Annotated in this window: 51 protein-coding genes (1 of these 51 only partly in view); 26 read left to right on the top strand and 25 right to left on the bottom strand. The window is 70.2% G+C overall.

The genetic code is table 11. The features are described 5' to 3' along the window. Together JMO03_RS17240 and JMO03_RS17235 are read left to right on the top strand one after the other, a co-directional pair. Positions 1-219, top strand: the final stretch of a protein-coding gene (locus JMO03_RS17240; protein WP_202844989.1) for a pseudouridine synthase. 384 nt of this gene lie to the left of the window's left edge; 219 of the gene's 603 nt are visible here — the last part of the coding sequence; its start codon lies beyond the left edge, outside the window; it ends in the stop codon at positions 217-219. A gap of 61 nt (positions 220-280) precedes the next feature. Then, on the top strand, positions 281-1,381 hold the full coding sequence (locus JMO03_RS17235; protein WP_202844988.1) for a hybrid sensor histidine kinase/response regulator: 1,101 nt from the start codon (positions 281-283) through the stop codon (positions 1,379-1,381). Between the two features lie 64 nt (positions 1,382-1,445). Here JMO03_RS17235 and JMO03_RS17230 read toward each other — a convergent pair whose 3' ends face one another. Next, positions 1,446-1,805: a hypothetical protein gene (locus JMO03_RS17230; protein ID WP_202844987.1), complete on the bottom strand. Its 360-nt coding sequence runs from the start codon at positions 1,803-1,805 to the stop codon at positions 1,446-1,448. Positions 1,806-1,952: 147 nt separating this feature from the next. Further along, entirely contained in the window at positions 1,953-4,460 is a 2,508-nt protein-coding gene (gene hrpB, locus JMO03_RS17225; RefSeq protein WP_202844986.1) for an ATP-dependent helicase HrpB, read from the bottom strand. Between the two features lie 119 nt (positions 4,461-4,579). Here hrpB and JMO03_RS17220 point away from each other — a divergent pair, with 119 nt between their 5' ends. After that, entirely contained in the window at positions 4,580-5,386 is an 807-nt protein-coding gene (locus JMO03_RS17220) for a TatD family hydrolase (RefSeq protein ID WP_202844985.1), read from the top strand. A gap of 46 nt (positions 5,387-5,432) precedes the next feature. On the opposite strand, the gene JMO03_RS17215 is transcribed toward JMO03_RS17220, so the two are convergent. From JMO03_RS17215 to JMO03_RS17185, 7 genes are all read right to left on the bottom strand, one after another. Continuing rightward, the gene (locus JMO03_RS17215; protein ID WP_202844984.1) at positions 5,433-7,265 is read right to left on the bottom strand and encodes a YadA-like family protein; all 1,833 of its coding nucleotides are present in this window, start codon (positions 7,263-7,265) and stop codon (positions 5,433-5,435) included. A gap of 224 nt (positions 7,266-7,489) precedes the next feature. Beyond that, a complete protein-coding gene (locus tag JMO03_RS17210) occupies positions 7,490-10,141 on the bottom strand; it encodes a serine/threonine-protein kinase (protein ID WP_202844983.1) in 2,652 nt (883 codons plus the stop codon). A 66-nt stretch (positions 10,142-10,207) separates the two neighbouring features. Further along, positions 10,208-11,020, bottom strand: coding sequence for a lysozyme inhibitor LprI family protein (locus JMO03_RS17205; protein ID WP_202844982.1), 813 nt, complete (start codon positions 11,018-11,020; stop codon positions 10,208-10,210). A 13-nt stretch (positions 11,021-11,033) separates the two neighbouring features. Next, on the bottom strand, positions 11,034-11,552 hold the full coding sequence (locus JMO03_RS17200; protein ID WP_202844981.1) for a hypothetical protein: 519 nt from the start codon (positions 11,550-11,552) through the stop codon (positions 11,034-11,036). A gap of 256 nt (positions 11,553-11,808) precedes the next feature. Continuing rightward, entirely contained in the window at positions 11,809-12,348 is a 540-nt protein-coding gene (locus tag JMO03_RS17195; RefSeq protein ID WP_202844980.1) for an ECF-type sigma factor, read from the bottom strand. A gap of 83 nt (positions 12,349-12,431) precedes the next feature. Next, a complete protein-coding gene (locus JMO03_RS17190; RefSeq protein WP_238346283.1) occupies positions 12,432-12,683 on the bottom strand; it encodes a hypothetical protein in 252 nt (83 codons plus the stop codon). Beyond that, positions 12,650-12,958: a hypothetical protein gene (locus JMO03_RS17185; RefSeq protein ID WP_202844978.1), complete on the bottom strand. Its 309-nt coding sequence runs from the start codon at positions 12,956-12,958 to the stop codon at positions 12,650-12,652. The genes JMO03_RS17190 and JMO03_RS17185 overlap by 34 nt, the downstream gene beginning before the upstream one ends. Before the next feature lie 144 nt (positions 12,959-13,102). On the opposite strand from JMO03_RS17185, the gene JMO03_RS17180 reads away from it, so the two are divergent. Next, complete coding sequence (locus JMO03_RS17180) at positions 13,103-14,269, top strand: hypothetical protein (protein ID WP_202844977.1); 1,167 nt, start codon at positions 13,103-13,105, stop codon at positions 14,267-14,269. A gap of 49 nt (positions 14,270-14,318) precedes the next feature. Here the strand turns inward: JMO03_RS17180 and panE are convergent, their stop codons facing one another. From panE to JMO03_RS17165, 3 genes are all read right to left on the bottom strand, one after another. Then, positions 14,319-15,245 (bottom strand): 2-dehydropantoate 2-reductase, encoded by a 927-nt coding sequence (gene panE, locus JMO03_RS17175; protein WP_202845229.1) that lies wholly within the window; start codon positions 15,243-15,245, stop codon positions 14,319-14,321. After that, complete coding sequence (locus tag JMO03_RS17170; protein WP_202845228.1) at positions 15,245-16,045, bottom strand: ABC transporter permease; 801 nt, start codon at positions 16,043-16,045, stop codon at positions 15,245-15,247. Before JMO03_RS17170 ends, panE begins: the two co-directional genes overlap by 1 nt. Before the next feature lie 91 nt (positions 16,046-16,136). Then, positions 16,137-17,096: an ABC transporter ATP-binding protein gene (locus JMO03_RS17165; RefSeq protein WP_202844976.1), complete on the bottom strand. Its 960-nt coding sequence runs from the start codon at positions 17,094-17,096 to the stop codon at positions 16,137-16,139. Positions 17,097-17,184: 88 nt separating this feature from the next. On the opposite strand from JMO03_RS17165, the gene JMO03_RS17160 reads away from it, so the two are divergent. The 6 genes from JMO03_RS17160 to JMO03_RS17135 all read left to right on the top strand — a co-directional run bounded on the left by JMO03_RS17160 (position 17,185) and on the right by JMO03_RS17135 (position 22,648). After that, positions 17,185-17,949 carry a ferredoxin--NADP reductase gene (locus JMO03_RS17160; protein ID WP_273544283.1) on the top strand — a complete coding sequence of 255 codons (765 nt, stop codon included), beginning with the start codon at positions 17,185-17,187 and terminating at the stop codon, positions 17,947-17,949. Positions 17,950-18,282: 333 nt separating this feature from the next. Then, positions 18,283-18,861 carry a hypothetical protein gene (locus tag JMO03_RS17155; protein ID WP_202844975.1) on the top strand — a complete coding sequence of 193 codons (579 nt, stop codon included), beginning with the start codon at positions 18,283-18,285 and terminating at the stop codon, positions 18,859-18,861. Positions 18,862-18,871: 10 nt separating this feature from the next. Beyond that, positions 18,872-19,072, top strand: coding sequence for a helix-turn-helix transcriptional regulator (locus tag JMO03_RS17150; RefSeq protein ID WP_202844974.1), 201 nt, complete (start codon positions 18,872-18,874; stop codon positions 19,070-19,072). Next, positions 19,069-20,592 carry an alpha/beta hydrolase gene (locus JMO03_RS17145; protein WP_202844973.1) on the top strand — a complete coding sequence of 508 codons (1,524 nt, stop codon included), beginning with the start codon at positions 19,069-19,071 and terminating at the stop codon, positions 20,590-20,592. Before JMO03_RS17150 ends, JMO03_RS17145 begins: the two co-directional genes overlap by 4 nt. A 131-nt stretch (positions 20,593-20,723) precedes the next feature. Next, positions 20,724-21,482, top strand: a complete 759-nt coding sequence (locus JMO03_RS17140; protein ID WP_202844972.1) for an ABC transporter ATP-binding protein — start codon at positions 20,724-20,726, stop codon at positions 21,480-21,482. Next, complete coding sequence (locus tag JMO03_RS17135; protein ID WP_202844971.1) at positions 21,479-22,648, top strand: ABC transporter permease; 1,170 nt, start codon at positions 21,479-21,481, stop codon at positions 22,646-22,648. The genes JMO03_RS17140 and JMO03_RS17135 overlap by 4 nt, the downstream gene beginning before the upstream one ends. A 179-nt stretch (positions 22,649-22,827) precedes the next feature. Here the strand turns inward: JMO03_RS17135 and JMO03_RS17130 are convergent, their stop codons facing one another. From JMO03_RS17130 to rpmH, 5 genes are all read right to left on the bottom strand, one after another. Then, the gene (locus JMO03_RS17130; protein ID WP_202844970.1) at positions 22,828-23,883 is read right to left on the bottom strand and encodes an energy transducer TonB; all 1,056 of its coding nucleotides are present in this window, start codon (positions 23,881-23,883) and stop codon (positions 22,828-22,830) included. A 183-nt stretch (positions 23,884-24,066) separates the two neighbouring features. Then, on the bottom strand, positions 24,067-25,407 hold the full coding sequence (gene mnmE / locus JMO03_RS17125) for a tRNA uridine-5-carboxymethylaminomethyl(34) synthesis GTPase MnmE (protein ID WP_337926441.1): 1,341 nt from the start codon (positions 25,405-25,407) through the stop codon (positions 24,067-24,069). Positions 25,408-25,895: 488 nt separating this feature from the next. Then, positions 25,896-27,617, bottom strand: a complete 1,722-nt coding sequence (yidC, locus tag JMO03_RS17120; RefSeq protein WP_202844968.1) for a membrane protein insertase YidC — start codon at positions 27,615-27,617, stop codon at positions 25,896-25,898. A gap of 13 nt (positions 27,618-27,630) precedes the next feature. Further along, entirely contained in the window at positions 27,631-28,065 is a 435-nt protein-coding gene (rnpA, locus tag JMO03_RS17115) for a ribonuclease P protein component (RefSeq protein ID WP_202844967.1), read from the bottom strand. 53 nt (positions 28,066-28,118) lie between these two features. Continuing rightward, entirely contained in the window at positions 28,119-28,259 is a 141-nt protein-coding gene (gene rpmH / locus JMO03_RS17110; RefSeq protein WP_024892171.1) for a 50S ribosomal protein L34, read from the bottom strand. A gap of 206 nt (positions 28,260-28,465) precedes the next feature. On the opposite strand from rpmH, the gene dnaA reads away from it, so the two are divergent. From dnaA to JMO03_RS17055, 11 genes are all read left to right on the top strand, one after another. Next, a complete protein-coding gene (gene dnaA, locus JMO03_RS17105) occupies positions 28,466-29,791 on the top strand; it encodes a chromosomal replication initiator protein DnaA (protein ID WP_202844966.1) in 1,326 nt (441 codons plus the stop codon). A 395-nt stretch (positions 29,792-30,186) separates the two neighbouring features. Continuing rightward, a complete protein-coding gene (dnaN, locus tag JMO03_RS17100) occupies positions 30,187-31,287 on the top strand; it encodes a DNA polymerase III subunit beta (protein ID WP_202844965.1) in 1,101 nt (366 codons plus the stop codon). A 121-nt stretch (positions 31,288-31,408) separates the two neighbouring features. Further along, positions 31,409-32,527, top strand: a complete 1,119-nt coding sequence (gene recF / locus JMO03_RS17095; protein ID WP_202844964.1) for a DNA replication/repair protein RecF — start codon at positions 31,409-31,411, stop codon at positions 32,525-32,527. A gap of 165 nt (positions 32,528-32,692) precedes the next feature. After that, positions 32,693-35,140: a DNA topoisomerase (ATP-hydrolyzing) subunit B gene (gyrB, locus tag JMO03_RS17090; RefSeq protein ID WP_202844963.1), complete on the top strand. Its 2,448-nt coding sequence runs from the start codon at positions 32,693-32,695 to the stop codon at positions 35,138-35,140. A gap of 171 nt (positions 35,141-35,311) precedes the next feature. After that, positions 35,312-36,103, top strand: a complete 792-nt coding sequence (locus tag JMO03_RS17085) for a M48 family metallopeptidase (RefSeq protein ID WP_202844962.1) — start codon at positions 35,312-35,314, stop codon at positions 36,101-36,103. A gap of 73 nt (positions 36,104-36,176) precedes the next feature. Next, positions 36,177-37,394 carry a tetratricopeptide repeat protein gene (locus JMO03_RS17080; protein WP_202844961.1) on the top strand — a complete coding sequence of 406 codons (1,218 nt, stop codon included), beginning with the start codon at positions 36,177-36,179 and terminating at the stop codon, positions 37,392-37,394. Positions 37,395-37,531: 137 nt separating this feature from the next. Further along, positions 37,532-38,200, top strand: coding sequence for an energy transducer TonB (locus JMO03_RS17075; protein WP_202844960.1), 669 nt, complete (start codon positions 37,532-37,534; stop codon positions 38,198-38,200). Positions 38,201-38,277: 77 nt separating this feature from the next. Next, positions 38,278-39,024, top strand: a complete 747-nt coding sequence (locus JMO03_RS17070) for a MotA/TolQ/ExbB proton channel family protein (protein WP_202844959.1) — start codon at positions 38,278-38,280, stop codon at positions 39,022-39,024. A 30-nt stretch (positions 39,025-39,054) separates the two neighbouring features. Beyond that, a complete protein-coding gene (locus JMO03_RS17065) occupies positions 39,055-39,483 on the top strand; it encodes an ExbD/TolR family protein (protein ID WP_202844958.1) in 429 nt (142 codons plus the stop codon). Positions 39,484-39,498: 15 nt separating this feature from the next. After that, positions 39,499-39,915, top strand: coding sequence for an ExbD/TolR family protein (locus JMO03_RS17060; RefSeq protein WP_202844957.1), 417 nt, complete (start codon positions 39,499-39,501; stop codon positions 39,913-39,915). A gap of 600 nt (positions 39,916-40,515) precedes the next feature. Further along, positions 40,516-40,887: an ExbD/TolR family protein gene (locus JMO03_RS17055; RefSeq protein ID WP_202845226.1), complete on the top strand. Its 372-nt coding sequence runs from the start codon at positions 40,516-40,518 to the stop codon at positions 40,885-40,887. Between the two features lie 10 nt (positions 40,888-40,897). Here JMO03_RS17055 and JMO03_RS17050 read toward each other — a convergent pair whose 3' ends face one another. The 3 genes from JMO03_RS17050 to cls form a co-directional block, all read right to left on the bottom strand. Further along, positions 40,898-41,650, bottom strand: coding sequence for a pyridoxine 5'-phosphate synthase (locus tag JMO03_RS17050; protein ID WP_202844956.1), 753 nt, complete (start codon positions 41,648-41,650; stop codon positions 40,898-40,900). A 32-nt stretch (positions 41,651-41,682) separates the two neighbouring features. Continuing rightward, positions 41,683-41,958, bottom strand: coding sequence for a hypothetical protein (locus tag JMO03_RS17045; RefSeq protein WP_202844955.1), 276 nt, complete (start codon positions 41,956-41,958; stop codon positions 41,683-41,685). A 416-nt stretch (positions 41,959-42,374) separates the two neighbouring features. Continuing rightward, positions 42,375-43,814, bottom strand: a complete 1,440-nt coding sequence (gene cls / locus JMO03_RS17040) for a cardiolipin synthase (protein WP_337926451.1) — start codon at positions 43,812-43,814, stop codon at positions 42,375-42,377. A 66-nt stretch (positions 43,815-43,880) separates the two neighbouring features. On the opposite strand from cls, the gene JMO03_RS17035 reads away from it, so the two are divergent. From JMO03_RS17035 to JMO03_RS17025, 3 genes are all read left to right on the top strand, one after another. Beyond that, entirely contained in the window at positions 43,881-44,981 is a 1,101-nt protein-coding gene (locus JMO03_RS17035) for a PA0069 family radical SAM protein (protein ID WP_238346282.1), read from the top strand. 116 nt (positions 44,982-45,097) lie between these two features. Next, positions 45,098-46,177: an ATP-binding protein gene (locus JMO03_RS21545; protein WP_202844952.1), complete on the top strand. Its 1,080-nt coding sequence runs from the start codon at positions 45,098-45,100 to the stop codon at positions 46,175-46,177. Then, a complete protein-coding gene (locus JMO03_RS17025) occupies positions 46,174-46,614 on the top strand; it encodes a response regulator (protein ID WP_202844951.1) in 441 nt (146 codons plus the stop codon). The genes JMO03_RS21545 and JMO03_RS17025 overlap by 4 nt, the downstream gene beginning before the upstream one ends. Positions 46,615-46,636: 22 nt before the next feature. Here the strand turns inward: JMO03_RS17025 and JMO03_RS17020 are convergent, their stop codons facing one another. The 4 genes from JMO03_RS17020 to phhA all read right to left on the bottom strand — a co-directional run bounded on the left by JMO03_RS17020 (position 46,637) and on the right by phhA (position 52,609). Then, positions 46,637-47,356 carry a 2OG-Fe(II) oxygenase gene (locus JMO03_RS17020; protein WP_202844950.1) on the bottom strand — a complete coding sequence of 240 codons (720 nt, stop codon included), beginning with the start codon at positions 47,354-47,356 and terminating at the stop codon, positions 46,637-46,639. Positions 47,357-47,522: 166 nt separating this feature from the next. Continuing rightward, positions 47,523-49,685: a TonB-dependent receptor family protein gene (locus JMO03_RS17015; RefSeq protein WP_202844949.1), complete on the bottom strand. Its 2,163-nt coding sequence runs from the start codon at positions 49,683-49,685 to the stop codon at positions 47,523-47,525. Positions 49,686-50,293: 608 nt separating this feature from the next. Beyond that, the gene (locus tag JMO03_RS17010; RefSeq protein WP_202845225.1) at positions 50,294-51,496 is read right to left on the bottom strand and encodes an aromatic amino acid transaminase; all 1,203 of its coding nucleotides are present in this window, start codon (positions 51,494-51,496) and stop codon (positions 50,294-50,296) included. 222 nt (positions 51,497-51,718) lie between these two features. After that, positions 51,719-52,609, bottom strand: a complete 891-nt coding sequence (phhA, locus tag JMO03_RS17005; RefSeq protein ID WP_202844948.1) for a phenylalanine 4-monooxygenase — start codon at positions 52,607-52,609, stop codon at positions 51,719-51,721. A 157-nt stretch (positions 52,610-52,766) separates the two neighbouring features. Between phhA and JMO03_RS17000 the strand changes: the two genes are divergently transcribed. Continuing rightward, entirely contained in the window at positions 52,767-53,243 is a 477-nt protein-coding gene (locus tag JMO03_RS17000) for an Lrp/AsnC family transcriptional regulator (RefSeq protein WP_202844947.1), read from the top strand. Here JMO03_RS17000 and JMO03_RS16995 read toward each other — a convergent pair. Then, on the bottom strand, positions 53,240-54,214 hold the full coding sequence (locus JMO03_RS16995) for an integron integrase (RefSeq protein ID WP_202844946.1): 975 nt from the start codon (positions 54,212-54,214) through the stop codon (positions 53,240-53,242). The genes JMO03_RS17000 and JMO03_RS16995 overlap by 4 nt on opposite strands. 1,013 nt (positions 54,215-55,227) lie before the next feature. Here JMO03_RS16995 and JMO03_RS16990 point away from each other — a divergent pair. After that, positions 55,228-55,560 carry a hypothetical protein gene (locus tag JMO03_RS16990; RefSeq protein ID WP_202844945.1) on the top strand — a complete coding sequence of 111 codons (333 nt, stop codon included), beginning with the start codon at positions 55,228-55,230 and terminating at the stop codon, positions 55,558-55,560. Positions 55,561-56,490: the final 930 nt, after the last annotated feature.

Raw genomic sequence — 56,490 nt, 5'->3', positions numbered from 1 at the left:
TGGCTGCGGCTGGCGATCGGCGAAGGCCGTAACCGCCAGGTGCGGCGCATGACGGCCGCGGTCGGGCTGCCCACGCTGCGACTGGTGCGCGTGGCGATCGGCGCACATGCGCTGGGCGCGCTCGCGCCCGGTGCGTGGCGCCTCGTCGATGATGGCCAGGACATCACCGGCCGGCGCACGCCGACTGTGCCGATTCCCCGCGGTCGGACGGTCTGCTAACGTTTCCGGTCCGGGGGCCGCGGCCGGCAACCCGTCGGTCGCAGGGGACAGCCGGAGCGCCATGCCGAACGCGAAGAACAACGCCGGACGGGTGCTCGTCGTCGACGATCAGCCGTCCAACCTGCGCATCATCAGCGCGCTGCTGTCGCGCCAGGGCTACGCCGTGCATACCGCCGAGAGCGGCGAGGACGCGCTGCGGCGGCTGGAGCATCAGCCCCCCGACCTGATGCTGCTGGACATGATGATGCCGGGGATGGACGGCTTCGACCTGCTGGAGGAAGTGCGCCAGAATCCGGCGTGGTCCGGGCTGCCGGTGGTGTTCCTCACCGCCGCCCACGACCGCGACCTGCTGTTGCGCGCGTTCGATTCGGGCGCGGTCGATTACGTCACCAAGCCGTTCATGCCCGAGGAGCTGCTGGCGCGGGTGCAGGCGCACATCGGCCTGAAGCTCACCCGCGACCGGCTCGAGCGCGTCGCGCGCGAGCGCCAGGAGCTGGTGAACCTGGTCGCGCACGATCTGAAGAACCCGCTGACCAGCATCTTCTTCGCCAGCGACCTGCTGATCACCGGCCAGACCCGCGAGGACCGCATCCCGCGCTACCTGGAGATGGTGCGCGACAGCGCCCAGGACGCGCTGGGCTACATCCGCCGCTACCTGGAGACGCAGGCCTCGGTCCGTTCGCAGGGCGACAGCGCGCCGGCGAGCGCGTGCCTGGGCGACCTGGTGCGCTGGGTGGAGCAGCGCTATGCGCTGCAACTGGAGCACCGCGGCGCGCGCCTGCGGATCCTGGCGATGGAGGAAGTCGACGTCGCGATCGATCCGCTGGTGCTGCGCCAGGTGTGCGAGAACCTGATCAGCAACGCGATCAAGTACGCGCCGGGCAGCGACATCGATCTGTCGGTGCGGCCCGGGGCGCCGGGCTTCCGCCAGCTGCGGGTGGAGGACCGGGGCCCGGGGATCCCGCCGGCGCAGCAGTCGTCGCTGTTCACCCCGTTCTTCCGCATCAACACCGGCGACCATGCGACCGACGCCGACTCGACCGGACTGGGCTTGTCGCTGGCGCGGCAGATCATCGGCGCGCTAGGGGGCGAACTTCGCTACGAGGACCGCGAAGGCGGCGGCGCCTGTTTCGTGCTGGAACTGCCCGAAGCGCCGGTCTGACGCGAGGACGGCCGCAGGGTCGCGCCGGGTGTGGCGCGAGGGCGGATGCGTCGGGAACGGGACTCTATTCTTCGGCGCCGCTTTTGGCGCGCGGTGCGCGGCGCGTGGTCGTCTTGCGCGGCGTGCGTCGCGGCTCGATGCGCCGGGCCTTGCCCTCGATCACCTCACCCTCGGCCTGCTGCTTGTTGCGGTGACGATGGACCGCGAACCAGATCGCGCCGGCACCGACCGCTGCCGCGACGGCCACCGCCGGATTGCGGCGGATGAAGTTGCCCACCACGCGGCTGCCGGTCCTGGCCACGCCCAGCGCGGCCCCGGTCTGCAGCCACTTGCCGGTGGTGCCCGGCAGCGAGGTGCGGAGGCTGTCGCCGACCTGGCCGACCAGGTCCATCACCTTGCCGGAATACGAATCGAGTCTGCTCATGGGGTGATCCTGAAGGCGTGTCCAATGCGATCGTAGTCTGCGGCAGGCCGCGTCGCCGCGGCGTGAGCGCGCCGCGCGTACCTCCCGGGAGCGAGACTCTTGCACCGTCGCCACGGGCGATGCCAATGAAGCGACCGCCAGCATCGCTCAAGTCCCCCGCGGCTTCGCCCGATGCGTCGCCACCGCGTTCCAGGGGTCTTCCGGCCAAGGATGCCGCGGATACCGCCCCTTCATCTCCCTGCGCACTTCCGGATAGGTGCGTTCCCAGAATCCGCGCAGGTCCTGGGTGACCTGCAGCGGCCGCCCGGCGGGCGAGAGCAGGTGCAGGGTGAGCGGCACCCGGCCGTCAGCGATGCGCGGGGTTTCGGCCAGGCCGAACAGTTCCTGCAGCTTGACCGCGAGCACCGGCGCCTGCGGCGTGCCGTCCGCGGCCAGCGCGTAGTCGACCCGCCGCTCCTGCCCGGAGGGCACGGTGATGCGCACCGGGGCGAGCTGCTCGATGCGCTGGCGCAACGCCCAGTCGAGCCGCGCGCGCAGGGTCTCGGCGAACGTTTCGGCCGACAGCGCGTCGAGCCGGGTCGCGCCGGCGAACAGGGGCCGCAGCCAGTCGTCGCGGGTGGCCAGCAGCGCGTCCTCGGACAGGTCGGGCAGCCCCAGTTCCGGCATCCAGGCGCGCAGCGACTGCACCCGCGCGCGCCACTGCCGCAGGCCTTCGCTCCAGGGCAGGGCGTCGAGGCCGAGCGTGGCCACCGCGTCGCTCAGGGCCTGCGCCGCCAGCACCGGATCGACGCGCCCGGCGGGCCGCGCATCGAGCACGATGCCGTCGAAGCGGCGCACGCGCTCGGCCACCAGCGCGCGCCTGCCTGCATCCCAGCGCACCTCGTCGCATTCGACGAAGTGCGCGGCGAAGTCCTCGCGCAGCCGCGCCTCGTCGACCGGCGCGCCACGCAGCACCAGCGAATCCTTCGTCTCGAAGCGCAGCTCGCTGGCGACGATCCACGGCTCGCCGCGCAGCGTGCTGTCGTCGGCGAGCCGCGCCATCCGCCCGTTGCCGAGCTGGTAGCGCTGGGGATCGCGCGGGTGGACCCGGCCGATGCGATCGGGGAAGGCGTGCGCGAGCAGGTCGCCGAGCGCGTGCGCCGGCAGGTCGGCGCGCGGCGGTGCGGGCGCGCCGGCGCGGCGCCGCCACTGTTTCGCCGCGGCGTCCACCGTCGCCAGCGTGCCGCGATGGGCATCGTCGCCGCCGGCGCGGCCACCGCGGAACGCGGCCAGCGCCAGCCAGCGCTCGCGCCAGCCGTCGCTGCGCGCGCGCATCGGATCGCGCGCCTCCACCAGCGCAGCGAGGTCGCAGGCCAGCGCGCGCTCGCTGGCGTCGCGCGCCGCCAGCAGCATCGCCGCCAGCCGCGGATGGGTGCCGAACGCGAGCATGCGCCGCCCATGCGGGGTGATGCGCGCCTGCGCATCGAGCGCATCGAGCCGCTGCAGCAACTCGCGTGCCGCAGCCATCGCACCGGGCGGCGGCGGATCGACGAAGCGCAGGTCGGCATCGCCCCAGGCGGCGAGTTCCAGCGCCAGTCCTGCCAGTTCGACCTGCATGATTTCGGGCCGTCGCTGCGGCTCCAGCCGCTGCGACGCCGGCCACAGGCGGTAGGCGAAACCCTCCGCGACGCGACCGGCGCGGCCCGCGCGCTGGTCGGCCGAGGCCTGCGAGATCGGCACCGCGTCGAGCCGCGAGAAACCACTGTTGGGGTCGTAGCGCGGTTCGCGCGCCAACCCCGTATCGACCACCACGCACACGCCCGGCAGGGTGACGCTGGATTCGGCGACATTGGTCGCCAGCACCACGCGCCGACGGCCGTCGCCGGCCGCCTGCAGCACGCGCGCCTGCTGCTCGACCGGCAGGTCGCCATGCAGCGCCAGCACCTCGACCTCGGCCGCATGCGCGCCGGTCCCGGCCTGCGCGAGCGCCGCCTCGAGCTGGGCGATCTCGCGCCGTCCCGGCAGGAACACCAGCACGTCGCCAGGATGGCGCGCGAGCGCGTGTTCGACCGCGCGCCGCACCTGCACCGCGAGCGCCTCGTCGCGACGCGCGGGGACATGCTCGATCGCCACCGGGAAGCTGCGGCCCCGGCTGGACAGGCGCGGCGCATCCAGGCATTGCGCCAGGCGCTCGCCGTCGAGCGTGGCCGACATCGCCACGATCCGCAGGTCCTCGCGCAGGCCGGACTGCACGTCGAGCGCCAGCGCAAGGCCCAGGTCGCCGGCCAGGTGCCGTTCGTGGAATTCGTCGAACAGCAGCGCACCGATGCCCTCGAGCATAGGATCGTCCTGCAGCATCCGGGTGAGGATGCCTTCGGTGACCACCTCGATCCGGGTACGGGCGGACACCCGCGTCTCGAAGCGGATGCGGTAGCCGATCGTGTCGCCGACCTCCCCGCCCAGTTGCCGCGCCATGAACGTCGCGGCGCTGCGCGCGGCGACGCGGCGCGGCTCGAGCATCACGATCCTGCGGCCGGCGAGCCACGGCGCGTCGAGCAGCGCCAGCGGCACCTGCGTGGTCTTGCCGGCGCCGGGCGGCGCTTCCAGCACCAGCCGCGGATGCGCGCCGAGGCTGCGCACGATCTCCGGCAGCAGCGAGGCAATGGGAAACGTCATCCTCCTATTGTAGGAGCGCCTTCAGGCGCGACCCTGGCTGCGTCGACGACGCAGGCGGAACGAGGCGTCACGAGGAGGTCGCGGCAGGTCGCGCCTGAAGGCGCCCCTACAATAGGAGGATGCACACGCTCATCGACATCGGCGCCAACCTCACCCACGACAGCTTCGACCGCGACCGCGACGCGGTTCTCACGCGTGCCCGCGAGGCCGGCGTTGCGCGCATGGTAGTCACCGGCGCCAGCCGCGAACACTCGCCGCGGGCGCTGGCGCTCGCGCAGGCGCATCCGGGCGTGCTGTCCGCCACCGCGGGCGTGCACCCGCACCACGCGGTCGAGTACACCGACGAGTGCGATGCCGAACTGCGCGCGCTGCACGCGCACGCCGAAGTGGTCGCCGTGGGCGAGACCGGCCTCGACTACTTCCGCGATTTCTCCCCGCGCCCGGCGCAGCGCAAGGCCTTCGAACGCCAGCTGCAGATCGGCGTCGACACCGGCAAGCCGCTGTTCCTGCACCAGCGCGACGCGCATGCCGATTTCATGGCGATCATGCGCGGGTTCGACGGCAAGCTCGGTCCGGCGGTGGTGCACTGCTTCACCGGCACGCGCGAGGAGCTGTTCGACTACCTCGACCAGGACTGGCACATCGGCATCACCGGCTGGCTGTGCGACGAACGTCGCGGCGCGCACCTGCGCGAGATCGTGAAGAACATCCCGGCCCACCGGCTGATGGTGGAAACCGACGCGCCCTACCTGCTGCCGCGCACGCTCCGGCCGATGCCGAAGGAGCGCCGCAACGAACCGGCCTTCCTGCCGCACATCGTCGAGGAACTGGCGCGCGACCGCGGCGAGGACGTGACGACCACCGCCGCCGCCAGCGCCGCGACCGCGGCGGCGTTCTTCCGCCTGCCCCCGCCGGCCGCGGACTGATGCGGACGGGCGGCCCGGACCGGGGGCCGCCGCCTGCCGCGTCGGGCTACAGATCCACGCCGAAGCCGACGCCGCCCGAGCGTTCGCCGCCGCTGAAGGCCCCGCCCAGCGAGAACGAGGCGCGCTGCCCGACGCGCCTGCCGTAGCCGATCGACAGCGCCTGTTCGCCGCCGTGGAAGCCGGCGCCCACCGCGATACGGCCGCGCGGGCTGTTGCTGCCGGCGGCGTTGATGGCCATGTTGAGCATCGCCGCGCCCATCGCGCCTTGGCGGTCGATGCGGCGGTCCTGGCGATGCAGGTGCCCGTCGACGTCGGCGAAGCGGTCCTCGAGCGCGTCCATGCGGCCGTTGAGGGCACTGGGGTCGAAGCCGACGAGGTCGGCGATGCGGGTGTCGGTGTAGGTGTTGGCCGCACTGAGGGTGGCGGCATCGCCGGCGTCGAGGTCGGTGCGGATCGCGGTTTCGCGGTTGTCGGTGTAGGCATTGGCGGCAGTGCCGCCGGTGGCGACCGCCGTGTCGGTGTAGGCATTGGCCGTGGCCAGCGTGGCCTGCAGCTGATCGAGGTTGACCGCATCGGTGCCCTGGGTGCCGGCGGCGACGTTGACGATCTGGCGTTGGCTGACCGTGGTGCCGACCGAGACCGTGCCGTTGCGGTCCGCCACCGATCCATAGCCCAATGCGACGCTGCCGCTGGCGGTGGCCTGGCTGCTGTTGCCCAGGGCGGTGCTGCCGAAGCCGCTGGCCAGGCTGGTGTGGCCCAAGGCGGTGGCCGCATCGCCGCTGGCGCTGGAGACCGCGCCGATCGCGGTGCTCTGCGCACCTGCCGCCGAGCTGATCGCGCCGAATGCGGTGCCTTGGCTGCCGGTGGCGCTGCTGAAGTACCCGGCCGCCGTGGCGTTGGCACCGGAGGCCTCGGCCGCGAAGCCGATCGCCGTCGCCCCATCGCTGGTGGCCTGGCTGCTGGTGCCGATGGCCGTGCTCGACAGGCCGCTGGCCAGGGCGAACACGCCCAGCGCGTTCGCGCCGCCACCGGAGGCATGACTCTGGAAGCCGATCGCGGTGGCCGAGTCGCCGCTGGCGATGGCGTAGCCGCCGCTGGCCAGCGAATGGAAGCCGCTGCTCTGGCTGGCGAAGCCCAGCGCGGTGCCGCCGATGCCGGTGGCCGCGCTCTGCACGCCGAACGCACTGGCCGCTTCCTGGGTCGCCTGGCTGTTGGCGCCGCTGGCGACGCTCAGGTCGCCGCTGGCGATGCTGCCGTAGCCCAGCGCGGTGCTGTTCGCCCCCGAGGCGGCGCTGCCGACGCCACTGGCGAGGGAGGAGCCGCCGCTCGCCTGGCTGCGCGCGCCCAGCGCGGTGCTGTCGGTGCCGGTGGCCTGGGCGCGGTTGCCGACGGCGGTGGCGTCCCAACCGCTGGCCGTGGTGCGTTCGTCGATGTCGACGATGTTGTCGCCATTGGTGTCCACCCAGCCGCCGAGCGCGACCGCGCCGTTGCCGCTGGCGACCGAATAGCTGCCCGAGGCGACGCTGCCGGCGGTGCTCGCGGTGGAGCCGGCGCCCAGTGCGGTGCTCATGTAACCGTCGGCCACGGCCGATGTGCCGATCGCGGTAGACGCCTGCGCGGTCGCCTCGCTGGCGAGGCCGACGGCGACGGCGGCGAAGCCGGTGGCGGTGGCGTCCGCACCGACGGCAGTGGCGTTGGGGGCCGTGGCCTGCGCGCCCTGGCCGCAGGCGAAGGCATCGGCACTGGGGTCGGCAACGGCGCCGCCGGCGCCGCCGCCGCTCAGTTCGCAGGTTTCGCCCGCCGCCGCCGCGCCCGTCGCCAGGCCGAGGACGAGGAGCAGGGACGCGGTCAGCGGACGACGCGTGCAGGAGATCTTCATGTGCATGTTCCCGTATGCATGGGCCGGAAGCGGCCGGCCTGGCCCGTGGTGGCCGCGACGCGGCCGCGGTGCGATCGGCACCTGGGCAGGCATCCGTCAACGGGGGAGGCGAACTGCCATCGCGTGCCTGCCCGTTACCGGCTCCGGTCGACGGGTCGGGGCCGTGGCGCGTGCCGGCCCCGCGATTCCTGTCCGCGGCAAACGGCCGCGGAGCCGCCGGACGCTCAGGGAAAGGCTGGACACGCCCTCGGCACATCGCCGGCGTCGAGGCAGGGGCCCGCCGCCTCATCGGCCATGTGCGGCCGTAGCTGCGCGCGCAGCTGCGCCTCGAGCGGGGCATCACCGGTTTCCCGGGCGACGTGGACCGACAGCAGCCACGGGCGCAGCCAGCGCCGGGTCGGCTCGCCGGGCGGCAGGACTTCGCGCAGCGCGCGCAGGATCGGCGCGGCCAGGTCCGGACGGTCCTGCGCGATGTGGAGCTCGGCGTTCGCGAGCTCGAACAGCGGTATCGGGCCGCCATCGGCCGGCGCGTGCTGCGTGCGGCAGTCGTCGAGCGTCGCGGCGGCCGCGGCGCTCGTGCCCGCGGCGACCTGCAACAGCGCCTCCATGGCGCAATTGTTCATCCATTCGCCGGAGCGCTCCAGTTCCATGACCGACAGCATCGTGCGATCGCGGGCGAGGTCGTCGCGCGCGGCATCCGCCTGGCCGAGCGAGGCAAGGACGTAGGCGCGGCCGAACCGGCACGAGCGGGCGTGCAGGTCGTTGCGCTGCAGGGCTTCGTCGATCCCGATCGCGCGCGAGTAGTAGCCGGCCGCTTCCTGCATCCGCGCGCTCTGGGCGAGCAATGCGGCGAGGTTGCAGGTCGCCACCGCGGCGAACATGTGCGGCTCTTCGTAGATCCGCTCGGTGATCGCCACCGCCTCGCGCGCCATCTCCTCGGCCCGCGGCAGATGCGCGGGATCGCGGCGCAGGGTAGGAACCGCGTCCGCGAGCGTGTAGGCATACCAGCCGTTGTCGGCCCCGTACAGCAGGCGCCCGACTTCCGTCCTCTGCTCGTGCAGGGCAATCCGCTCCTCCAGCGGGCCGTTCCTGCGGGCGAGGATGGAGGTCAGCGCATTGAGTGCATCCATGTGCTCCTGGGTGCCTTCGATGCCGGCTTCGGGAATTCCGGCCAGCACCTCGCGCAGGCGTTGCTCGGCATCGGCCATCTGTCCGTACCGCGACCATGCGCTGGCCAGCGAGACCTCGGCCTTGACCCGCTCGGTCGCGGGCGCGTCCCACTTGCGCACCCACTCCACCGCGGCCAGATGGTGGTCGAGCGAGCGACGGGTCCCGCGCATCTTGTAGAGCACGCCCAGGCTCCAGTGCACGCGCGACAGTTCCGGCGGCGACGGCTGCGGCAGGCCTTCCAGGATCTCCAGCGCGTGCAGCAGGTCCGCCTCGGCGCCGTCGAGGTCGTTGAGCGCGTTGCGTGCGCTGCCGGTGATGGACAGCACGTCGGCAGCGGCCAGGGGGCTGGTCGTGCGCAGTTCCTCGCGCGCGCGCCGGGCGCCGGTCTCGAGGATGTCCAGCGCGTCCGGGATCTCGCCCTCGGACGGATCGCTCGAGGCCAGCACGTCGGCCAGGAAGTCGCGCACGATCGACGCGCGCGCGGCCTGCTCCTGGGCGCGATGCTGCTGCACGGCGATCTGCCCGGCGGCGACCGCCCCCAGGACCACGACCGCCAGCAAGGCGGCGGTGGCGGCGCGCCGCCGCGCGATCAGCCGGCCCAGCCGGTAGCCCAGGCTCGGTGCGCGTGCACGGATCGGTCGCCGCTCCCGCCAGCGCTGCAGGTCGTCGGCCATGGCCTCGATGCTGGCGTAGCGATCCTCGGGTCGCTCGGCCAGGGCCTTCATCGCGATGGTGTCGAGGTCGCCCTTCAGGCGCCGCGCCCAAGCCCGCGCCGCACCCTCGCGCCGATCCTCCATCCGCCGGGCACGCGATGGCGGCGGCGGACGTTCCGTGCCGCGCCCGCCTTCGCCATGCGGCGGCTGCCCGGCCAGCAGGCAGTAGGCGAGCGCGCCCAGGCCATACACGTCCATGGCGGTGCCGGGCGCATCGCCGGCGAACTGTTCCGGCGCGGCGTATTGCGGGGTCAGCGCGCGCAGCGCGGTGGCGGTGCGTTCGGGTTCCAGCTCGTCGGCCAGCCGCGCGATGCCGAAATCCAGCAGGCGCACGTGGCCATCCTCGTCGACCAGCACGTTGGACGGCTTGATGTCGCGGTGGATCACCAGGTTGCGGTGGGCATAGGCCAATGCGCCGGCGATCTGCAGCAGCAGGCCGACGCGCGTCTCCAGGTCCGCGCCGCGGTCGTTGCACCACGCGTCGATACGCTCGCCGTCGACCAGGGCCATGGCCAGCCAGGGGGTGCCGTCCTCCGCCACGCCGCCTTCGTAGAGCGGCACGATGCCGGGATGACGCAGGCGCGCGAGCAACTGCTGTTCGCGCAGGAACCGGTCGTGACCGCCGGCGGCCAGCGCCCCCAAAGTCAGCACCTTCACCGCGGCCAGCTGACCGACCGGCACCTCTTCCGACGTCGCGCGATACACCGCAGCCATGCCGCCCCGGCCGATCTCCTCCACCAGGCGCCAGCGACCCAGGCGCTTGCCGGCGAGGCTGCCGCCTTCGCGCGGATCGAGGGAGTCGAGGTTCGGCGCGCATTCGAGCGGACCCGTGGCGTTGCCATGCGCCGCCAACAGGCGCTCGACCATCGCGCGCAATGCGGGGTCCGGCGCGGTGGCTTCCAGCGCTGCCGCGCGATGCTCCGGGGCCAGGTCGAGCAGCTGGTCGAGGATCCGGTCCGCTTCACGCCAGGCCGCCTTGTCGCGCGCGTCCATGTCCCGATTGCCCCCTTGTGGCGCCCGCGTCGATCATCACCCGTTGCCGCCCGCGCGCGAAACCCCTCAGGGTGGGCCGAGCAGGTAGACGAACGCGCACTCGCCGCTGTCGATCACGTGTGGCGCGGCATCGACGTAGTCGGCACGACCGGTGACCCGAAGACGGCCGCCGCGTGCCGCCACGCCATCGATGGCCGCGCGTGCCCGCGCATCGAGCGTCCCGCCGCCGAATCCGCCGACGATCCCGGGAATGACGATCGGCCCGTCGCCGAAGCGTGCGCGAAGCCCCTCCAGGTCGCCCTGCAGGTCGAGGTAATCGTGCCAGGCGTCCAGGTCGAAATCGCCGTCGACCAGCAGATAGCCACCCTCGTCTTCGAGCGGGGTCCCGTCCAGGATCACCTCGGTGAACTGGTCTTCGGGCACTCCGCTCGCGTCACCGGCCGGAACGATCGTCAGCAGCGGCGGTTCGCCCTCGGCGGGGAACCGCTCCAGGCGCCGGTCGAGCGCCATGCCCGTCAACAGGCCCTCCAGCGCCCGCACGCGTCGGAGGTAGGCGCGCTCCAGGCAGGCCTCGGTGTCGCAGACGTCGCGCTGCGAGACCAGCCATGCGCGCTGGTCGGCGACCAGGCAGGCGCGCTGCCCACGCGGCAATGACCCCCGGGCCTGCGCGTAGTAGCGCCCGAGGATGCCGTCGAGCAGGGCCAGCTGCGGCGACGCGCAGATCGAGAGCTCGGTCGGCGTTCGCGCCTTGCTGCAGTCGAACGACGGGGCCGCCTGCGCCACCGCCAGCGTCGAACCCGCCATCCCGGCGAACAACAGCCAGGTCCGCAGCGCGGAGCGGACCGGCGCTGGGTGGATCGTCTTGGTCGTGGCCAGCATGCGAATGACTCCCCTACTGCCTGCGATAGCGCTGCACGATCGGATCGCCGTGCCCGGGCACCCGCATCCGGGTTTCCAGCTCGGCCCCCGCGCACCGGTATTCATGCGTGGTCGTCTGTGCCGTGGACTCGGGGAGGGCCATCGCGGCGGAGCGGCCGTTCGCGCCGATCTCGACCTTGCCGTCGGTGGCCGATGCGCTGGGCACAAGGCTCAGTTTGCCGTCGGCGCTGGTCCAGGTCCCACGGGCCGAGAAGGTGCCATGGCTCCGGGCGCTCTTGCCCTGGGCGCCCGCTTCGGCCTGCACCTGCGAGCGCAGGCTGTAGCGTCCATCCGCCTCCAGGCGCAGGAGGGCCGCCTGCTGGGTAACCGCCATCTTCATGCCCGGCGCCTGCCGCTGGATCCACTCGGCGGCGCCGTTGCCCACGGGACTCCAGCTGCCGACCAGGCAGGTATCGCGTGCAAGCGCCTGCGGAGACGACAGGCCGGCCGCCACCGCCACCAGCATTCCGAGCACCACCGCTTCACGTCCCATCGCTTTCTCCCGGTTTGTCGCGACCGGCGCACGTGACCGGTTTCCCGCCAGCATCCGCAATTCGCGACCCGCGACTGCCACCGGCCGGTCTGCGCGTCACCCACCCGCCTCCGGACCGGTCGCCGTCGCCCCTTCGCGTCCGGGGGCTGGAAAGTCGCCCTGTCCCGCGGCGGCCCGCGTCCTTCGACAGGGCCACTCCGGCAGGAGTGGAGATGGCGCCGCGGCCCGCCACGATTTACCCGGTCGGCGGATGGCCCTAGGCCAACTGGGCGTGGAGGAAAGCACGCGCCCGCTGCCACTGGCGGTAGACCGTGCGCTCGGACACCTCGAGCACGGCGGCGATTTCGGCGAATTCCAGGCCACCGAAGTAATGCAGTTCGACGATGTCGCGCTGCTGCGGGGCGATCTCGCCGAGCGACTCCAGCGCCTCGTGCACGCCGAGCACGTCGGGAGCCGGCGTGCCGGCCAGGGAGTCGGTCAGCGTGACTTCCAGCAGGTCGCCGCCGCGCTTGCCGGCCGCGCGGCGACGCGCGTGATCGACCAGGATCCAGCGCATCGCCTTGGCCGCGGTGGTGAAGAAGTGGCGCCGGCTGCTGGCGCTGAGCGGTTCGCCACTCGTCGCGCGCAGGTACAGCTCGTGCACCAGCATGGTCGGCGTCAGCGTGCGTTCGCCGGGGCGCAGGCGGGCGGCGGCGATCTGTCGCAACTCCGGGTAGAGCCGCTCGAAGACTTCGGACAGCTGCGCCGGTTCGCCGGCGCTCGCCCGCTCCAGCAACTGCGTGATCTCGTTCCCCATGCGCGGCCCCATGCCCGGGCGCAGGCCCGGACCACAGGGTAGCCAAATTCCCGCCGCGGCGCGGCGACCGGCCGCTCATCCGTTCACGGGGCGCGGGCCTGACGCAGGCGATACGTGATCGTGGTCGCGTCGCCGGGCTTGCGCGCGGGGATCACCATCGCGGCGACCTCGCGCCCTGGCTTGCGGAACACGCCCATGCCCGCGCCGTTGGCCGACTGCGACGCACTGGCCGTGGTCCAGCCCCGGCCCTGCATGGCCTGTTCGATCTCCTGGTGGATCGCGCTGCCGGGACGCGGCACGGTCACCACCAGCAGCTGGTCCGGCCCGCTGCGCACCACCTGGCGGATACGTGCTCCTGCGGCAGGTCGACGTCCGCGGGCCACCAGTCCGGGCGCAGCATGCCGTCGGGACCGCCGGACTGCATGCGCAGGCCGTCGTCCTCCACCAGCAGGGTGCCCTCGCCCGGGTCGAACCGGACCTTGCCGTCGCTGGCGGCGCCGACCGCAGCGGCCGCGGCCTGTTCGGCGGCCCGGTCGGCCCGCTTGTCGGCGGAAGGCCCGGAACAGGCGGCCAGCGCCAGCAGCAGGCACGATGCGGTGATCCGATACATCGGTCGTCCCTCCCGTGTGCCCCTGAATCGGGGTGGCTCGGAAGGCCATCCGCGCAATGCGGCACGCGACTGCCAGCGGGGACGTGGCAGTCGCCGGCCGCTACCTGCGGATGCGCTGGTGTCCTTCCTCTGCCGGAGCTTCCCATGCGCGTCCCGCCGCTGCATTCGTCCTGCCTGTCCCTCGCCCTGCTGCTGTGCCTGGCCGGGGGTGCGCCCGCGGTCGCCCAGGTCCAGGTGACGCCCCCTGCCGAACGGTCCGGGGTGCAGGTGACCCCACCGCCGGAGCGGACCGGCGTACAGGTCAAGCCGCCGGCGCGACGCCCCGGGGCGGAGGCCGCGCCGCAGCAGCGTTCCGGGACGCGGGCGGTGGTGCCTGCGCAGTCGGACCGCGGCGTGGTGGTTCCGATGCACACCCCGGTCGTGGTGCAGACGCCGGCACCGCGTGGCCATCTCGACTTGCACCGGGCCCAGATCCAGGGCCTGCGCGACAACGGTCCGGCGGCGCTCGACAGGCCGCTGCCGGGCGGCTGGGCGCTGGCGGGCTTCGAACTGGCGTTCCTCAACGGCGACCACAAGCTGCGCCGGATCGGGGTCCTGGGCGAGGAGCGGTTCGCGCGCCTGGCCCTGGCCGACCAGAATGGCGACGACCCGTTCCGGGGCCGGGTCCTGCTGACCTCGCTTCCCGGCGCGCAGGTGCAGCAGGTGACCGCCGACGGTGGCGGCAAGTTCGACATCCGCCTGCCCGAGCGGGCGCCGCCGGATTCGACCCTGGTGCTCTCGGGCTTCGAGTTCCGCCGCACCGACGGCACCGATGCCAACCTGCGCAATGTCGCGGTGTGGCTGGATCCGGAGCGCAACATCGCCCGGGTCTCGCTCACCGACGACCAGGGCCTGGACTTCCGCGGCCTAGAGGCCAGCCTCGGCGCGATGGCGGCGAGCATGCTGGTGCCGCTGCCGGGCCTGCTGGAAGTGGGCAGCGTGGTCGCCGGCACCCGTGCCTCGAGCCGGGCGATCCGGCAGAACTCGGGACAGTACCGCGGCTACCGGGTCACCGTGCAGTACGCCTGGATCCCCAACAGCCAGGTCGCGAGCCGGGGCGGGCTTGCCGGCACCGATCGCAGCCGCTCGAACCTGCCCGCCGGGGCCCGCATCGACGCCCTGCAGGGCTTCGAGTTCACCTTCACCAACAGCGACCATCACCTGCTGGGGCTGGGCCTCAACGGCGACGGCCGGGGCACGGCGTTGTTCCAGGACAACAACACCGACGATCCGATGCAGTGGTACGCGACCTACCTGACACTGAAGCGCTGAACCGCGACGCGGGGACTGGGCGCCGCGCGCCGCACGCGACGCGCGGCGGTCAGGCGCGCGCGTAGCACTGCAGGTGGACCCATGCGGCCTGCAGGCGCGGGGCGTCGAGGCCCGCATCGCGCGCCCGATGGAACATGTCGCCGACGATGTGTGCGGCTTCGACCCGGCCACCAGCCTCGAGATCGCGCAGCATCGATGCCTTCACGTCCGACGCGGGGTCGACCAGATGGGTTCGCGCGAACTCGCGCGCTTTCGCGGCGACCGGCCGGCCCGCGGCGGCGGCGACCGCGAGACATTCGTCGTGCAGCGCGGCCATGAACTCCGCGCCGTTCTCGCAGGCGACGATCCCGCCGACGCCGGCACGCATCAGGCAGGTGCCGGCGGCGAGCGCGGCGAGGAAGCTGAACTTGTTCCACTGCTCCTGCGCGATGTCGTCGCTCGCGCGGTGCTCGATGCCGGCTCTAGCGCACAGCGCCGCGAACGCGGCCACGCGCGCGCTGCCGCCGCCGTCGCGTTCGCCGAAGGTGATCGAGGCGGGGCGACCGAGGTGCGCGATCGCGCCATCGTCGGCGAGCGTGGCGCTGATGAAGCACAGCCCGCCCAGCACGCGTTCGCGGCCGAAACGCGCGTCGAGCGCGTCGTAGTGCAGCAGGCCGTTGAGGATCGGCAGCAGCGTGGTCGTCCCGGCCATCGCCGGCGCCACCGCATCGATCGCGGCCGCCAGGTCGTAGGCCTTGCACGCGAGCACGACCAGGTCGAACGGCCCGCGCGCGACGGCATCGGCCAGCGTGTCGGCGGTGAGCGTGCGCACGGCGACGTCGGCATCGCCCAGCGGGCTGCGGATGCGCAGGCCGTCGCGCTGCAGTGCGGTGGCGCGCGCGGGCCGCACCAGGAAGGTCACGTCCGCACCCGACTGCGCCAGGCGCCCGCCGAAGTAGCCGCCGGTGCCGCCGGCGCCGAGCACCAGCACGCACATCAGCTGCGCAGCCCGACGCCCTTGTGCAGCAGCCACAGGCCGAGCGTGCCGAGGGTGGCAACGAAGAACAGCATCAGCGCGAACGCGATCCACACCGGCACGTCGCTCACCCCGAGCAGGCCGTAGCGGAAGGCGTTGACCATGTAGAACACCGGGTTGAAGTGGGTGGCGGTCTCGGCCCACTGCGGCAACAGCTTCACCGAATAGAACACGCCGCCCAGGTAGGTCAGCGGGGTCAGGATGAAGGTCGGCACGATGGCGACGTCGTCGAACTTCTTCGCGTACACCGCGTTGACGAACCCGGCCAGCGAGAAGATGGTCGCGCCCAGCAGCACCGTCGCCAGGGTGATCAGCGGATGCGGAATGCGCACGGTGGTGAAGCACATCGCGATCAGCAGCACGATCACGCCGACCATCAGCCCGCGCAGTACCGCGCCGGCGACGTAGCCGCCCAGGATTACCCACGGCGGCATCGGGCTCACCAGCAGTTCCTCGACATGGCGCCCGAACTTGGCGCCGAAGAAGCTCGAGGAGATGTTGCCGTAGCTGTTCTGGATCACGCTCATCATCACCAGCCCGGGGACGATGAACTCCATGTAGCTGAAGCCGCCCATGTCGCCGATGCGCGAGCCGATCAGGCCGCCGAAGATCAGGAAGTACAGCGTCATCGTGATCGCCGGCGGCACCAGGGTCTGGCCCCAGATGCGCAGGATGCGCGCGACCTCGCGGCGCATGATGGTCAGCAGCGCGATCCAGTTGCTGCGCGCGACGGTGGGCGGTGCGGTGGCGATCGTGTTCATGCGGTCTGCTTTCATGGCCCAGCCCCGCGCGCGGCGCCAGGGAGGAAGGAGTTGCGTTCGGGATTGCGTCGGGCCCGGGGCGATGGCGCGTTCACGCCGCCTGCTGCGCGCCGTTGCCGGTCAGGCGCACGAACAGTTCCTCCAGCCGGTTCGACTTGGTGCGCATCGAGCGCACGCGGATGCCGGCGGCCTCGAACGCGGCGAACACGCGGTTGAGGTCCATCGCCCGCGGCATGTCGAGATCGAGCGTGTGCTCGTCCGTCACGTGCAGGGTCGCGCCTTCGATCTGCGGCAGTTCCTGCGGCAGCTCGCCGTCGATGTCGAACAGGAAGCCCTCGACGTCGAGCTTGGCCAGCAGTGCGCGCATCGGCCCCTGCTCGACGATCACGCCGTGGTCGATGATCGCCAGGTTGCGGCACAGGCTCTCGGCTTCCTCGAGGTAGTGGGTGGTGAGGATGATGGTGGTGCCCGCGGCGTTGATCTCCTTGAGGGTCTGCCACATGCCGCGGCGGATCTCGATGTCGACGCCGGCGGTGGGTTCATCGAGGATCAGCAGGCGCGGGCGCGTCATCATCGCGCGGGCGATCATCAGCCGCCGCTTCATCCCGCCCGAGAGCGTGCGCGCCATGGTCCGCGCCTTGTCCCACAGCAGCGCGCGCTTGAGTTCCTCCTCGGCGCGGACCAGCGCTTCGTTGCGCGGGATGCCGTAGAAGCCGGCGTAGTTGACCAGGATGTCGAGCGGCTTCTCGAAGAAGTTGAAGTTCAGTTCCTGTGGCACCAGCCCCATCAGCCGCATCGCCGCGGCGCGCTGCGCGTGCAGGTCGACGCCGAACAGCGACACCTCGCCGGCGGTCTTGTTGACCAGCGACGAGACGATGCCGATCAGCGTGCTCTTGCCGGCGCCGTTGGGGCCGAGCAGGGCGTAGAAGTCGCCCGGGAGCACGTCGAGCGACACGCCCTTGAGCGCCTGGACGCCGTTGTCGTAGGTCTTGCGGAGGTCGCGGATCCGCAGCGCGGGCGCGCCCGGAACCGTGTCGGAAGCAGGGATCATCGCGTGGGCCTCGGCCGCGTTTCGCGGCGAACCGCTAGTATAGGCGCCCCATCGGCCCGCTCCCGGGCCAGAGCGTCCCATTCCGGTCTTGGCCATCGTCCAGTTTCCGCTCAAGCTCGTCGGCAAGCGCATGCTCGCGCCGTCGGTGGCGCACCTGACGTTCACCCGCGACGACGGCCAGCCGCTGGACTTCGTCCCGGGGCAGTTCATCCAGGTGCACTTCCACTACGCCGACGGTACCGCGACCAAGCGCTCGTATTCGCTGGCGACCATCCACGACCACGCGCTCGCGCCGGGCGATGCAGTGGAGATCGCGGTGAGCTATGTCCCCGGTGGCGCGGCGACCGCGCTGTTCGAAGGTCTCGAAGCGGGCGGCACCGTGCAGGCGAGCGGTCCCTTCGGCCGCTTCTGCCTGATGCCGGCCGACGCCAACCGGCGCTACCTGCTGATCGGCACCGGCACCGGGGTCACCCCGTACCGGTCGATGCTGCCGCTGCTGTCGCAGGCGATGGCCGGGCGTGGCGCCGAGGTGGTACTGCTGTTCGGCGCGCGCACACCGGCCGAGCTGCTGTACGGCGACGAGTTCCGCGCGTTCGCCGATGCCCATCCGGGCTTCCGCTTCGTCCCCTGCTTCTCGCGCGAGCTGCCCGCGCCTGGATCGGCCCACGCCCACGCCGACGCGAGGCAGGGATACGTGCAGCAGTTCCTGCAGGAGTTCGCACCCGACCCGGCCACCGACATCGCCTACCTGTGCGGCAACCCGAACATGGTCGATGCCTGTTTCGAGGCGCTCAAGGCGGCGGGTCTGGGCGTGCCGCAGATTCGCCGCGAGAAGTACGTCAGCAGCAAGTAGGCCCAGCGGCGGATCTCCCGAGGTCGCGCGGCACGCGTGGCGCCCGCGCTCGCCGCGAGAATTCAGGTCGGCAGCCAAGTCGGCGCGCCGGTGGAGCCCCGCAGTGGCTGGCCCGGATTCCGGTCGTCGCGGTTCCCCCGAGGTCGCGCGGGCAGCCGGCTGCGGACCATGGCGAGGTCGTCGTCCGCAGGAGGCGTCCGCGGACACAGGTGTCAAGCTTGCTTGACACGCGCATCGGTTGCAGGCAACCTTGTGTCAAGCGACCTTGACACCTCCCGGCTTGAATCTCCATCCGACCTGCATGATTCCCTCACCGCCCCAGGAGCGGCCCTCATGCGCCTGACCGCATTGCGCATGCTCGCCGGCGTCGCCGTCCTGCTGGGCGCCGCCGCCGTGCTGCTGCCGCGCCTGGTGCCCGGCATGCCGCGGGACTTCGCCATCGTCCTGTTCGTCGGCGCCCTGATGCTGGCCGCGATGGCGATGGCGCACCGCGGCAGCCCCGACGATTGCGATACCGCACCGCCCGGACTCACCCGCCGCTACCTGCGCGAGCTGATGGCGTCGATGGCTGCGTACGTACTGGTGCTGTCGGCTTCGATCTGGCTGCTCAGGCGGGTGGAACCGCAGGCGCTGCGCCTGGTGATCGCGATCGCGCCGTTGCTGCCGATCGGTTTCGCGGTACGCGCGATCGTGCGCTACATGCGCGGCCTGGACGAGATGCAGCAGCGCATCGAACTCGAGTCGGTCGGCGTCGCCACCGTGTGCGTGTCGATGCTGTACATGACCGGAGGCCTGCTGCAGTCCGCGAGGCTGATGCATGTGCCCGGCGACGTCGCGATGATCTGGGTGTTCCCGCTGGTCTGCGCCGTCTACGGCGTCGCCAAGGCCTTCGTGGCGCGGCGCTACCGCTGAGGACCTGCCGATGAAGAGCCGTGTGCGCGAACTGCGCGAGGCGCATGGCTGGTCACAAGCGCAGCTCGCCGAGCGTCTGGAGGTCTCGAGGCAGACGGTCAACGCGATCGAAACCGGCAAGTACGATCCCAGCCTGCCGCTTGCGTTCCGGATCGCGGCACTGTTCGACACCGCCATCGAATCGATTTTCTTCCCGGAGGCATCTGCATGAAGTCCGCGCTGTTCCCCCTCTCCCTGCTCGCCGGCGCACTGCTGCTCGCCGGCTGCGACGGCACCGCGCGCCAACAGGCCGGCCCGCGCGCCGACGCCCAGGGCAAGCTGCGCTACGGCGAGATCGCGTTCGAGCCGTGCGCGCTGAGCGCGCCCGGCGGCGACGCGGTGGAGGCGCAATGCGCCACGCTCGCCGTGCCGGAGAACCACGATGCGCCGGACGGCCGCAGCATCGATCTGGCGATCGCGCTGGTGCCGGCCCGCGGCATGGCCGAGGCCGATCCGATCTACATGATCGCCGGCGGTCCCGGGCAGTCGGCGATCGAGAGCTTCCCGAGCGTCCGCGAAGCGTTCTCCGACGTGCGTCGCAACCGCCACGTCCTGCTGGTCGACGCGCGCGGCACCGGCGGCTCGCATCCGCTGCACTGTCCCGGCTTCGGCGACGAGCAGGCGCTGGCCGATCCCGAGAACGAGACGCCCGAGGCGATGGTGCGCCTCACCGAGGCCTGCCGCGACGAACTGCAGAAGACCGCGGACCTGCGCTACTACACCACCGGCGACCATATCCGCGACCTCGACCTGGTCCGGCGCAGGATCGGCGTCGAGCGCGTCAACCTGGTCGGCGTGTCCTACGGCACGCGCGTCGCGCAGCAGTACGCGGCCACCTATCCGCAACACACGCGCAGCGTGGTGCTCGATTCGGTGGTGCCCAACTCGCTGGTCCTCGGGCAGGACCACGCGCGCAACCTGGAGGATGCGCTGGAATCGCAGTTCCAGCGCTGCCGCGCCAGTGAGGCCTGCCTCACCAACCTCGGCGATCCGCGCCGGCAGCTGACGCTGGTGCGCGACCGGCTGCAGGCCGGCGGCATCGCGCCGGTGCGCTACCGCGACCCGGTGTCGGGCGAATGGCGCGAGGAAGTCCCGCGTTTCGGCCACCTGGCCGGGCTGCTGCGCATGTACGCCTATCAGCCTTCGATGGCGGCGACCTTGCCGCTGGTGCTGCACGAGGCTGCGCAGCAGCGCTACGAGAGCCTGCTCGCCCAGTCGCGCATGCTCTCGTCGCAGATGAGCGACATGATGGCGATCGGCATGGGTCTGTCGGTGAGCTGCAGCGAAGACGCGGCCGAGTTCGGCGAGCGCGACGCCGACGCGGATGCCGACACCGTGCTCGGCAACCTGCTGGTCGACATGCTCGCCGCCCAGTGCGCGGCCTGGCCCAAGGGCGCGCGCGCGGCGGATTTCCGCGCGCCGCTTTCGGGCGACGTGCCGGTGCTCGCGGTCAGCGGCGAACTCGACCCGGTCACGCCGCCGCGCTACGGCGACGAGGTGGTGCAGACCCTGCCCAACGGCCGTCATCTGGTGCTGCCCGGCCAGGGCCACAGCGTGCTCGGTACCGGCTGCATGCCCAAGCTGTTCGCGCAGTTTCTCGAGACCGCGGACGCGAAGTCTCTCGACGCCAAGTGCCTCGAGCGCCTGAGCGCGCAGCCGCCGTTCGCCGGCAACTACGGCTGGGAGCCGTAAGAGCGGCGATTTGTCATTCATGATTCGTGATTCGTGATTGGGAAAGGCAATCGCCGCCGCAATCCGGATCCGCTCTGTCGAATCACCAATCACCAATCACCAATCACCAATCCTCGAATCACGGAACTTCCATGATCCTTCTCGACAACCTGCACAAATCCTTCAAGGCCAAGACCGGCACCGTCCATGCGGTGAAGGGCGTCGGCTTCGAGGCGCGCGATGGCGAGATCACCGGGCTGCTCGGCCCCAACGGCGCCGGCAAGACCACCACGCTGCGCATGCTCTACACCCTGATGGCGCCCGACCAGGGCCATATCGAGGTCGACGGCATCGACGTGGCGAAGGACCCGACCGCCGTGCGCCGACGGCTGGGCGTGCTGCCCGATGCGCGCGGCGTCTACAAGCGGCTGACCGCGCGCGAGAACGTCGCCTACTTCGGGCGCCTGCACGGCCTCGACGAGGCGACCATCGACCGCCGCACCGCCGACCTGGCCAGGACCCTGGTGATGGAGGATTTCCTCGACCGCCGTACCGAGGGCTTCTCGCAGGGCCAGCGCACCAAGACCGCGATCGCGCGCGCGCTGGTGCACGACCCGCGCAATGTGATCCTCGACGAGCCGACCAACGGCCTGGACGTGATGACCACGCGCGGACTGCGCGGATTCCTGCGCGGACTGCGCGACGAAGGGCGCTGCGTGATCTTCTCCAGCCACATCATGCAGGAGGTCGCCGCGCTGTGCGACCGGATCGTGGTGATCGCGCACGGCGAAGTGCGCGCGATCGGTTCTCCCGAGGAGCTGCGCGAACAGACCGGACTGCCGGACCTCGAGGACGTGTTCGTGCGCCTCGCCGACCTCGAAGCCGAAGCGACCACGGGAGCACGCGCATGAAGGCGATCTGGACCGTCGCGAAGAAGGAACTGCTGGACCTGTTCCGCGACCGCAAGACCATGGCGCTGGGCCTGTTCCTCGGGCCGATCGTGATCCCGGCGCTGATCCTGGGCATGGGCGCGCTGGCCGAGAAGAAGATGCGCACCCAGCTCGAATCGACGCTGGAGCTGCCGGTGGTCGGCGCCGAGCACGCGCCGAACCTGGTCGCGTTCCTGAAGGGCCGCAACATCGAGGCGATGCCGGCACCGCCGGACCCGGACCAGGCGGTGCGCGAGCAGGCGTTCGACGTGGTGCTGAAGATCGACCCCGAGTTCGGCGAGCAGTGGCGCGCCAGCCGCAGCGCCAAGATCGAGCTGATCTACGACAGCTCGCGCCAGGATTCGCGGATCCCGGTCGACCGCCTGCGCGGCGTGCTGCTCGAGTACAGCCGCACCGTCGGCGTCCTGCGCGGAATCAACCGCGGGGTCAGCCCGGAGGCCGGATTCGCGGTACAGATCGGCCAGCGCGACGTCGCCACGCCCGAGGCGCGACGCGGCATGATGCTCGCGTTCCTGCCCTACCTGCTGATCCTGCTGAGCTTCCTCGGCGGCGCGGCGCTGGTGATCGACGTGACCGCCGGCGAGCGCGAGCGGCAGTCGCTGGAACCGCTGCTGGCCACGCCCGCCGCGCGCGCCGCGATCATGAGCGGCAAGATCCTCGCCGCCTGCCTGTTCGGCATGCTCTCTCTGCTGCTGATCGTGGTCTCGCTGAAGTTCTCGTTCCAGCTCGCACCGGGACCGATGCAGATGGTCGACGTCTCGCTGCCGGTGATGGCGCAGCTTCTGTTCGTGCTGTTGCCGATGGTGCTGATCGGCACCACCCTGCTGACCCTGATCGCGGCGAGCGTGAAGTCGGTGAAGGAGGCGCAGAGCTACATGAGCGTGCTGATGTTCCTGCCGATCATCCCGACGATCATGCTGATGGTGAACCCGATCAAGAACCAGCTCTGGCAGTTCGCCGTGCCGTTCCTGGCGCAGAACCAGATGATCCTCAAGCTGGTGCGCAGCGAGCCGATCGCGCTGCAGGAATGGGCGGTGTACCTCGGCGCGGGCTTCGGGCTGGGCCTGGTGCTGTGGCTGATGGCCGCACGCCTGTACCACCGCGAGAAGCTGGCGATCTCGGCCTGAGGCACGGCCTGCAGCGAAGAACGCGCAGCCGCTCGCACCCGAGCCCGGAGCGCTTCGCGCAGGAGCGTCTTCAGGCGCGACTGCCCGTACCGGAAAGCCGTCCCGCACGGCCCATCGCGAGACGCGACAGAAGAAAAAGCCCGGCTTCGCCGGGCTTTTTCCTTGCGTCATCGCGCGGTCTACTGCGACGGACTGAAGTTGATCGTGCGACGCGTGGTGACCGGGGCCGGCACCGGTTCGAAGCGCCAGCGACGGACCGCGTTGAGCGCTTCGCGATCGAAGGTGCGCGGCGGATCGGCACGCACCACGCGCGCCGAACTCACCGACCCGTCGACCGCCACCGTGAACTCCAGCTGCACTTCGCCCGCGGTGCCGGCGCGCAGGGCGTCGGGCGGGTAGCGCGGCGCCGGCGTGCTGATCGCGCGCAGATCCGAAGCGCTGGCGGCGGGACGGTTGGCGGCCGCCTGGCTCGCGGCTTCCTGGCGCGCCGCTTCCTGGCGGGCGGCCTCCTGCCGGGCGGCCTCCTGGCGCGCCGCTTCCTGGCGGGCGGCCTCCTGGCGGGCCGCTTCCTGGCTCGCCTGCTGCTGCTGCGCAGCCAGGTCGCGCGCCGCCTGTTCCTGGGCCAGCCGCTGCTGTTCCTGGCGCTCGCGCTCGAGCTGCTGCTGGCGCTGCGCCTCCTGTTCGGCGGTGAGCTGTTCCTGCGCGGCCCGACGCGCGGCCTCGGTCTCGGCGCTGGCGATCGTGGTCTTGAGACGCTCCACCGCGGGATAGGCCGAATCGGTCTTCTCGATCAGCGCCAGCAGGCGCCTGGCCTCGGCGAAGTCGCCGCGGTCGCGGCTCTGTTCGGTCGCGATCACGGTCATCGGCAGCAGGTCGACCAGGGCGCTCGACACGCCGGCGTCGGCCGGCTGCTTGTCGCGCAGGGCGAGGTAGTACTCCATCGCGTTGTCGCCGCCCGGCGCATACAGCCGGCTCTCCTGATAGGCCTTGGACGCGGCCTCGCGCAGTTGTTCGGCGCTCAGTGCGGCGACCTCGGCCGATACCGCCTCGGCGGGCGCCTGCGGGGTCGCGGCCTCGGGCTGGGCCGGTGTCGCCGCCGGAGGCGGGGCGCCGTCGGCGCTCGGCGCCTCCTGCTTGCATGACGCGAGCAACGCGCCCACGCCCAAGGCGAGCGCAATCCCGGTCGAGAGCCGACGCAGGCCCCTCCGGCCCGACGCGGTGGTGTTCGTGAACATCGATTTTCCCCTGTGATGACGGATCACTTGCGTCCCTAGGACGCGACAGCCCGCGGCGTTTGTCAACCTGCCGGGCCGTGGCGGGAAGTCTGAGCGCGGTCGCGCCCGGAAACTGTGACGCAGTTGGCGAAAATTTGCGGGTGGCAGGACTGGGGCTCCCGCTGCGAGGGATGCGCGGCCGCGCTACTTGCCGATGCAGAAGGTCGAGAAGATATGTCCCAGCAGATCGTCGGGCAGGGTGCGTCCGGTGATCTCGCCGAGCGCGTCGTGGGCGATGCGCAGGGCTTCGGCGGCCAGGTCCAGCTGCTCGCGTTCGAGCGCGGGCGCGGCCTCGGCACAGGCCGCCCGCGCGCGATGCAGGGCCTCGACGTGGCGCGCGCGCGCGGTGAACGCGCCTTCGCCGGATTCCTCGCCACCGGCCGCGGCGCGCAGGCGCGCATGCACCCGGTCCAGCCCGGCGCCGGTGCGCGCCGACGCGAGGATCGCGTCTTCCTGCGACGCGACGGCGTGCGCGGGCAGCAGGTCGCCCTTGTTGTGGACGACGATGCGCTGCGGCACGCTGTCGAGATCGCCTCCGAGCGCGCGCAGGCCGGCGTCGGGGTCGCGCGCGTCGAGCACCACCAGCGCGAGATCGGCGCGTCGCAGTTCCTCGCGCGCGCGGCGCATGCCTTCGCGCTCGATCGCATCGCCGTCCTCGCGCAGCCCGGCGGTGTCGACCAGGGTGAGCTCGACGCCGTAGATGCGCACGGTTTCGCGCAGCAGGTCGCGGGTGGTGCCGGCGAGCTCGGTGACGATCGCGCGATCGCTGCCGGCGAGCGCGTTGAGCAGCGAACTCTTGCCGGCGTTCGGCGGGCCGACGATCACCGCATGCAGGCCGTCGCGCAACTTGCGTCCGCGTTCGGCCGCTGCGAGCAAGGCATCGAGCTGGTCACGGGTGTCGACCAGCCTGGCGCGCAGCGCGTCGCCACCGAGGGTATCGAGCGGTTCGTCGGCGAAATCGATCGCGGCTTCGGCGTGTACACGGATCGCGAGCAGGGTCGCGGCAAGCGCCTCGACACGCGTCGAGAACTCGCCTTCGAACGCGCGGCGCGCGGCGCGTGCGGCGCGTATATCGGAGGCGGCGATCAGGTCGGCGACCGCCTCGGCCTGGGCGAGGTCGAGGCGGCCGTTGCGGCAGGCGCGCTCGCTGAATTCGCCCGGACGCGCCATCCGCGCGCCCAGCGCGCAACAACGCGCGACCAGCTGTCGGAGCAGCGGCGGACTCCCGTGCGCCTGCAGTTCGACCACGTCTTCGCCGGTGTAGCTGGCCGGTGCGACGAAGGCGAGCGCGATGCCGTCGTCGAGGATCGCGCCGTCGTCGTCGCGAAATCCGACGTGATGCGCGTGCCGCGGACGCAGGGCACGACCGCACAGGGTCGCGGCAATGGCGCGCGCGGCTGGGCCCGACAGCCGCACGATGCCGACGCCGCCCGCACCGGGCGCGGTGGCGATCGCAACGATGGTGTCGGTGGGGTTCGCGGTCACGGGAATCGGGAATCGGGAATCGGGAATCGGGAATCGGGAATCGGGAATCGGGAATCGGTAAGAGCGTACCGCGTTCGCCCTTCGTTCCGCGAAGCGCCTGCAGCAGGCGACACCGGTCGCGCCGCGAGATCTCATGGGCAGGAATTGAAGAGTCTGCTACCGACGATGGAAGCTCTGCGTGTGTTCGCGGACCGGGGGCGGGGTACGGATACCCTTGGGTACGAATGTCCCCCGGCGACGGCCTGTGGCCATCGCCTCCTCCTTGATTTCGCACCCAAGGGCATCCGCACCCTGCGTGCCGGACTGTTAGCGTTTTTCAAACTGCGCGAGTGCAGTGATCTGGCTGCGCATGGCGCACGCGTCCGCAAGCCGAGCCTCTTTGTCTTTGTCTTTGTCTTCGTCTTCACAGCAGCCGACCCCTTCCGAGCTGGGCGAAGAACCAGGAAAAAGCCCGCCTCTCGGCGGGCTTCGTGCGAATCGCGGCTCCGTCAGGCCTTGGCCGGCGCGGGATCGGCGTATTTCTTCAGCATGTACCACTGCTGCAGCAGGCCGAGGCCGCCGTTGGTGACCCAGTACAGCACCAGGCCGGCCGGGAAGAACACCATCATCACGCCGAACACCAGCGGCATCATCTGCATCATCCGCTGCTGCATCGGATCCATGCCGGTCATCGGCGAGAGCTTCTGCGTGGCCCACATCACCGCGATGTTGATCACCGGCAGGATGAACCACGGGTCGCGCGCGGTCAGGTCCTGGATCCAGCCGATCCACGGTGCATGGCGCAGCTCCACCGATTCGAGCAGCACCCAGTACAGCGCGAAGAAGATCGGCATCTGCAGCAGCACCGGCAGGCAGCCGCCGACCGGGTTGATCTTCTCCTTCTTGTACAGCTCCATCATCGCGACCTGGAACTTCTGCTTGTCGTCGCCGTAGCGCTCCTTGAGCTGCTGCACGCGCGGCTGGAACCGGCGCATCTTCGCCATCGACTTGTACTGCGCGGTCGCCAGCGGGAACAGCAGGATCTTCACCAGCACCACCAGGCCGACGATCGCCCAGCCCCAGTTGCCGAACACGCCGTGGAGCTTGGCCAGCACCCAGAACAGGCCCTCGCCCAGCCACGCCATGATCGAGAAGCGGCTGTAGTCGACGACGCGGTCGAGGCCGGGCACCTGCTGCGCCTGGATCTGGCCGACCAGCTTGGGGCCCACCCACAGCCGCGCCGAACTGGTGGCCTGCTGGCCGGGCGCGAGCACCACCGGCGCCCCCGACATTTCCCGGATCAGGTAGCGCGGGGCGCCGCTGCCGGTGTCGGTGTCGAGCGCGATCACGTTCTTCGCGCCACCGGGCCCGTCGGGCAGCCACGCGCTGAAGAAGTGGTGCTGCACGAACGCGATCCAGGTGTTGCTGTCCGTCGCGTTGACCGCGCCATCGTCGTAGTCGCTGAACCAGCGCCGCAGGTAACCCTGCGCGTCGCCGTACCAGGTCGCGCCGGTAAGGCTGAAGGATTCGGGATTGGTCATGCCGCGCTTGACGTTCGGCGTGCCGCGCAGCAGCTGGCGATAGACGAAGCCCTGCCAAGGCTGCGCGCCCGTGTTGCTGAGCTCGTCGCGCACGGTGATCGCGTAGTGGCCGCGGCGGAGCACGTAGCTGCGGTGGATGCTCACGCCATCCGGACCGCGCCAGACGAACGGCACCACCAGTTCGTCCTGCCCGGGCGCGAGCGCGAACGCGCGTTCGGCGGTGTCCGGGACAAAGCCCTGCTCGTGGTTCGGCGCCGCGCCTCCGGCGCTGACCCAACCGCTCTGCGCGGCGTAGAAGTGCGTGGGCTGGCTGTCGAACAGCACCACCGGCGGGCTGTCCTCGTCGCGGCTTTGCGGATACTGCAGCAGTTCGGCGCGCAGCACGCTGCCGCCGTCGATCACCAGCCGCAGCACGTCGGTCTCGACCTGGACGGCGCCGGCCCGGGCCGGGGCGGCGCTGCTCTCGACGCTCGCGCCCGGCGCCTGCGGCAGGGCCGGGGCCTCCGGGACCGCGGTCGGCAGGGCGGCGGACGAAGGCATCGACGGCACCGCTCCCGCGCCGTTCGCGGTCGACGCCGGCGCGCTCGCGGCATCGACCGGCGGCGCGGCCTGCTCCTTGTTCCATTCCATCCACAGCAACACCGCCACCATCAACCAGGCGAGGATCAGGAAGGTGCGGGTCTGGTTCATCGGACAGGCAGGCTCATTCGCCGTCGGTGCGCGGCGCAACAGGGGAAGGCGGGAATGCCGGGCGGGAATCCGCGGCCGGCATTGTGCCGTCCACGGCAGGGTGCGGCAACGCACCGGCGCGACGCAGCAGCGCGGTGAAGGCCTCGCGCAATGCCATCGGGGCGGCGCTCGCCGCCGGCGGACGGGCGACGATCACGTAGGCGCCGGCGGCGAGCGCGGGGCGCAGGTGGCGGAAATGGTCGCGCAGGATGCGCTTGATCCGGTTGCGGCCGACGGCATGCGGATCGACCTTGCGCGACACCGCGAGGCCCAGCCGGGCCGCGCTGTCCTCGGCCAGCCAATGCAGGGCGAGCGCGGGCAGCGCAACACGGCGCCCGTCGCGGAAGATGCGGTCGAAGTCGGCACGCGCGCGTACCCGCGCGGATCGCGGGAAGCGTGCATCGGTCATGGACGAACGGGGTTCCGGCCGGTGGCGAGGCCGGGGCGCGGCTTGGCCGCGGCTCAGGCCGACAGGCGCTTGCGGCCCTTGGCGCGGCGGCGGGCGAGGATCTTGCGGCCGTCGGCAGTCTTCATGCGGGCACGGAAGCCGTGGTCGCGCTTGCGCTTGAGGTTGCTGGGCTGGTAGGTGCGCTTGGTGGCCATGGCGGGTCTACGACAATGCAGCGGGCGGAAAGAACCGGAGATTCTAGCGGCCGCGCGCCGCGCCGGTCAAGCCGGGTGCGGTCGGCATTCGCCGGGCGGCCAGTGCGCACCCCGGATGCGGGTGGTAGTCTGCCCTCCCCTCGCCACCCCGACGACCGGCCCGCCAGCGCGCGCCGGCCGCTCCCGTTTTCGCCGTCAAGACCGCTATGGATGCCTGGCCCCGCTGCCTCGAACGCCTGGAAGCCGAACTGCCGGCCGAGGATGTGCACACCTGGCTCAAGCCGTTGCAGGCGCGCAGCCACGACAGCCGCACCGTGCTGTACGCGCCCAATGCGTTCGTGCGCGACGAAGTGCAGAGCCGTTACCTGGGGCGGATCCGCGAGCTACTCGCGCATTTCTCCGGCAGCGGCGACGTGGCGCTGGAGATCGGCTCGCTGCCGCGGGCAGCCGTCGTCGCGACCGCCGCCAGCATTTCGTCCACCGCCGGCGCCGTGCCGGTGGAAGCCTTCGCCGGCCACCTCGATGCGCACTACACCTTCGACAACTTCGTCGAGGGCCGCAGCAACCAGCTCGGGCGCGCCGCCGCCTGGCAGGCCGCGCTCCGGCCCGGCGACCGCGCGCACAACCCGCTGCTGCTCTACGGCGGCACAGGCCTGGGCAAGACCCACCTGATGTTCGCCGCCGGCAACGCCATGCGCCAGGCCAATCCGGCCGCGCGCGTGCTGTACCTGCGTTCGGAACAGTTCTACAGCGCGTTCTTCCGCTCGCTGCAGGAAAAGACCACCGACCGCTTCAAGCGCCAGTTCCAGCAGGTCGACGCGCTGCTGATCGACGACATCCAGTTCTTCGCCGGCAAGGACCGCACCCAGGAAGAGTTCTTCCACACCTTCAACGCGCTGTTCGAAAGCCGCCAGCAGATCATCATGACCTGCGACCGCTACCCGCGCGAGGTCGACGGCCTCGAGCCACGGCTGAAGTCGCGGCTGTCGTGGGGGCTGTCGGTGGCGATCGATCCGCCTGATTTCGAGACCCGCGCGGCGATCGTGCTGGCCAAGGCACAGGAGCGCGGCACCCGGGTACCGGAGGAAGTCGCCTTCCTGCTGGCCAAGAAGATGCACGGCAACGTGCGCGACCTGGAAGGCGCGCTCAACTCGCTGGCCGCGCGCGCCAATTTCACCGGCCGCACGATCACCGTGGAATTCGCGCAGGAGACGCTGCGCGACCTGCTGCGCGCGCAGCAGCAGTCGATCGGCATCCCCAACATCCAGAAGGTGGTGGCCGATTACTACGGCCTGCAGATCAAGGACCTGCTGTCCAAGCGTCGCACCCGCTCGCTGGCGCGCCCGCGGCAGATGGCGATGGCCCTGGCCAAGGAACTGACCGAGCACAGCCTGCCGGAGATCGGCGATGCCTTCGCCGGCCGCGATCACACCACGGTGCTCCACGCCTGCCGCCAGATCCGCAACCTGATGGAGACGGACGGCAAGCTGCGCGAGGACTGGGACAAACTCATTCGCAAGCTCAGCGAATAGGCGCGCAGGCAGGCCCGATGGCGACCTACCAGGCGTACCAAGTCTCCCGCGACGGGACGCCCGGCTTTCCCGCCGGCGGACGACACGTCGGGAGCGCGCAAAGCGGTCCCACGACACGTCCGCGCGCTGCAGCCCCGCGATCCGAAACCTTCGCTACACTAGATGTTGTGGTGTCCGTGGACAGTGCTCGCACAACCTGTGGACAACCTTGGGCGTCGTGAATGATCCACAGCTTGCCTGCCTTGGGCAGGCCGGTTTATCCACACGCCGGGGCACCTCAAAAGCTCAATAAAATCAATGTGTTGAGATACTTGCGCCCACTGTGCAGGCCCCCCAAGCACCACCGCCTTTGAAGTTCTTATCCATTCAAGAGCCTTGCTACAGGAACCCAACGCATGCGTTTCAGCCTGCAACGCGAAGCCCTCCTGAAACCGTTGGCCCAAGTGGTCAACGTCGTCGAACGGCGGCAGACCCTGCCCGTGCTCGCCAACCTGCTGACCCAAGTGACGGACGGCCTGCTCTCGCTGACCGGGACCGACCTGGAGGTCGAGATGGTGTCGCGCAGCGCGGTCGACGACGCCCAGGACGGTGAGACCACGATCCCGGCGCGCAAGCTGTTCGACATCGCCCGCGCCCTGCCCGACGGCAGCAAGATCACCCTGTCGCAGACGGGCGACAAGGTCACGGTGCAGGCGGGACGCAGCCGTTTCACCCTGTCGACACTGCCGGCCAACGATTTCCCGTCGGTCGACGAGGTCGAGGCCACCGAGCGCGTGAGCGTGCCGGAGGCCGCGCTCAAGGAACTGATCGAACGCACCGCGTTCGCGATGGCGCAGCAGGACGTGCGTTACTACCTCAACGGCCTGTTGTTCGACCTGGCCGACAAGCGCCTGCGTTGCGTCGCCACGGACGGGCATCGCCTGGCGCTGTGCGAAACCGGCCTGGACGAGGCGGTGGCCAACAAGCGCCAGATCATCGTCCCGCGCAAGGGCGTGCAGGAACTGCAGCGGTTGCTCGAGGGCGGCGACCGCGCGCTGGTGCTGGAGATGGGTCGCAACCACATCCGGGTCAAGCGCGACGATGTCACCTTCACCAGCAAGCTGATCGACGGCCGCTTCCCCGATTACGAGGCGGTGATCCCGATCGGCGCCGACCGCGAGGTGCGGATCGATCGCGAGGCGCTGCGCGCGTCGCTGCAGCGCGCGGCGATCCTGTCGAACGAGAAGTATCGTGGCGTGCGGCTGGAAGTTTCGCCTGGTCTGGTGCGCATCAATGCCCACAATCCCGAGCAGGAAGAGGCGCAGGAAGAGGTCGAGGCCGATACCAAGGTCGACGGGCTGGCCGTGGGCTTCAACGTCAACTACCTGCTCGACGCCCTGAGCGCGCTGCGCGACGAGCATGTGGTGCTTCAACTGCGCGACGCCAACTCCTCGGCGCTGGTCCGCGAGGCCGGGAGCGAGAAGTGCCGCCACGTGGTGATGCCGCTGCGCCTTTGACGACGGTCGTGTTCCACGTGGAACCGCCTGCTTCGCCCGGGTCACACCGGGCGAAGTCGTTTTCCGGTGCCGTGGGCCGGTCGTCCCGGCAACCGTTGCCGACCTTCCCGGGTGGGTGCGCGTGCGCCTGACCCGGCTGACGGCGAGTGGCGTGCGCAACCTCGCGCCGCTGGAACTGCGGCCCGGTCCGGCGCTCAACCTGGTCCTGGGGCCGAACGGCGCGGGCAAGACCAGCCTGCTCGAAGCGATCCACCTGCTCGCCTACGGCCGCAGTTTCCGTGGACGGGTGCGCGATGGCCTGATCCGGACCGGGAACGAGGTTCTGGAGGTGTTCGCCGAATGGGAAGAGCCCGACGGTGTCCACCGCAAGGCCGGCTTGCGTCACAGCGGCCAGGCCTGGACCGGCCGTCTCGACGGGGAAAGCGTGCAGCACCTGGGCGACCTTTGCGCCGCGTTGGCCGCGGTCAGTTTCGAGCCAGGCAGCCACACGCTGGTCACCGGAGGCGCCGAGGCGCGGCGGCGCTACCTGGACTGGGGTCTGTTCCACGTGGAACGTGGGGACAACCCGTTCCAGCCGGTATGGCGGCGGTATGCGCGGGCCCTGAAGCAGCGCAATGCCCTGCTCAAGCAACGAGCCGCGCATGGACAGCTGGAGGCCTGGGATGCCGAGCTTGCCGCCGCCGCGGAGCACCTCGACCTGCAGCGTCGGGCGTACGTCGAGCGGCTGCGGCCGCGTTTCCGGGCGATCTCCCGGGATCTGCTGCCGCAACTGGGCGAAGGAAACCTCCATTACCGGTCGGGCTGGCGGCGCGAGCAGCTGTCCCTGGCCGACGCGCTGCTGCTGGCCCGGGAGCGGGACCTGGCCACCGGCTTCACCTCGGTCGGGCCGCACCGCGCCGACTGGCGCGTCGAGCACGACACCCGGCCTGCGGGCGAGGCGCTGTCGCGGGGGCAGGCCAAGTTGACCGCGCTGGCCTGCCTGCTGGCGCAGGCGGAGGATTTTGCCGACCGCCGCCACCACTGGCCGGTGTTCCTGCTCGACGATCTGGCCTCGGAGCTCGACCGCCCGCATCAGCAACGGTTGCTGGAGCGCCTGCGCGAAAGTGGCGCACAGGTCTTCGTCACCGGGACCGAATCCCCACCGGCCCTGGCGGAGGCGGGTTGGACGCCCGTCATGTTCCACGTGGAACGCGGCGACGTCTCGCCCACAGCCGGCACGCCCGGCGCGCATGGGGGCTGAGCCGCGCGCCACGTGAAGGGAGCGGAAACCATGCGGACGTGCGCACCGCCGCCGCCCCCCTATCCGCCGCCCGCGAAGCTATAATTCGTGCCTCAGTCCCTATAACTAATGTGTCGTGGGGCGTGGCCGCATCCCGTGCGCCGCGCCGCCATGACGGTGGTGCGAATGACCGAACATCCCGAGCTTCCGGGCGACCCGTCCGCCCAGACCTACGACTCCAGCAAGATCACCGTGCTACGCGGCCTGGAGGCCGTACGCAAGCGGCCGGGCATGTACATCGGCGACGTGCACGATGGCACCGGCCTGCACCACATGGTGTTCGAGGTGGTCGACAACTCGATCGACGAGGCGCTCGCCGGCCACGCCAACGACATCCACGTGACCATCCACGAGGACGGCTCGGTGGCGGTGTCCGACAATGGCCGCGGCATCCCGGTCGACATCCACAAGGAAGAGAACCGTTCCGCGGCCGAGGTGATCCTCACCGTGCTGCACGCCGGCGGCAAGTTCGACGACAACAGCTACAAGGTCTCCGGCGGCCTGCACGGAGTCGGCGTGTCGGTGGTCAATGCGCTGTCGTCCAAGCTCACCCTGGACATCTGGCGCGACGGCTTCCACCACCAGCAGGAGTACGCGCTGGGCGAGCCGGTGTATCCGCTCAAGCGGCTGGATGCGTCCACCCGCCGCGGCACCACGCTGCGCTTCTGGCCGGCGACCTCGATCTTCACCGACACCGAATTCCACTACGACATCCTCGCCAAGCGCCTGCGCGAGCTGTCCTTCCTCAATTCCGGGGTGAAGATCACCCTGGTCGACGAGCGCGGGGAAGGGCGCCGCGACGTGTTCCAGTACGAAGGCGGCATCCGCAGCTTCGTCGAGCACCTCGCGCAGCTGAAGACGCCGCTGCACCCGAACGTGATCTCGGTGACCGGCGAGCAGAACGGCATCACCGTGGACGTGGCCCTGCAGTGGACCGACGCCTACCAGGAAACGATGTTCTGCTTCACCAACAACATCCCGCAGAAGGATGGCGGCACCCACCTGATCGGGTTCCGCTCCGCGCTCACGCGCACGCTCACCCACTACATCGAGCAGAGCGGGATCGCCAAGCAGGCCAAGGTCACGCTGTCGGGCGACGACATGCGCGAAGGCATGATCGCGGTGCTCTCGGTCAAGGTGCCGGACCCGAGCTTCTCCTCGCAGACCAAGGAAAAACTGGTCAGTTCCGACGTCAGGCCGGTCGTTGACAGCACGTTCGCGGCACGTTTGGAGGAGTTCCTGCAGGAACACCCCCACGAGGCGCGCGCCATCGCCGGCAAGATCGTCGACGCCGCCCGCGCCCGCGAGGCTGCCCGCAAGGCCCGCGACCTGACCCGCCGCAAGGGTGCGCTCGACATCGCCGGCCTGCCGGGCAAGCTGGCCGACTGTCAGGAGAAGGATCCGGCGCTGTCCGAACTGTTCATCGTCGAGGGCGACTCGGCCGGCGGCTCGGCCAAGCAGGGCCGCAACCGCAAGAACCAGGCGGTGCTGCCGCTGCGCGGCAAGATCCTCAACGTCGAGCGCGCGCGCTTCGACCGCATGCTCGCCAGCGCCGAGGTCGGCACCCTGATCACCGCGCTCGGCACCGGCATCGGCAAGGACGAGTACAACCCCGACAAGCTGCGCTACCACCGCATCATCATCATGACCGACGCCGACGTGGACGGCTCGCACATCCGCACCCTGCTGCTGACGTTCTTCTACCGGCAGATGCCGGAGCTGCTCGAGCGTGGCCACGTCTACATCGGCATGCCGCCGCTGTACAAGATCAAGCAGGGCAAGACCGAGCTGTACCTCAAGGACGATGCCGCGCTCGACGCCTACCTCGCCGGCAACGCGGTCGAGGGCGCGTCGCTGGTGCCGGCGACGGGCGAGCCGGCGATCGAGGGCGCGGCGCTCGAGAAGCTGCTGCTGGCCTACGCCGGCGCGCGCGACGCGATCGCGCGCAACGCGCACCGCTACGACCCGCTGCTGCTGGAAGCGCTGATCGACTTCACCCCGCTCGAGCCCGAGGCCCTGAGCGCCAACACCGACGAACGGCACGAACTCGAGGCGCTGGAAAAGCGCCTGAACCGCGAGGGCCTCGGCCGACCGCGCTATGCGCTGGAGTGGCAGTCGGCGCGCGAGGGCCATCCGGCGGCGCTGTTGTCACGCCGCCGCCACATGGGTGTGGAGATGATCCAGGTGTTGCCGCTGTCGGCATTCGAGGGCGGCGAACTGCGGGCGCTGCGCGAAGCGGCGGCGCTGCTGCACGGCCTGGTGCGCGAGGGCGCGCAGATCGTGCGCGGCAACCGCGCCCAGCCGGTCGCCAGCTTCGCCCAGGCGCAGGCCTGGCTGCTGGAGGAGGCCAAGAAGGGACGCCAGATCCAGCGCTTCAAGGGACTGGGCGAAATGAATCCCGAGCAGCTGTGGGACACCACGGTGAATCCGGAAACGCGCCGGCTGCTGCAGGTCAGGATCGAGGATGCAGTTGCCGCCGACCAGATCTTCAGTACCCTGATGGGCGACGTGGTGGAGCCACGCCGGGAGTTCATCGAGGACAACGCGCTCAAGGTGGCGAACCTCGACATCTAGCGCCGATGCCGCGCCCGGGGCCCACGCGGGCCGGGGGCGCGGATGGAGCCTGCACGCAGCGGACCCTGCACGCCCCCGCCCCCGCCGGCGCCTCGCGCCCGGTGCGAGGTTGACGAAAACTTAAGACACCCGCCGCCACACTCGCGGCGACTACGGAACAGGGTCCGGACCATGAGGCACGCCATCGCAATGCTGGTCATCGTCGCGCTGCTTGCGGCGTGCGCGACCACGACCTCGTCGACCGGCCGCACCCAGTATGTCGGCGCCGTCTCGCAGCAGCAGCTGAACCAGCTCGGTGCCCAGGCCTTCACGGACGCCAAGCGCAAGGGCCCGCTCAGCACTGATGCCGGACAGAACGCCTACGTGCGCTGCGTGGTCGACGCGCTGGTGCGGCAGCTGCCGACCGACCAGCGTTCGATGGCGTGGGAAAGCGCGGTGTTCGCCGAGAAGGAACCCAACGCCTATGCGTTGCCGGGCGGCAAGGTCGGCATCAACACCGGCCTGTTCGCCGTGGCGAAGAACCAGGACCAGCTCGCCGCGGTGGTGGCCCACGAGATCGGCCATGTGATCGAGCGCCACCATGACGAGCGCATCACCCGGCAGATGGGTGCCGCCGGGGCGGTGCAACTGCTGGGCGCGCTCGCCGGCGACTACGGCCAGCTCGCGACCCAGGGCGGCGGCATGCTGGCGCAGACCGGCTTCCTGTTGCCCGGCTCGCGCGCCCAGGAGAGCGAGGCCGATGTCGTCGGCCAGCGGCTGATGGCGCAGGCCGGTTTCGACCCGCGCGCCGCGGTCTCGCTGTGGCAGAACATGATCGCCGCCGGCGGCGAACGCCCGCCGCAATGGCTGTCCACCCATCCCGATCCGCAGAGCCGCATCGCCGAGCTGCAGGCCCGTGCCAACCAGCAACTGCCGACCTACGAACAGGCGCGCGCCGCCGGCCGCCGGCCCGCCTGTGGTTGACCTGCAACACCCCATCCTTACAACGCTTCGTTCCAACCTGCTGCGTAATCGCGGCACGACCCAAGGTGACCCCATGTCCAAGACCAACCTTCCCGCCCGCCTGCTCGCCGCGATGATGGCCACCGGGCTGATGCTGGCGACGACTGCCGCGCTGGCGCAAGGCGCCCCGACCCGGGCGGAAGAGCGACGCACCGATCGCGCGAACAAGGGAGCGAAGGGTGCGCGGGCCGAGCAGCAGGCCCGTTTCCCGGATGCCACGCGCGAACAGCCCGACACCAAGCCTGCTTCCCGGTCGAGCAGCACGCGCCTGGGCAAGCTCTCCGAGGCCTACGAGGCGCAGGACGAGGCCCAGACCCAGGCGATCGCGGACGAGATCATCGCGGACGAGAAGTCCAATGCATACGAGAAGTCCCTGGCCGCGCGCATCGCCGGGGCCCAGCTCCTCGGCAGCGACGACGCCAAGTCGCTCGGCTATCTGCAGCGGGCGCTCGAGTTCGATGGCCTCAAGAACGAAGAGCACTACGAGGTGATGTACATCATCGCCCAGCTCCATGCCCAGGACGACCGCCACGACGAGGCGCTGGCGACCATCGAACGCCTGCAATCGGAAACCCGCACCCAGGATCCGGACATCGCCGCGCTCAAGGGCAACGTCCTGCTGCGCATGGAGCGCTACCCCGAGGCGATCGCCACGCTCAAGCCGCTCGCCGAATCGGCGGAGGCCAAGCCCGAATGGCAGCAGTTGCTGATGGCCGCCTACGCCCAATCCGATCAGGGCGCCGAGGCGGCGAAGCTCGCCGAGCAGATTGCGGCGAACACGCCCGACGACAAGCGTTCGCAGCTCAACCTCGCCGCCACCTATCTGCAGACCGACCAGTACGACAAGGCCGCGGCCGTGTACGAGGCGTTGCGCGCCAAGGGCGAACTGACCGAGGAGCGCGAGTACCGCAACCTGATGGCCTCCTACCTCAACCTCGACGACGGCCAGCAGAAGGCGATCGAGATCATCAACGAGGGTCTGCAGAAGAACATCCTCAAGCCCGACTACCAGACCTACGTGGCGCTGGCGCAGGCCCACTATTTCGGCGAGCCGCAGCAGATCGACCAGGCGATCGCGGCCTACGAGAAAGCCGCGCCGCTGGCGCCCAACGGCGAGACCTATCTCAACCTGGCCAAGCTGCAGGCCAACGAGGGTCGCCTCGCGCAGGCCAAGCAGGCGGCCCAGCAGGCGCTCGACAAGGGCGTCAAGTCGCCCGAGGAAGCGCGCCGGATCCTAGCGCGCACCCAGTGATGCCATCGGGAAGGGAAACCGGTTGGTATCGCGCCAGCGGATTGGTATAAGCTTGGAAGTTCCCGTCGCCGAAAACCGGCGGCGGCACGACACGACCCCGGACGCCGCGGCGCCCGGCCCAGACTTGAGTTCAACGCATGACCGACCGCTTGCCGACGACCGACAAGAAAAACGAAGACGAAGGTCTGGACTGGGCGCGAATCACCGGATTCACCCTGGTGGTGGCCATCCACGCCGCAGCGCTGTTGCTGATGCTGGCCCCGGCCACGCCACCCCAGGCCGAAAAACAGGACGACGACGCCACCCGCGTGGTGATCATCGAACCGCCACCACCGCCGCCGCCGCCGCCGCCGCCGCCGCCCGAGCCGCCGAAGCCGACGCCGATCAAGGAGCTGGTGCCGCCGCAGCCGACCCCGCTGCCGCCGCCGCCGGAAGAGCCGCCGGTGGTGTTCGACGATCCGTCGCCGGTCGACACGCCCGCGCCGCCGCCGGCGCCGCCGGCGCCGCCCGCCGCGCAGCCCGACATCGGCGCGAGCGTCGACATCTCCTCCAAGAACATGAATCCGCCTCAATACCCGCCGGCCGCACTGCGCTCCGGCATCGAGGGCACGGTGATCCTGGTGATCGACGTCGACGCCAACGGCAACGTGACCAACGTTTCGGTCGAGCGCTCGAGCCGCAACCGCGACCTCGACCGTGCGGCGATGCAGGCCGCGCGCAGGTGGCGCTTCAACCCGTCGATCGTCAACGGCCAGCCGGCAGCCGGGCGCGTGCGCGTCCCCGTCGACTTCAATCTCGGCGGCTGATCGTTCTGCTACACAGTTTCCATCCGCTACAACCCGCTCCACTTCCTACACTCAACAACATCTAGAAGGTAAGCGTCATGCTGCAGGAAACCACCGCCGCCCCGGTGACCGGAGGCAACAACGCCGAAGCACTGACCCAGATGGGCTTCATGAACCTGATGGAGCACATGACGGTCGTCAACTGGATCGTGTTCCTGGTCCTGGTGCTGATGTCGGTCCTCTCGATCTACTGGATCATCTACAACTTCATCAAGAACATCCGGCTGAAGAAGAACTCCGATCGCGTGATCGCGACGTTCTGGGAAACCCCGAACGCCCAGGATGCGATCCGCTTCATGGAAGAGCAGCCGCGCAGCGAACCGTTCTCCAAGGTCGCGCTCGACGCCGCCCAGGCCGCCGCCCACCACCAGCGCCACGATGCGTCGCGCCTGGCCGAGACGCTGAGCCGCTCCGAGTTCGTCGACCGTGCGCTGCGCCAGGCCGTGACCCGCGAATCGCTGGGCCTCGAAGCCGGCCTGACCGTGCTCGCCACCGTCGGCGCGACCGCGCCGTTCGTAGGCCTGCTCGGCACGGTGTGGGGCATCTACAACGCGCTGATCGCCATCGGCATGAGTGGCCAGGCCGACATCGGCGCGGTCGCCGGTCCGGTGGGTGAGGCGCTGATCATGACGGCGATCGGTCTGGCGGTCGCGATCCCGGCGGTGTTGGGCTACAACTTCTTCGTGCGCCTGAACCGCAACACGAACAACAAGCTCGATACCTTCGCCCACGACCTGCACGACTTCTTCGCCACCGGCGCGCGCGTCGGCGACGCGGGTCGCTGAGCGTCGACGGCAGACTGACGGAGAACCGACATGGCCTTCAGTTCAGGCGGTAATGGCGGTCACGACAAGGTCAACGCCACGATCAACATCGTGCCGCTGGTCGACGTGATGCTGGTGCTGCTGATCATCTTCATGGTCACGGCACCGCTGATGGCGCACAAGGTCAAGGTCGAGCTGCCGCAGGCGAACCTCGACGAGCGTCCGGACCAGGCGCCGCCGGCGCCTCCCCTGACGATCGCGATCACGTCCAACGGCACGCTCTACCTCAACGACCAGCCGGTGACGATGGACCTGCTCGACAGCACGCTGGCGGTGGAAGCGCAGAAGACGCCGCAGCCACCGGTCAACGTGCGCGGCGACGCGACCACGCCCTATCGGATCGTCAACGAGGTGGTCAACCTCGCGCAGGCCAAGGGCATGCGCAAGGTCGGCTTCGTTTCGGCCCGCGAAAAGAACTGATCGGGAGAACGCACGATGGCCTTTTCATCCGGTGGTGGCGATGGCGCGCCGATGGCCGACATCAACATCATCCCGCTGTGCGACATCATGCTGGTGCTGCTGATCATCTTCATGGTCACCGCGCCGCAGGTGTCGTACCCGATCGACATCGACCTGCCGCAGCGCTCGCTGAACCCGCCGCAGAACCCGGTCGACCCGCCGGAACCGATCCGGTTGCGGATCGACGCGGGTGGCACGATCTACTGGAACGACAGCCCGACGCCGGTGACGGCGTTGCGACAGATGATGGACGCCGAGGTCCAGCGCGACGTCACCAACCAGCCGACGCTGGAGATCGACATGAGCGAGGACGCGGAGTACGGCATCCTGGCCAAGGTGCTGGCGTCGGCCAAGAACGCGCACATGCAGAAGATCGGTTTCGTCAAGAAGTAGCGCACCACCGCCCGGCATCGCCTGCAGCGTGCCGGACGCTTACCGCAGCAAAGCTTTCGACGCCGCCCACCGGGCGGCGTTTTTTTGTCCTCTCCCGGGCGCTCCGTGTCCGACCGCCGACCGGGGTGCGAATGTCCCCGGGCGATCGCCTTCGGCGGTCGCCTCCCCGATCTCGCATCCGGGGCGTCCGCATCCGACGGAGGCGGGAGGCCCGGCGAGCCGGCACGTGCAGAGCCGGGACTCCACGCTTGGTGCATGCGCCCGCTGGCCGGGTCCCGCCTTGGCCGGCGGGGGTTCGCGGCGGCGGCCCCGGGGCGGCAATGACGCGGAGCGACCGGACAACAGTCCCCAGCGCCTTCGCGCCCGCGCATCAGCCTGGAATCCGGGGCCGGGAGGAAAACCGTGTTCCGGCCTCGAGCCCGGGGCCCGGCCAGAACCACCCACCGGTCGTGGCGGCGTGGTGCCGCGCGGCCCGCCCCCTGCGACCTTGGTCGAGATTGCGCGATCCGTTCGCCGGGCGTAGCGTCGGGGCGTGTCCACCCACGCTGGAGGTGTGTCATGGCACTGCGACACCAGGCCGACCGGGCGTCTTCCCCGACGATGGCCGAGATCAACATCATCCCGCTGTGCGACGTGCTGCTGGTGCTGCTGATCATCTTCATGGTCACCGCGCCGGCACTGTCGCACCAGATCGACCTCGACCTGCCGCAGGCGTCGCCGCCGAAACCGGTCGATCCGCCGGCGCCGATCGACCTTGTGATCGATGCGTCCGGCCAGGTGTTCTGGAACGGCAGCGCCACCGACCGGGTCGCGCTGCGGACGCTGATGGCGACAGTCGCGGCTGACGCCGGCGCGCCGCAGCCGCTGCTGCGCATCGACGCCAGCGGCGATTGCGACTACCAGGCGGTGGCGCAGGTGCTGGCCACGGCGCGCAACGCCGGCCTGGACCACATCGGTTTCGTGCGCAAGTAGAGCGGCCGCTTCAGCGGCCGGAGACGATCGCCAGGTAGCGCGTCACCGTGCTCGCGAGGCCTGCGTACAGGGCCTCGCCGATCAGGGCGTGGCCGATCGACACCTCCCGCACGCCGGGCACCGCGTCGAGGAATGCACCGAGGTTGGCCTGGTTGAGATCATGCCCGGCGTTGACCGCGAGTCCCGCGGCCAGCGCATCGCGCGCGGTCGCGGCGAAGGCGGCGAGCGCCGCATCGGCGCGACCGGCGGCGAAGGCTTCGGCGTAGGGACCGGTGTACAACTCGACGCGGTCCGCGCCGACGGCGGCCGCCCGCGACACCTCGCTGCCGGCATCGGCGAACAGGCTGACCCGGCAGCCGAGCGCCTTGAGCTGCACGACCAGTGGCGCCAGCGCTGCGACTTCGCCGGCGAAATCGAAACCGTGGTCGGAGGTGAGCTGGGCATCGTCGTCGGGCACCAGGGTCGCCTGCGCGGGGCGCGCGAGTTCGCACAGGCGCAGGAACCCGGCGTAACCCTCGCGTGCGGGTGCGAAGGGATTGCCTTCGAGGTTGAACTCGACGCGGTACTCACGCGTCAGTTCGGCCAGCGCCAGCACGTCGTCGTGGCGGGTGTGGCGTGCGTCCGGACGCGGATGCACGGTGATGCCGTGCGCGCCGGCATCGAGGCAGGCGCGAGCGGCCCGCAGCATGTCGGGTTCGGCGCCACCGCGCGAGTTGCGCAGCGCCGCGATCTTGTTGAGGTTGACGCTGAGGCGACAGCTCATGCGGCCTCGCCGGTGGCGGCCAGCGCCACCGCTCAGGGCATCCGCGGTTCGTCCGCCGTCGGTGCGACGGAGGCGGCACCTGCGCGCCGTGCTTCGGCGATCTCGCGCAGCCGCTGCAGCTCGCGTGGATCGAGCATCTGGCTGTCGTCGCGGCTCTGGGTATCGATCCGTTGCGCCAGCAGGCCCAGGATCCACAGCCCCAGCAGGACCAGCGCCGCCAGCAGGGATACCACCACCACCGCGATCGAGGACGCCATGAAGGCGATCGCCAGTGCCGCGACTGCGAGCAACAGGAACAACCAGGGCATGGGCAGGCTCCGCTGCGTGGAATCGGGTCAAGTCTACCCGCAAGCATCGCGGGCGGGTGCCGTTCGCGACGCCGCCCGGCCCGCCGGTCGAGGGCGCGGACGTCCTCGCCCAGACGGGAGCAACGCGGGACCCGTCGCCCGAGCCGCACGCATCGGACTGGTCGGGCTGCGCGTCTGCGGATCCCCGAGGGCGAGGCGATCTCCCGGCTGGCAGGCGGATCGGGCGCCATCCGCCGGACGTGCGGAGGGCCGGCGATCCGCCTGCCACCGCACCTGCGGACGCGGCGGCATCCGCGTCGGCAACGTGCAGGTGTGAGTGCGTCCCTCTCCAGGGGCTGGTCCCGACGGGGCCTGCGAAGGACGCGCCTCGTGGAAGTCCACGAAGACTCCCGGTCGGCTTGTCCGCAACGGCCGCGTCAGAGCAACGGCGACATCAGCCGGGCCAGCGCCTCGGGCAGGCGCGCGCTCAGCAGTCCGCGCTGGCGGCCCTGGCGCACCCGGGGCGCATGCGCCAGCTCGCCCTCGATCAGTTGCGCCAGTGCGGCCGCGATTCCGGCGTCGTCGAACAGCATCGAGACCTCGAAATTGAGGCGGAAACTGCGATGGTCGAAGTTGGCGCTGCCGATCAGCACCACGCTGTCGTCGACCAGCAGCGATTTGCTGTGCAGCATGCGCGGCCCGTACTCGTAGATCTTGACCCCGGCCACCAGCAGCGGGCCGAAGTACGAACGCGCGGCCAGCGTCACCAGCCGCGAATCGCTCATGCGCGGCACCAGCAGGCGCACGTCCAGCCCAGCCAGCGCGGCCGAGGTGAGCGACATGACCGCCGCCTCGCCTGGGACGAAATAGGGCGTGGTCAACCACACGCGACGCTTCGCCGCATGGATCGCACCGACGTGGGCGCGATGGATCGCCTCCCACGACGAGTCCGGGCCGGAGGTGATCACCTGCGCGCGCACCGTGCCGCGCGCCAGCACCGGCGTCTGCCGGGTCACCTCGCCGATGAAATCGCGCTGTCCGGTGGCGTAGGCCCAGTCCTCGACGAACACCTGCTGCAGCTCGCGCACCACGTTGCCTTCCAGGCGCAGGTGCAGGTCGCGGTAGGCGGTGGCGGCGAGCGTCTCGTCCTGGTCGTCGCTGATGTTCATGCCGCCGGTGTAGCCGATGCGTCCGTCGATCACCACGATCTTGCGGTGGGTGCGCAGGTTGGTCCACGGCCGCTGCCAGACGCGGCCGAAACGGGTCGGGTGGAACCACGCGAGCTCGCCGCCGGCCGCGACCAGGTCGCCGAACAGGCGCTGCGCCCGGGCCGAGCCGAGTGCGTCGAGCAGCAGCCGCACGCGCACGCCCGCGCGCGCACGTTCGAGCAGCGCATCGCGCAACGCGACGCCGCTGCGGTCGGGGTCCCAGATGTAGTACTCCAGGTGCACGTGGTCGCGGGCGGCGGCGATGTCCGCGAGCAGTGCCCGATACTTCGCCGCGCCGTCCACCAGCAGGCGCACGTCGCTGGCGGTGGTCATCGGCAGGTCGGTGGCGGCACGCGCCATGCGCGCCAGCTCGGCGACCTCGTCGTCCTCGACGAAGGCCTGGGGCGGGACGTCGCCACGCGCGCGCGCGCGCCGCAGCCGCTGGCGGCGGATCTTCTGCGGACCGAACACGTGATAGACCAGGAAGCCGACATAGGGCAGAAGCGCCAGTCCCAGCAGCCAGCTCAGCGTGGCCACCGGCTCGCGCTTCTGCAGGGCGATCCAGCCGCCCAGCAGCAGCAGGTACAGCGCCCAGCCCAGGCTCAGGTACAGCCGCAGGTTGGGCACCGCGGCGAGCGCGTCCCAGCCCTGTCTGAGCACCTCGAGTATCGGCACGCCGGCTCCGTCGTCGTCGCGGCGGTTGCGACGACCCGGGCGTAGGCTATCCGGATGTCGATGTCGACGAAAGCGCAGGCACCGGTCGCCGCGCCGCTGAAGGGGCGCGGCGCGGCGTCGTACGTGCCCGGTCGCTACGAGGTCGCCACCACGCATGCCGAGGACGACGGCTGGGAGTCGTTGCGGACGCGCGACGACACCGATCCGGATCCGCATCCCGACACCCGCGTGCACGAGGAACGCGCGCGCGGCATCGTCAGCCGCAACGACTCGCCGGACATCGGCTTCGGGCAGTCGGTCAATCCCTACCGCGGCTGCGAGCACGGTTGCGTGTACTGCTTCGCGCGGCCCTCGCACGCCTACCTCAACCTGTCGCCGGGTCTGGATTTCGAAACCCGGCTGTTCGCCAAGACCAATGCCGCGGAACGGCTGCGCGCGGAATTCTCGCGCAAGGGCTACCGCTGCTCGCCGATCGCACTGGGCATCAACACCGACGCCTACCAGCCGATCGAACGCCGCTACCGGATCACGCGGTCGTTGATCGAGGTGATGGCGCAGTGCCACCATCCCTTCAGCCTGATCACCAAGAATGCGCTGGTCACCCGCGATCTCGACCTGCTCGCGCCGCTGGCGCAGCAACAGCTGGTGACGGTGTACTTCTCGGTGACCACGCTCGACAACCGGCTGTCGTCGAAGATGGAGCCGCGCGCCTCGGCGCCGCACGCGCGGCTCGAGGCGATGCGCGCGCTGGCCGAGGCCGGGGTGCCGGTGGGGGTGATGGTGGCGCCGGTGATCCCGATGATCAACGACCGCGAACTCGAGGCGATCCTGGAGGCCGCGCGCGAGGCCGGGGCAGGCGCCGCGGGGTATGTGCTGCTGCGGCTGCCGCACGAACTCAAGGACATCTGGCGCGAATGGTTGCAGCTGCATCATCCCGAACGCGCCGCGCACGTGATGAGCCTGGTGCGGCAGATGCGAGGTGGCCGCGACTACGACAGCCGCTTCGGCAAGCGCATGCGCGGCGAGGGGCCGTTCGCCGACCTGGTCGCGGCGCGTTTCGAGCGGGCCCGGCGCAAGCTCGGGTTCGGCCGGCTGCCGCCGCTCGATGCGACCCGGTTCCGCGCGCCGGCGGACGCGGGTCCGCAGGGCGAGCTGTTCTGAGCGAGGGCGCCCGGGTGCGACCCGGTCGCGGTTCACGTATCCTGCACCGGCCCTGCACATCGCGGTTCCGTAGACTGTCGACCGCGGGCCTGTTCCCCGCGACACCATGACCGATCGTGGAGGTTGATTCCATTTCCCTTTACCGCCAGGCGTTCGCGCAAGCCGACGCCGGCATGGCCGTGTTGTCGCCGCAGGGTGAGTGGCTCTTGGTCAATGCCGCGATGTGCCGGCTGCTGGACCGGCCCGCGGACGGGCTGCTCGGCACGCGAGCGCACGAGGGACTGTTCGACGAGGGTACCCGGCAGGGCGTCGCCGCCCTGCTTGCGGCGCCCGCCGCCGCGCGCGGGGCGCGCCAGGTGCACGAGGCCACGGACGAGGACGGGCGCGCCTGGCGGATCAGCCTCGTGGCGCTGGATGGAGAAGGCACGCATGCGGGCGCGATCCTGCTGCAGTGCGAGGACAACGGCGAGGCCCTGCGGAGGCGCCGGCACGAGGACGCGGCGGCGCAACTGCAGGACCAGCTCGTCCACGGCATTTCGCACGACCTGCGCGCGCCGCTGCGCGGCATCGCCGGCTTCGCGGCGAAACTCGACGAATCCGGTGCGGTCGGCGATGCCGGCCGCACCGACCTGGCGCGCATCCGCGCCGCGACGGTGCGCGCCGAGCGCCTCGTCGACGCATTGCTGCTGCTGCTGCGCGCGGCGCGGCAGCCGCTGCGCCAGGACGATGTCGACGTCGGCCTGTTGTGCGAATGGGTCGCGGCCGAACTGCAGGACGAGGATCCTGCACGTGCGGCCGACATCGAGGTGCCACCGGGCCTGTTCGCGCGCGGCGACGAACACTGGCTCAAGATCCTGCTGCGGCAGGTGCTGGACAACGCGTGGAAGTTCTCCGCCGGGCGCGAGCGGGTGGAGATCCTGGTCGAGGGCGCCGCCGACGGCGAGCGCCTGCAGCTGGCGATCCACGACCGCGGTTGCGGTTTCGACATGCGTTATGCTCACAAGCTGTTCCTGCCGTTCCAGCGCCTGCATGCCGCCGAACAGGGCGGCGGCAACGGGCTCGGCCTCGCGATCGCGCAGCAGGTGGCACAGCGCCACGGCGGCCGGTTGTGGGCGCGCTCGCAGCCGGGCGAGGGAAGCACCTTCTTCATCGAATTGCCGGCTGCTTCAGGGCCCGGCGAGAGCCTGATGCCATGAACCAGAACGACATCCTGCTGATCGAGGACAACCCGGACGATGCCGAACTGACGCGCATCGCCTTCGCCGAAGCGAGCATCGAACATCAGCTGGTGGTGGTGCGCGATGGTGCCGAGGCGCTCGACTACCTGTTCGCGCGCGGCTCGCACGCCGGTCGCGATCCGCACCGGTTGCCGGCGATCGTGCTGCTCGACCTCAACCTGCCCAAGCTCGATGGCCGCGAGGTGCTGCAGGCGATCCGCGGCGATGCGCGTACCCGCGCGCTGCCGGTGGTGGTGCTGACCACCAGCGACGAACCCTTCGATGTCGAGGCGACCTACGCGCTCGGCGTAAACAGCTACATCCGCAAGCCGGTCAACTTCGAGCAGTTCGTCGACGTGGTCAAGCAGATCGGCCTGTACTGGCTGGTGCTCAACCAGCCCCGCGTCGCCGGTTGACGCGGCGCCCCGGTCCCGCGCCCTACGCGGGGCCGGACCGGGCGGCGCCGTACAGCGCCTCGGCGCGCTGGAACAGGATCCAGCTGGTGGCGATGAACTTGTCGCCGCCCTCGGGCCGGTTGCCGCGGTGGGTATGGGTGAAGGCGGTAGGCGCGAGCAGCAGGTCGCCGGTGCGCGGGGCGATCCTGCGTTGCTGGAACAGGAACTCGGTCTCGCCCGCGCCGAAGCCGTCGTTGAGGTAGATCGTCCACAGCAGGTGGCGGTGCAGGGTCTCGCCGTCGGCCGCACGCGGGTACAGCTCGCAGTGCCAGTACGGATAACCGCCTTCCCCGGCGCGGTACCACTGCAGGTTGATCGCGCCGGGCCGCAGGCAGGTGCGCGCGAGCTGGCCCAGCGCGCGGTCGTCGAGCGCGGCGATGTCGTCCGCCGACAGCCGCCGCAGCCCGCCCTGGCCGTCGGGTTGCTGCAGCATCAGCGGCGCGATCAGCGCCTGCGGATACTTGCGCAGGTAGGCGATCAGGCCCCCGTAGACGGCGACGTTGAGCGCCTGCGCCACGTCCGCCCAGTCGCCGCGCTCGCTGATCGCCAGGTCGCGGCTGCGCTTGAGCTCTGGATACACGCCACCGCCGATCCGCCCGGGTTGCAGTGCGTCGCTCGTGCGCAAGCGCTCGACGATCGCGGCGCAGGCCTGCGGATCGAGCGCGCCGGGGGTGACCTCGATGAAATCGGCAGGCGTGTCCATGGGCCGATTCTAGCGGCGGTGCAGACCCGTCGCCCGACACCCGGTCCTGCGCCCCGCTAGGGAACCTCTGAACAGGTCTGGTTTGCCAGAGCGCAGCGAGAAATCTCGAACAATCAGCAGCATGGATTTCTCGCTGCGCGCGAAATGACACTCGTCCAGAGGATCCCTAGTCTGCGCCTGCCTGCCACTGCCAGCGCAGCCCCAGCAGCAGCCCGCGTCCGGGCGCGGGCTCGTAGTAGCGGCCATTGCCTTCGTTGACGATCACCGATCCGATATAGGCGTGGTCGAACAGGTTGTCGACGCGCGCGAACGCACGCAACTGGCCCTGGAACAGGCGCCACTCGCGCGCGGCCTCGAGGTTGGCGACGACGTAACCCGGCGCCTGCTCGCTGCCGGCGTCGTTGACGCCGACCGCGCCCGAACCGACCGCTTCCAGCGCCAGCCGCCACGCGCGCGGCTGCCATTGCAGTCGTGCCGATGCCTGTCGCCGCGCGGTGCCGGGAATCGTGCTGCCCGCCGGCACCAGCACCGAAGGATCGGTGCAGCCGGCGCCGGTGCAGATCGGGAAGCTGTCGCGGAAACGCGCATCGAGCCAGGTCCATGCCAGTTCCAGCGTCCAGGTCTCGTCCAGCGGCAACGCCGCCGACAACTCCGCGCCCTCGCGACGCGCGTGCCCGACGTTGCGGAAGCTGCTGCGCCCGCCGACGTTGCGCGCCACCGCCAGCTCGTCGTCGGTGTCGGCGCGGAACAGCGCGGCTTCGACCTGCATGCCGCGCGCGTTGCGCCATTTCGTGCCCAGCTCCACGTTGGTGCTGTTGGCGGGCGCAAGGTCGAAGGCCAGGCCGGCGCCGCCGTCGGCGCGATAGCTGAGTTCGTTGAAGGTCGGCGTCTCGAAACCGCGGCCGGCCGAAGCGTACAGGCGCCAGTCCTCGCGCGGCGCGAACACCAGGCCGAGCACCGGCGTGGTTTCGGAATAGTCGACGCGGCCGCTGTCGTCGGGGTTGGTGGCGGTGACGTAGCGGTCGCCGGAACGGAAGCGCACCTGGCTGTGGCGCGCACCGGCCAGCAGCGACCAGCGCTCGGCGAAACGCCACCAGGCCTGCGCGTACTGGTCGAGGTTCTCCACCCGGTTGCGCTCGTCGCGGCGCAGCCGGCCGCGCACGCCCAGTGCATCGCCGATGAAGTTCTCGTATCCGCGGCGATGCTGGCGCTGGCGGTCGGCGTTCGCGCCGGCGGTGACTTCGAACGCGCGCCCGGCGAGCGTGCCACTCCAGCGCCAGCGCAGGTCGAGCCCGCCGTACTCGTTGTCGAGGTCGATCACGCCGCCGGAATTGAGCGGATTGCCCTGCGCGCCGACCGGCAGCGCCAGGTACTGCTCGATCGCGCGCTGGCCGCCATAGGCCATCGCCTCGAACCGGTGGCTATCGCCGAAGGGCTGTTCGTAGCGCAGCCCCAGCTGCCCCTGGCGTGCCGACTTGCGGGTGTCGTACTGCATCGCCACGGCGGTGGCCTGGCGCGGATCGGCCTGCACCTGCGCCGCGGTCAGGCCCAGTGGATCCTGCGCGTCGGGCGCGTCGAAATGGTTGGCGACCAGCGACAGGCGGCCGTCGCCGGGCAGCTGCGCATGCAGCCTGGCATTGAACGAGGTGCGGCGCGCGGCGCTGTGGTCGCGCCAGCCATCGGTGTCGAAGCGGCTCGCGGCAAGCGCGTAGCCGACCCTGTCGCCTTCGCCGCCTGCGCCGCGTGCGCTGGCCGAGAGTACCCGGCTGTCGTCGCGCCCGAGGCCCGCCTGCAGGTGTCCGTTCGCCGGCGAAGTGCCCTGGGCGCTCCAGATCTGCACCACGCCGCCGGACGAATTTCCGTGCAGCGCCGAGAACGGTCCGCGCAGCACCTCGATGCGCTGCGCGCCGGCCAGGTTGAAGTGCGAGACCTGGCCCTGGCCATCGGGCATGGTGGCGGGAATGCCGTCGGCATACAGGCGCAGGCCGCGCACGCCGAAGGTGGAGCGCGCGCCGAAGCCGCGGATCGACAACTGCGTGTCCTGCGCATAGTTCTGGCGTTCTCGTGCCGCCAGTCCGGGCACGCCGCCCAAGGCTTCGGACACGCTCACGCCGGCGCGCGCGGCGGTGCCGTCGAGTTCGACGACGCTGAGCGACGCGGGCACGTCGAACGGTGCCACGCCCCGCAACCGCGCCGAGGTGACCTCGACGCGGTCGAGTGTCACCGCATCCGGAGCGTCGATGGCCGCCACCGGCCCCGCCGCCGTCGCCAGCGCGGCGAGGCAGGCGCTGACCAGTCCACCCCGCACGACGACACGCGAACCCGCCATCAACCCGTCATCCGCAGGAAGGGCCGTCGCGCAAGAAAGGCGCGGGCGGCGGTGCGCGCGCGGGGCGCGCGACACACCGCATCCCGACGCATGCGGCTCCACGGACCAGCCGCGTGGGGGCGCCCCAGGCGGGCCGCACCGCAGGCCCGCTCCGACGAGGGGAGGACGTCGAAGCAGGCCCGCGTGCGGACCCGGTCGTCGTGCCAGGCGTGGCGCGACATCGATCGCTGAGCCCCGCGTCGCCGATGCGCCAGCCGCCCGCGCGATGGGGGCCGGCAGCAGGCGTGCGCACACCGTGTGGCGGCGCTTGACGGCAAACGGTGGCGGGCAGCGGTCATGAAAGGCTTCCTGCTGGCTGGTGAAGGTAACCCGGCGCGCCGCGGGCCGGAAGCGACGCACGTACCGGATGCGCCGAACAGTGCCCGGATCGCGATGGCGCGTGTCGACCGTGCCGACCGCCGTGATCGCTCGATCGCGCTCCATGCCGCTCGGAGGGATTCCCGCCCGATCGCCGCAAAAGGCGACCGCCGCTTGCGACCCGCGCTTGCGACGAACGGACGGGACCCGCGGGAGAAGCGAACGCCCCGGGCGCAGTGGCCTGCCGCGGTTCAGCCGCGGCTGACCGCCGCCACCGCACGCGCCACGTAATCGAGGTTGCTCGCGCTCAGCGCCGCGACGCAGATGCGGCCGGTGCCGACGGCATAGATACCGAACTCCTCGCGCAGCCGTTCGACCTGCGCCCGCGACAGGCCCGAGTACGAGAACATGCCGGCCTGGCGCTGGATGAAGTCGTACTGCGGCGCCCCGTGCGCGGCGAGCTGCTCCACCAGCCCGCGGCGCAGCGCATGTATGCGGGTGCGCATCTGGCCCAGTTCCTCTTCCCACTGCGCGCGCAGCGCCGGATCGTTGAGCACGCCGGCCACCAGCGCCGCGCCGTGCGTCGAAGGACTCGAGTAGTTGGCGCGGATCAGGCGCTTGACCTGCGACTGCACGCGCCTGGCCTCGTCGGCGTCGTCGGCGACCACCGTCAGCGCGCCGACGCGCTCGCCGTAGAGCGAGAACGATTTCGAGTAGGAACTGGCGACGACGAAGTTGCGGATCGGCGAGGCGGCCAGCAGCCGGATCGCCAGCGCATCCTCGGCGATGCCGCGGTCGAAGCCCTGGTAGGCCATGTCGATGAAGGGGAACAGGTTGCGCTCGTGCAGCAGCGCGATCACGCGCTCCCACTGCGCGGGCGTGAGGTCGGCGCCGGTGGGGTTGTGGCAGCAGGCGTGCAGCAGCACCACGGTGCCGGCCTCGAGCGCGGCGAGGTCGGCGAGCATGCCGTCGAAATCCAGCCCGTGCGTGGACGCATCGAAGTAGGTGTAGTCGACGATCTCGAAGCCGACCGCGCCGAACACCGCGCGATGGTTCTCCCAGCTCGGGTTGCTGATGGCGATGCGCGCGGCCGGCAGCGACTTCTTCAGCAGCTCCGCGCCCGCGCGCAGCGCGCCGCTGCCGCCGATGGTCTGGGTGGTGGTGGCTCGGCCCTCGGCGATCAGTGCCGCGTCGGCGCCGAACAGCAGTTCGCGGGTGGCGCGAGTGTAGTCGGGCAGGCCGTCGATCGGCAGGTAGCCGCGCGGCTTGCTCTGCTCCGCCAGCCGGCGCTCGACCTGCTGCACCGCGCGCAGCACCGGGATGCGGCCGTCCTCGTCGTAGTAGATGCCCACGCCGAGGTTGACCCGGGTGGCGCGGCCATCGGCGTTGTAGGCCTCGGTCAGGCCGAGGATGGGGTCACCAGGAACCAGTTCCACGTTCGCGAAGAAGGACACGGCGGCAGTCGTCATCGAAGGGAGGGGAGGGCGGTTCGCCGGAAGCACACGCGGCGAAAAAGCCGCGCAACTCTAGCATTTCCGCGCACTGCGGCCGCGGTCGTTGCAGCGGGAACCTTCGACCTGCCCGTGCGCAGGCGCGGCTTCAGGCGCAACGGCCTGCCGACCGGGAAGACGGCCCGAAAAGCGTCGCGCCTGAAGGCGCTCCTACGTGGCGAAGCGTCACACGTCGCCGTCGCTGGCCCAGCCTTCGCCGCTGCCGCGCTGGAACACCAGGTCGCCGTCGAGCACCGTGCCCGCCGCGATCGACGGCTGTTCGGCCAGCCGCGCGTAGACCGGGGTGAAGTCGGGCGCGGTGGCGTCGATCAGCTGCTGGAAGCTGTCGATCACGAAATAGGTCTTCTGGTAGCTGTCGATGCGGTAGCGCGTGCGCATGATCCGCTCCAGGTCGAAGCCGATGCGGTTGGGCGCGGCGCTTTCCAGCGCGTGCAGCGACTCGCCCTTCGACGAGACGATGCCGCTGCCGTAGATGCGCAGGGCACCGGCCTCGCGGATCAGGCCGAACTCGACCGTATACCAGTACAGGCGGGTCAGGTTCTGCAGCGCCTCGGGGCCGATGCCATGCGCCTTCACGCCGCCGCGCCCGTAGGCCTGCATGTAGTCGGCGAACACCGGGTTCATCAGCAGCGGCACGTGGCCGAACAGGTCGTGGAACAGGTCGGGTTCCTCGATGTAGTCGATCTGTTCGGGCTTGCGGATCCACCAGGTCACCGGGAAGCGGCGGTTGGCGAGATGGTCGAAGAAATCGAGCTCCGGCAGCAGGCCCTCCACCCCGATCAGCTGCCAGCCGGTGGCCTCGCCCAGCACTGCGTTGAGATCGGCGTACTTCGGGATCGCGTGCGGGCTCATACCCATCGCGTCCTGTGCCTGCAGGAACTCCGTGCTGGCGCGGCCGACGAGCACCTCGCGCTGGCGCGCGAACAGGGTGGCCCAGGTGGCGTGGTCGGCGGCGTCGTACTCGTCCCAGGGCTGCTCGACGATGCCGGTGGCATAGACCGGGACCTTGCCCTTGTCGGTATGCAGATTCTCGACGCGGCGCGGGGGTGCGGACATGCGGGTCTCCGGGACGGGTTGCCCTGTTCGCCTCGCGGGTGGGGCGGCGGGATCCAAGCCAGAGTATCTGCCGATTGGCGCAACAGGCTTGCGAAGTTGCGCCATAGGCCCGCGATAGCGCAAGATCATTGCTCAAACTTGGCAGAGACGGCATGGAATGACCGAGATCGAGCTCGACCGCACCGATCTGCTGCTGCTCGCGCAACTCCAGCAGGCGGGCCGCCAGACCAATGCCGACCTGGCCGAACGCGTGCACCTGTCCGCCTCGGCCTGCCTGCGCCGGGTGCAGCGGCTGGAGCGCGAAGGCGTGATCGCCGGCTACCGCGCTGAGCTCGACGGCGACCGTCTCGGCCTGGGCCTGCAGGCCTTCGTGCGCGTGCAGCTGGCCCGGCACGACGCCGAATCCGTCGCCGCGTTCGCGACCCGGGTCAACGACTGGCCGGACGTGGTCGCCTGCCACGCCCTGACCGGCGACATGGACTACCTGCTGCACGTGGTCGTCGCCGACCTGGAGCACTTCTCGCGCTTCCTGCTCGACCGCCTGCTCGCCCAGGCCGGCGTGGCCGACGTCAACTCGAGCTTCGTGCTGCGCACGGTCAAGGCGTTCCGCGGATTGCCGTTGCCGGCGGGCTAATGATCGAGCGGACTGAGCACGCCGCGGCCGCCCCGGTTGAGCACGTGGGTGTAGATCTGCGTGGTGGCCACGTCCTTGTGGCCGAGCAGTTCCTGGATGGTGCGGATGTCGTAGCCGGCCTCCAGCAGGTGGGTGGCGAACGAGTGCCGCAGCGTGTGCGCAGACACCGGCTTGTCGATGCCTGCAAGCAGGCGCGCGCGGCGGATCGCGCGCGAGAGGGTGGCATCATCGAGGTGGTGGCGCCGGATGGTGCCGTCGTGCGGATCCACCGACAGGCGCAGGGCCGGGAACACGTACTGCCACCCGAACTCGGTCGGTGCGCCCGGGTACTTGCGCGCCAGCGCATGCGGCAGCCAGACCGCGCCGAAGCCGGCGGCCAGATCGCGCTGGTGGAGGACGCGCGCACGATCGACCTCCTCCTGCAGCGGCGCCGCCAGCGAAGCCGGCAGCAGCGTACGCCGATCGCGCCCGCCCTTGCCGTTGCGCACCACGATCTCGTTGCGACCGAAGTCGACATCCTTGACCCGCAGCCGCAGCGCCTCCATCAGGCGCAGGCCGGTGCCGTACAGCAGTTGCGCGATCAGCCCCGTGCGCCCGTCCATGCAGGCCAGCAGCGCCCGCACCTCTGCCTGCGACAGCACCACGGGCAGGCGCGCCGGGCGCTTCGCGCGGATGACGTCCTCCATCCACGGCAGGCGCACCCCGAGCACCTCGCGGTACAGGAACAGCAGCGCCGACAGCGCCTGGTTCTGCGTGCTCGCCGCCACCTTGCCCTGCACCGCCAGCCGGCTGAGGAACGCCTCGACCTCGCGCCCACCCAGCGTTCGCGGATGGCGCCGGCCATTGGCCAGGATGAACCGGCGGATCCACCCCAGGTACGCACGCTCCGTGCGCAAGCTGTAGTGATGTACCCGCAGCTTGCGACGAACTTCGTCGAACAACCGGGGAGCACGCGCTTCCTTGGCGTCCATGTTTATCAGACGGTTCCGTGTCGATAAAAAATATCCCCGCATACCCGGGGGCGGTTTACATAGGGTGTGTCCGGGCGCGCGGTGCGGGAATCCGGTAACTACCCGGTCCGGGGTAGGAATTCACCGAATTGACCGGCCGCGGGCGAGGCTGAATACTCGGCGCTATTCCCCGCTTTTGGGGTCTACTAGGCGTTAGGCGGCACGCTCCAATGTCGTGTCATTGAGTGTCGCCGCCATCGGATCGGCCAGAATGCTGCCGGCATCTTTGGCTTCGGCCAAGTACTCGCCAGCGCGCCGGGACAGTTCGTCGCGGCCGCCTTCGGTAGCTCGGACCAGGCGTGGCAACCGGACCGTCCATCGCCGGCTTCGGCCAAGTCCGGGGACAAGTTCCGGGCCGGCGCGCCCAGTCGGCACTGGCTCCGGCCACATCCCAAGCCAAGAGCTTGCCGCACCCCGATTTTCGTCGTAGCGTTCCGCCTAACAGTTCGTTCAAGCCGACGCCGCTTCGTTACACAAAGCACATGGCAGGTACAGCTTGCCATGTGCTTTGCTCCACTACGCGGCGCGGCTTAACTCAGGCGTTAGGCATTGCGGGGAGACTGTCTATGCTTATGAGAGCTGATGCGATAGCCGTACTCCTTCTCACCACAGCATTCGCAATCTTTGCTTTGCTGGTAGATAGACCCTTACTCAGGAGAGCGGCCGTCGCTTTAGTTGGGATCTGCATACTCTCCACTGCCGGCGGCGCTTGGGTCTTTGGTCCTCGCCTGGCCCTCAATCGCCTAGAGCGCGCCGGGGTCACAACCACGGAGGGCTGGGGGCCGGCTTGGTCGGTGCTCAGCGAGACAATTTTTCTGCCGTATCTGCTTGCTACAACTGTGTGGACAGTGCTACTTGTGCTTCTGGCTTTGCGCTCCAACGTCTCACGGCGCAATGCCTAACAATTCATTCAAGCCGACGCCGCTTCGCGGCGCGGCTTAATTCAGGCGTTAGGCCTGTGAGGAGAGATCATCGTGTCTAGGACAACGCTTGTCGCTTCTCTTGTTGCCCTTCTCGCCATGGCAGCGTCATCCGTCTATGCCACAACAACTCTTCGCATCACACCAACAACAGCACTTGAGATTGTTCTCGATGAGCACGCGGAAGAGATTTTTGCTGTCGACGACGCGGAAAGCATGGCGCATGACACAAAAGATCGATCTTGGTCAGTTCAACGGCCGGAGCGGTCTGATGGTGTAGATACAACGTGGCTTTTCATCGTTACATACAGAATTGATGGCACTATCGTTGGCAGGTGGCAAGTTGATACGCGTACTGGTAAATCAGTTGCCTTGCCACAGGCCTAACAATTCATTCAAGCCGACGCCGCTTCGCGGCGCGGCTTAACTCAGGCGTTAGGCGGCACGCTGCAGTGTCGTTCCGCCGCTCTTCTTCGCGACCCGATCGGCCAATGTGATTTCAGCATCCTTTAGCTTCGGGCAGTGGATCGCAAGCGCGCCGGGACAGTTCGTCGCGGCCGCCTTCGGATGGCTGGACTCAGGCGTTGCAAACGGACCGTCCATCGCCGGCTTCGGCCAGGTCCCAGGACAGATTCCTGACCGGCGCGCCCGGGTGCCACGGGCTCCGGCCCCATCCCAAGCCAAGAGCTTGTCGCACCCCGATTTTCGTCGTAGCGTTCCGCCTAACAATTCGTTCAAGCCGACGCCGCTTCGTTACACAAAGCACATGGCAGGTACAGCTTGCCATGTGCTTTGCTCCACTACGCGGCGCGGCTTAACTCAGGCGTTAGGTGGCTTTGGAGATTTCGATGGAGCTGACGTTTCTATTGGTTGCAGTCGTCGCGATCATCAACGTTTTCGCATCGGTTGAGGTTCTTCGTGTCTCCGTCTTTTCAACATCGCAACGCTGGCTACAGCTCGGACTCATTTGGCTAGTGCCAGTTATTGGGGCAGTTGTCTGTGTAGCATTTGCTTCTTCTCAAGCGCTTGGCCCCTCCTCACCCAGCACAGTCGACCCACTGTACTTCCCCTCGGATGGAGGCGCACCAGACGGGCCAGGCATCGGGCTCTGTGGTTGCAGCGGCGGTGATGGGGGTGGTGACAGCGGTGGAGCTGGTGGTGACTAGTGCGCCACCTAACAATTCATTCAAGCCGACGCCGCTTCGCGGCGCGGCTTAATTCAGGCGTTAGGCCGCTATGGCAACAGTGTCGCTACTGAAATGGTTATTTCGCTGGGCTGTTGCTGGCCTCGCCGCGGCTGTGGTTCTTCTAGCAATC

Source organism: Luteimonas saliphila, assembly GCF_016774335.1.
Taxonomy (GTDB): Bacteria; Pseudomonadota; Gammaproteobacteria; order Xanthomonadales; family Xanthomonadaceae; genus Luteimonas; species Luteimonas saliphila.
The sequence above is the reverse complement of the archived record's forward strand: the minus strand, read 5'-3'. Positions and strand labels throughout refer to the sequence as shown.

What these genes read in the sequence shown, in the direction of transcription:
- JMO03_RS17080 (WP_202844961.1), top strand. Translation starts at nt 36,177, where the DNA reads ATGTCCAAGACCAACCTTCCCGCCCGCCTGCTCGCCGCGATGATGGCC.
- JMO03_RS17180 (WP_202844977.1), top strand. Translation starts at nt 13,103, where the DNA reads ATGCGCGTCCCGCCGCTGCATTCGTCCTGCCTGTCCCTCGCCCTGCTG.
- JMO03_RS17050 (WP_202844956.1), bottom strand. Translation starts at nt 41,650, where the DNA reads ATGAGCTGTCGCCTCAGCGTCAACCTCAACAAGATCGCGGCGCTGCGC.
- JMO03_RS17210 (WP_202844983.1), bottom strand. Translation starts at nt 10,141, where the DNA reads ATGGACGCGCGCGACAAGGCGGCCTGGCGTGAAGCGGACCGGATCCTC.
- JMO03_RS17150 (WP_202844974.1), top strand. Translation starts at nt 18,872, where the DNA reads ATGAAGAGCCGTGTGCGCGAACTGCGCGAGGCGCATGGCTGGTCACAA.
- JMO03_RS16995 (WP_202844946.1), bottom strand. Translation starts at nt 54,214, where the DNA reads ATGGACGCCAAGGAAGCGCGTGCTCCCCGGTTGTTCGACGAAGTTCGT.
- JMO03_RS17135 (WP_202844971.1), top strand. Translation starts at nt 21,479, where the DNA reads ATGAAGGCGATCTGGACCGTCGCGAAGAAGGAACTGCTGGACCTGTTC.
- JMO03_RS17055 (WP_202845226.1), top strand. Translation starts at nt 40,516, where the DNA reads ATGGCCGAGATCAACATCATCCCGCTGTGCGACGTGCTGCTGGTGCTG.
- JMO03_RS17205 (WP_202844982.1), bottom strand. Translation starts at nt 11,020, where the DNA reads ATGCTGGCCACGACCAAGACGATCCACCCAGCGCCGGTCCGCTCCGCG.
- JMO03_RS17220 (WP_202844985.1), top strand. Translation starts at nt 4,580, where the DNA reads ATGCACACGCTCATCGACATCGGCGCCAACCTCACCCACGACAGCTTC.
- JMO03_RS17155 (WP_202844975.1), top strand. Translation starts at nt 18,283, where the DNA reads ATGCGCCTGACCGCATTGCGCATGCTCGCCGGCGTCGCCGTCCTGCTG.
- JMO03_RS17185 (WP_202844978.1), bottom strand. Translation starts at nt 12,958, where the DNA reads ATGTATCGGATCACCGCATCGTGCCTGCTGCTGGCGCTGGCCGCCTGT.
- JMO03_RS17085 (WP_202844962.1), top strand. Translation starts at nt 35,312, where the DNA reads ATGAGGCACGCCATCGCAATGCTGGTCATCGTCGCGCTGCTTGCGGCG.
- JMO03_RS17195 (WP_202844980.1), bottom strand. Translation starts at nt 12,348, where the DNA reads ATGGGGAACGAGATCACGCAGTTGCTGGAGCGGGCGAGCGCCGGCGAA.
- JMO03_RS17025 (WP_202844951.1), top strand. Translation starts at nt 46,174, where the DNA reads ATGAACCAGAACGACATCCTGCTGATCGAGGACAACCCGGACGATGCC.
- JMO03_RS17075 (WP_202844960.1), top strand. Translation starts at nt 37,532, where the DNA reads ATGACCGACCGCTTGCCGACGACCGACAAGAAAAACGAAGACGAAGGT.
- JMO03_RS17140 (WP_202844972.1), top strand. Translation starts at nt 20,724, where the DNA reads ATGATCCTTCTCGACAACCTGCACAAATCCTTCAAGGCCAAGACCGGC.
- JMO03_RS17230 (WP_202844987.1), bottom strand. Translation starts at nt 1,805, where the DNA reads ATGAGCAGACTCGATTCGTATTCCGGCAAGGTGATGGACCTGGTCGGC.
- JMO03_RS17130 (WP_202844970.1), bottom strand. Translation starts at nt 23,883, where the DNA reads ATGTTCACGAACACCACCGCGTCGGGCCGGAGGGGCCTGCGTCGGCTC.
- yidC (WP_202844968.1), bottom strand. Translation starts at nt 27,617, where the DNA reads ATGAACCAGACCCGCACCTTCCTGATCCTCGCCTGGTTGATGGTGGCG.
- JMO03_RS17015 (WP_202844949.1), bottom strand. Translation starts at nt 49,685, where the DNA reads ATGGCGGGTTCGCGTGTCGTCGTGCGGGGTGGACTGGTCAGCGCCTGC.
- JMO03_RS17020 (WP_202844950.1), bottom strand. Translation starts at nt 47,356, where the DNA reads ATGGACACGCCTGCCGATTTCATCGAGGTCACCCCCGGCGCGCTCGAT.
- JMO03_RS17170 (WP_202845228.1), bottom strand. Translation starts at nt 16,045, where the DNA reads ATGAACACGATCGCCACCGCACCGCCCACCGTCGCGCGCAGCAACTGG.
- hrpB (WP_202844986.1), bottom strand. Translation starts at nt 4,460, where the DNA reads ATGACGTTTCCCATTGCCTCGCTGCTGCCGGAGATCGTGCGCAGCCTC.
- JMO03_RS17215 (WP_202844984.1), bottom strand. Translation starts at nt 7,265, where the DNA reads ATGAAGATCTCCTGCACGCGTCGTCCGCTGACCGCGTCCCTGCTCCTC.
- rpmH (WP_024892171.1), bottom strand. Translation starts at nt 28,259, where the DNA reads ATGGCCACCAAGCGCACCTACCAGCCCAGCAACCTCAAGCGCAAGCGC.
- dnaA (WP_202844966.1), top strand. Translation starts at nt 28,466, where the DNA reads ATGGATGCCTGGCCCCGCTGCCTCGAACGCCTGGAAGCCGAACTGCCG.
- JMO03_RS17235 (WP_202844988.1), top strand. Translation starts at nt 281, where the DNA reads ATGCCGAACGCGAAGAACAACGCCGGACGGGTGCTCGTCGTCGACGAT.
- rnpA (WP_202844967.1), bottom strand. Translation starts at nt 28,065, where the DNA reads ATGACCGATGCACGCTTCCCGCGATCCGCGCGGGTACGCGCGCGTGCC.
- JMO03_RS17165 (WP_202844976.1), bottom strand. Translation starts at nt 17,096, where the DNA reads ATGATCCCTGCTTCCGACACGGTTCCGGGCGCGCCCGCGCTGCGGATC.
- JMO03_RS17045 (WP_202844955.1), bottom strand. Translation starts at nt 41,958, where the DNA reads ATGCCCTGGTTGTTCCTGTTGCTCGCAGTCGCGGCACTGGCGATCGCC.
- JMO03_RS17060 (WP_202844957.1), top strand. Translation starts at nt 39,499, where the DNA reads ATGGCCTTTTCATCCGGTGGTGGCGATGGCGCGCCGATGGCCGACATC.
- dnaN (WP_202844965.1), top strand. Translation starts at nt 30,187, where the DNA reads ATGCGTTTCAGCCTGCAACGCGAAGCCCTCCTGAAACCGTTGGCCCAA.
- phhA (WP_202844948.1), bottom strand. Translation starts at nt 52,609, where the DNA reads ATGTCCGCACCCCCGCGCCGCGTCGAGAATCTGCATACCGACAAGGGC.
- JMO03_RS17145 (WP_202844973.1), top strand. Translation starts at nt 19,069, where the DNA reads ATGAAGTCCGCGCTGTTCCCCCTCTCCCTGCTCGCCGGCGCACTGCTG.
- gyrB (WP_202844963.1), top strand. Translation starts at nt 32,693, where the DNA reads ATGACCGAACATCCCGAGCTTCCGGGCGACCCGTCCGCCCAGACCTAC.
- JMO03_RS17035 (WP_238346282.1), top strand. Translation starts at nt 43,881, where the DNA reads ATGTCGACGAAAGCGCAGGCACCGGTCGCCGCGCCGCTGAAGGGGCGC.
- JMO03_RS17000 (WP_202844947.1), top strand. Translation starts at nt 52,767, where the DNA reads ATGACCGAGATCGAGCTCGACCGCACCGATCTGCTGCTGCTCGCGCAA.
- panE (WP_202845229.1), bottom strand. Translation starts at nt 15,245, where the DNA reads ATGTGCGTGCTGGTGCTCGGCGCCGGCGGCACCGGCGGCTACTTCGGC.
- JMO03_RS17070 (WP_202844959.1), top strand. Translation starts at nt 38,278, where the DNA reads ATGCTGCAGGAAACCACCGCCGCCCCGGTGACCGGAGGCAACAACGCC.
- JMO03_RS17200 (WP_202844981.1), bottom strand. Translation starts at nt 11,552, where the DNA reads ATGGGACGTGAAGCGGTGGTGCTCGGAATGCTGGTGGCGGTGGCGGCC.
- JMO03_RS17065 (WP_202844958.1), top strand. Translation starts at nt 39,055, where the DNA reads ATGGCCTTCAGTTCAGGCGGTAATGGCGGTCACGACAAGGTCAACGCC.